Here is a 56123-nt window from a genome sequence, read left to right as displayed (position 1 = left end):
TGTCAAGACTCTGTCCCGCTTTAAACGCCTTCGAACTCAGTGTCACTTTACCCTGATAAATGTTCACGATATCAAATGTTGGTATATCAAGATACTGGGCGAAATTATTAAAGACATGACGCGTTTTTGCAAAGCAACGCATGTTGTCAATCACGTACTTACCATCTGCAATGCCTGTAATAATGGCAGCCTGATTTTCAATATCGAAGTATGATTCTGCGCTCCAGATATCTTCAGTGCCGTTCTCATCGGTCACTTTTTTCATTCGAAAAGCAATTGCACGACAAGGCAATGAATGATTTGCTTCCGAATCGATGTCCATATAAAGGGCGAGTACACCGCTATTTTTATCGGCCTGCAATCCAACCAACGCGCAGCCACTCATCAGTAATCCCATTGCCGCAACGAGCAGTGTTTTTCTTTTCTTCATGTTTTGTCCATTCCGTGGTTTTGTGAGGGCTGCATTTAATATTGAACACAGTTCATTTTGCAACCCTGAATCATCAGAATGTTGATAGCAGGCAGATAATCAACTTGTCACCTATAAAAAAACCGCCAACTTTGGCGGTTTTCCACGAAAATGCTGAACCTTACAGGTATTGTTTGGCCACTTCCTGAGGTTCCAGTTCAACACCTTCCAGTTCCTGGTTCCAGTTCAGACCTACCAGAACACCATCTTCGGCAAGGGTGACCATCCAGTCTTGAACGAAAACATCCAGCGGCAACTCAGTCGCCTGAAACTCAGCCCACTCATCCACACAGTGGAATTTCGCGTCAGCTTCGTTCGACCAGAACGGCATCACTTCTGACTCTTCAAATTCACTGGAATCAACCGACAGCCAATCCCCTTCTTCGTTACACAAACCGTAGACAACCTGTGCCTCTTTGGATTCAGTGAAGAACAGTTCGGCATTTGCCTGAACGTCTGCAGTTAATTTCGTCATCGTGATATCTCTCTTGATTAGGGGCTCGCTGATTCGCGGGCTGCTGGCGCAAATAGTAGCAAAGTTTATCCGTAATGTAAGATCAAATTCTTAGGCCGATTTTCACTCCGTCTAACAATTGAACGCTGACCGTCTCAGACCGTGTTTATACTTGTAATGACCACGAAGTAAGCATTATCGAGGTAAACATGGCCACTATTGACTGGCAAACTTATCTGTCTCCATCAGCTTTGCAACCGCCTCGCCCTCATCTGATCGAAGCCCATCAGTTGCTGGGGGATCAGCTGCGAGGAAAAGTGGCTGTGGACTGTGGCTGCGGTCGCGGCAGGGATACCTTCTTTTTGCTGGAAAATCAGTACCGGGTCTATGCCTTCGACAGTAACCTTGAAAGCCTGAGACAATTATCAACACATCCGCTGGCGGCTTCCAATGCACTGTTGGATCTTCAGCACTGCAATTTCAGCGAATACCGTTTCCCAAAGGCCCACCTTGTTAATGCCAGTGCTTCACTCTTCTTTTGTCCGAGGCCAGACTTCTACGCGGTGTGGCAAAAGATTGTTCAGTGCTTATATCCGGGAGGATTATTCTGTGGTCATTTTCTTGGCATGAATGGAGATGAAACCGACAACTCTGATCAGGTCATGACGCTCAGCAGACAAGAGCTGGAGCGGTTATTCAGTCAGTTTTATGTCGTTTCCTGGCAGCAGCGGCACGAGGTTTCTTCACGCCTGACCGGTACGAAACACCAGTGGCACATTCACACCTTAATTGCGATGAAGAAATAATCGGCCGCCATGAAGCGAAAGCAGCACGGGCACCTGGTGATGCAACGAACGGAAAAGTTCAAAGCTGTCCTGCTGATCACCACTGCGCTGATTTTGCTGGTGCTGGTTCTGTCTCAATCGCCCATCACACAACCCGCTGATTATTATCAGTACGCCGATACGCGTGCTGCTTTCGGTGTTGCAAATTTTGCCAATGTCATCACCAACCTGCCATTTGCGCTCATCGGCTTCCTGGGAGTCCGGCTGCTCAGCCAGATCAGCAGACATCATGTAGACCGGGTGATTGAACCGGAAGTGTCTCCGGCCTATTTTTTGTTTTTTCAGGGCCTGATTGCCGCTGCCTTAGGCTCAGCCTATTACCATCTTTCGCCGGCACCTTTCAGTCTGATGCTGGACCGCCTGCCAATCTGTCTGGTGTTTCTGAGTCTGTATTGTCTGGTCCTAAGTGAATACATTCAGCCCAGTCTGGGGCAGAAACTTTTGTTTCCGCTCAATGTGTACGGGCTGCTGGCGGTCATTTACTGGTATGTTCAGACCAGCACCGGCGATCGCCCCGCTGATTTAAGTGCCTACGTCCTGGTACAATTGCTGCCCGTTCTGCATTTACCCTTAATTCTGTTGCTGTATGACGAAAAGCGGCCGGGGGGACGATATTATCTGGCAGCCCTGATGTCATACGGGCTGGCCAAACTGGCCGAATATCAGGACAACGAAGTGTTTGCACTGACTGGCGGGTGGATAAGCGGCCACAGTGTGAAACACTTACTGGCCGCATTGTCGGGGTGGTGGATCTATCTGTTATTGAAAAAGCGACTATCGCAGCAATAACTCACTTTTCACCGATACCACGATGCTCTTTGGGTGCCAGCGCAATTTTGCCAAAGCCTAATTTACGGAAGTGGCTGTCACGAAAATCCCGGACGGCTTTTTCACCGCTCGACACGGCTTCGACCTGCAGTTCCATCTTCAGATAGTCTGTTAAATCAATACCTTCCGCAGCAGCAACGGCTTCATGAATTGAACGAAACTGACTGTAGGAAAAACTGATGCTTTTTTTCTGGTTTTTATAGGTGTAAATCACTGTACGTGCCATAGCTGGACTCATGTGTTCTGTCTGAATCTGGGGGCGAAGTGTAGCGGATTTTATCCGGCAAGCCTAGTGGCAGCAGGCTTTGCCGGGACCTGCTTATCCACGGTTTTCCGATTCATTCACTTTATTTTCCCACAGTTATGCACAGAAACAGTGGATAACTTCTGAAGTTATCAATAAATACAATGATAAAGGAACAGCTTAATAGTCTGCCGGGGCCTGAGCACTGGCTTCCATCCATGCTCCGCCCGAGCCCGCTTTACGCAGGATGCGCTGATTACTGCTGCCTCGCCACTGTAACCCGGGCTGATGCAGCTGGCGTACGAAGGGACCATCCACCATCACATCAATCAAAGCCACAACCTGGCGTTGCGGCGCTGACAGTTGCTCCATGACATAACCCGTCCAGAGCCAGATATCTTTCCCTGGACACTCATTCCTGACCCGCCGGATTAACCGATTCACATCCGTCAGATTGGCCGGATGCAGCGGATCGCCGCCAGACAGGGATAACCCGCGGCGGACAATCCGTGTATCCAGCAGATCAGCAATCAGTCTGTCTTCCATGTCCTGAGTAAAGGGCATGCCGCTGTTGACCGGCCAGGTCGACTGATTATAACACCCCCGGCACTGATGCACACACCCCGATACAAACAGCGTGCAGCGGGTACCGGGACCATTCAGCACATCACAATTAAAATACTGATGAAAATTCATTCCAGCCTCTGCATCCGGATTACAGATGTTTCACCCGGCGACGCACTTCTTCCTGCTTACCGGCATTAAACGGACGCGCATCCGGACTCCCCAGATATCCGCAGACCCGACGAATCACAGAAACCCGCGACGGTTCATGATTTCCGCATCCGGGACAGACAAATCCCTTACTGGTGCAGTGAAATTCCCCCTGAAATCCGCAGTCATAGCATTCATCAATCGGTGTATTGGTGCCGTAGTAAGGTACCCGGCTGTAACTGTAATCCCAGACGTTCTCCAGTGCCTCCAGGTTATATTGCATGTTCGGGTACTCGCCGTAACAAATAAAACCACCGCTGGAGATCGCCGGATAAGCCATTTCAAAGTCAATCTTGTCGTAAGGATTGACCTGCTTTTCAACATCGAGATGAAAGCTGTTGGTGTAATAACCTTTGTCGGTCACACCGGCAACTTCACCAAATGTCTGCCGATCCAGTGCACTGAACCTGCTGCACAGATTTTCGCTCGGGGTCGCGTAAAGACTGAAACCATACCCGGTCTCCGCTTTCCAGCGATCCACCGCCTCACGCAGGTGACGGACAATCGACAATGCTTTTTGCTGTAATGCTTCTGAATCAAACACATGTCTGCTGCAACCGTACAATGCATTCAGGGTCTCATGCAGGCCAATGTAACCCAGCGAAATAGAAGCCCGGCCATGCCGGAAGATTTCTGACACCTCATCTTCCGGCCCGAGCCGAACACCACAAGCCCCTTCCATATAAAGAATGGGCGCCACTCTGGCTTTCACCCCATTGAGTGAGGCAATACGAAAGTCCAGGGCCTCTTTTGCCAGATTCAGTCGCTGTTCAAGCAGTTCATAGAACACCGCTTCCTGCCCTTTGGCCTCCAGGGCAATCCGGGGCAGGTTCAGACTGACAACCCCCAGATTACAGCGCCCCTCATGCTTCACGACACCGTCTTCCTCGTAGCGTGCGAGAAAACTTCTGCACCCCATCGGCGTTTTGAACGAGCCGGTCACAGCTTCAACCTGCTCCACATTGAGAATATCCGGGTACATCCGTTTTGCTGCACATGCCAGCGCCAGCTGTTTGATATCGTAATTTCCGTCTCCCGCTTTATGGTTGATACCGTCTTTAATCGCAAAAACCAGCTTTGGAAAGACCGCAGTTTTCCGGTTCTTCCCTAAGCCTGCCAGCCGGTTTTTCAGGATGGATTCCTGAATCAGTCTGGATTCCCAGGACGTCCCCAGTCCGAAGCCAAAGGTCACAAATGGGGTCTGTCCGTTCGCGGTATGCAGGGTATTCACTTCATATTCCAGCGACTGAAATGCATCAAAGCACTCTTTTTCGGTGCGCTGTCTGGCATAGGCGCGGGCATCAGGAATCTCCCACTGCCGGGCAACCTGCAGATGCTTCTGGTAGCTGCTGGTGACATAAGGTGCCAGCACCTCATCAATGCGATTGACCGTCGTACCGCCGTAAATATGACTGGCAACCTGAGCGATAATCTGCGCAGTAACTGCCGTTGCGGTAGAAATGGAACGGGGCGTATCAATATCGGCATTGCCCATCTTGAAGCCCTGCGTGAGCATGCCTTCGAGATCAATCAGCATACAGTTAAACATGGGAAAGAACGGCGCATAGTCGAGATCATGAAAATGCAGTTCCCCTTTTTCATGCGCTTCGGCCACGGCAGTAGGTAACAGAAACTGCTTTGCATAATGTTTGGCCACAATACCGGCCAGTAAATCACGCTGAGTCGGTATAACCCGGCCGTCTTTATTGGCATTTTCATTCAGCAGTTCAGTGTGGGTCTGCGCCATCAGCCCACGAATTTCTTCCAGCATACGACCCAAAGGTTGAACGCCATCCCTGTTATTAGTCACCACGCACCCCACAAACACTAAATATGCAATTTGTAATTATCGTAAACACAAGATGTAGTGTATTTAGCGATAATCGTCGCAAGCTTGCTTTGATCTGAATCAGGGTTGTACGAATGTCGGTTAGACTTAGAACACCGCGATGATTTTGCTTTTTCGTTGAAGGATTCAGACACATGGTGCACCTGAGACAGCCAATGTTCCTGCTCGTGTTCTGGCTGATCCTCTCCTGGAATGCCAGCTTCAGCGCCTTGGCATCAGAAGCGAAACCCCATGAATTTCATCACGTGAAGCCTCAGCAGGTACTCACTATCATGAGCTGGAATATGGAATGGTTCGGCGCACCGCAGCGACCACGCACTGCAGCCGATACCCGATATTATTCCGGTATCATCCGACAGATTGCGCCGGATATCATTGCATTCCAGGAAATAGACAACAGCTCTGCACTGCAGCAGATTCTGCCTGACCATCAATACCGGATCTTTATGTCTGACCGTCAAGGTCAATTGCGGGAAGGGTTTCAGGACGGCAACCAGTACACTGGATTTGCCGTAAAACGGACACTGAGGATCACTGACCCGAAAGATCTGGCGGACCTGAACATCCGGCATGCACCGGCTTCCGGTGAGAAACCCCGCCGTGGTCGTCTCCGCTACGGTGCCTATGTGATTGTTTATCCCGAATCTGGCCCGCCCCTTCACTTGCTGAGTGTCCACCTGAAGTCAGGGTGTTTCAGCCGTGCAGCCAGTCAACGCTCCGCGTCCTGTCGGGTGCTTGGTTATCAGGCAGAAGTATTAAGCGGCTGGATATCACAACGGCTGACGCGTAAGGAGTCTTTTCTAATCAGCGGCGATTTCAATCATCGCATGGCAGAGCCCGGCAGCTGGTTGTTTACATCACTGGCTGAACAGGGTGGTGACAAAGATTCTGTCCGTTTACTGACAAAAGACGTGAACGCCTCATGCTATGTTCGGCTGAGTCGGACAGGGAAAAAAACCGAATACCGGCACTACAAAAAGCTGATTGATCACTTTGTGGCATCAGCAGATATCGCGGGAGCCGCACAACGGGGACTGGTGTATCAATTCAGTTTCCCTCGGGAGGATGTTAGTCGCTATAACCTCTCAGATCACTGCCCGGTCGTGCTCAGGCTTCCGTTACCCTCAGCCCGCATGCAATAGACGAATGTGGGGAACAATCTGAATTATTTGTGGACAAAGATCAACGACAGGCGCATTAATATCCACAACCCGGGATTGTCATGTTAATGTCATGCCATGTGATTAGGGTAATACAAAGCCTTTAGAAGTAGTAAGGAACACAAATGGAGCATATCAGCCTGGCAACACTCGTTGTGCCAACCATGGATGAACTGATGGTTGACCAGCCAGAGTGTGTCTTCACCAACACAGATTCTGACGAGCACAACGAAATTATTCTGTTGTCTCTGTAATTTCGGGCTGGTTTACCAGAACCGCCACAAAAAAACACCCCGCATATGCGGGGTGTTTCGGTTGACCTCACGTTCATTCACGCAGGAATGGCGAATTATAATGCCGCACATCGGGCACAATGTTGTGCTTATTCAGCAGCCGGTACATCGTCGCTCTTGAAACCCCCAGATCTTTGGCTGCAGAAGCAACCTGACCCCGGTGTGTTTCCAGCACAGCCACCAGCACATCTTTCTCAGCTTCATCTTTAATGTTACGCAAGCTTTGCTTCAGATTCGCTTTGCTTGGCAAATCGAAGTGTTCAGCTCTGACTTCATTCCCCTCTGCCAGCAAAGCTGCACGCTTCACCTGATTGATCAGTTCACGCACATTACCGGGCCAGCTATAACGCAGCAGCAGCTGTTTGGAGTCTTCCGAAAACGATGACGCCATGGTGCTGTATTCTTTCGCGAACTGACGCAGGAACGTTTCTGCCAGTAAAAAGATATCTGAACCACGTTCGCGCAGTGTGGGGACTTTAATGTGGAACACATTCAGACGGTAGTATAACTCTTTGCTGAAGTCCCCTTTCGCGACAAGCGCTTCCAGATCAGCACTGGTAGACGCAATAATGCGGACATCACAGGCGGAATCACCATCCAGGGAGTCACTGCCGGGTGACTGAATGAAAGACAGAAGCAGGTCCTGAAAGTCTCTGGCCAGCTCTTCCACATTATCCAGCATGATGGTGCCGTTAAAGCTGGTTCCCTCTTCATCAGGCTTTGACACGTGCTTCAGAAAGTTCAGCTTTTCATCGTCTTTACAAAGTGCACCACAGTTGATGGTGACGAAAGGCGCATGTTTCCGTTTAGACAGGCTGTGAATTGATTTCGCAATCAGTTCTTTCCCTGTGCCATTTTCACCGGTCAGGAAAACATTCACCTCAGTCAATGCCACCCGACGGACCATATCACGCAATTGTTTAATGGATTTCGATTCACCAAACAGTCCCATTTCATGCTGTGACGTGATTTCCTGCCAGGAGGAAGATTCAATATCCAGCATGCCCAGTTGATGGCCGACTGTATCTAATAAGTGGCTTCCCGGAACCGGAACGGTAAAGTAATCGACGCAGAAATTATTAATAAACTGACATATTGCGTCGGTTTTTAATTGCTCTTTTTTGATCAGAGCAATCCATTTCACTTGTTTGGTTTTATTTGCCCTCAAAGAGATACTATTCAAGCTAAAATCATTATTGCTTAAATCGACAATACATATACATGGGCTGAACTCTTCCAGGATTGAATCAACCGTTCTTAGATCGTAACAGCACTGAGTCTTCCAACCTGACTGTTCCAAAAGCGCTATCCAAGGCTCATAGTTACATCCGATTGCCACCAGCCTTCCATTTAGAGCTTTATTTTGACATTGAGATACCATTAGAAGTCACCTTCATATCAATGCATATTATTATTTATGTTCATTGGAAAATATAGGCAAGAAAGCCCACCACCGGGTGGTATCAGAAGTAAGAATTGTCTTGAGAAGATTCTTCTGATAATAGAAGAAACTATGAATCAATCAGTTAAGAATGGGAAGAAAGTTCAATTTTTTTAAGATCGTATGCTCGTTCGGACTAAGTTGCATACAAAAAAGGTACAGCGAAATACTGTACCTTGCCACTTAAAAGCATAAAAAAGGAGTAGCGAACAATTAATACCCTGTATGTAAAAGTGAATTTTCTAGTCTGCTTTTCAGTACACTATTCTGCAAATAGCTATTAATATCGGCATTAATGTCTATGTTCCGTTCAATCCGGATATGGCTGCCTTCCACCGTATTCTGGACGACCTGCATAATACTGTTCGGGAGCAGCTCGGGTCGCTCAAAGGTGTTGCCGTTCCCCACCTGTTTCAGGTTAATCATGTCTCCGCTGGCATAGGCAGAGCCTGCTGTTGTCGTCAGTACCCCGTTGCTGATGGTGAAATTCGCGATGTGGGATCGCAGAATCTCTTCACCGTTCAGCGCGGTAATGATGCTGAGCCCGATACTGATCAGAGACCCTTCCGCCGAGAACCCGCCCCGAATCGCCGACATTTCTGATTGTGTCATGGCGATCAGACCTGAATCATCCAGCATCTTAAAGGGGGATGGTTTGGCGTATGCATCCGCGTACGTACTTGCGATCAGGGCAGCACCGCCAATGGCTGCTGCAACCGCATAATGAGATAGCTTATTCATACTAGCCTCTGCGTTTTAATAGTCGTTTGAACCCGGCAATGTGATACTGAACGTCGACAGGGAATCTCTCGTCACAGCATCAGACACTGGAGATGGGGTATAAACGCTGTAATTTTCCTGGGTAATAAAGCTTTCGCGCGCCTTATCTACCCGGTTTTTCACCAACAGAATAGAGCCGCGATAATAAGGTTTAAACTCACTCAGTTTCATCACCATGGTCCCCCGGGAAGGGTCACCAAGAATGATTTGATCACTGTTCATGCCTTTAATGACCACAAAGTGCATATAGCCATCAAAATTAACAATGGTGATGCCTGGTATGCCCAGTGACTTAAACTTTTCCAGTGGCAGACGATAACCATTCGCATCTAATCCCACTGAGCGCATATATTCCTTCATATCGAACATAGAAAATCCCTGCTTTTCTATTTTGTCCTTGTCACCTTTTTCAAACATGGATTTAAAGACTTTGTTTTCCGTGGTCTCAATCCCGTAGTGATATCTCATTAATGACGCGACGGCAGCTGAACCACAACTAAAGTCGTACTGCTGACGCATCACATCACCGAAAAGTTGTTCCTGATAACTTTTTACCTTTACGTTATAAGCGCCCCGACTGGGGAAATAATCCAGCGCATTTGCCGTAGCACTTATCGCGAATCCAAACAATGCAAAGGCAACGAATTTCTTTTTCATGACCACACCCTTTTCATTTCATCTGACAGGGCAACCAGTAAGAATACCGTCAGGTTATGTATCATTTTTATCTATCTGATTTTTCAAATCTGTTCATTGAAATCATATAGATAAAAAGGATAAAGGGCCGCCTTTCGACGGCCCCGGTTGATTAATAACCGCCAGCAGAGGCAGATAAAGTTGCATTTGTACTGGTTGATTGCTGAACCATGGAGTTGTTACCAGCATTCTGAGCCGCTACGTTGATACCAGAAGCATCAACAAACGAGTCAGTCATGGTGTTAAAGTGTTCCACACTCACATCACCAGACTTACCGTCACAGCAGGCACCGCCATAGGTAACTTCATTTCGGATCACTTCACCATCCAGTTCAGATTTTGCCAGAACCTTGTTGATCTCAACATCCAGTTTGAATGTCTTCTCATATGTAGAGTTCTTAATTGCTTTCATTCGCCATGAGTTATCACTGTTATCTTTAATGCGAACTGATTTATCGTTACCGATATCTTTCATATAAAGAGTGTCATTATCTTCATTGAATGAATAATCAATCTCTTTATTTTTATCCACATCAACGGTTAATGTTTTATGTACTGTATCATTAAAACTTCCGTCAATGAGATCAGCATCTGGTGCATGATTATTACCGCTCGCTAAAGCAAGAGGTGATGCAACAAGTGCTGCCAATAACAATACGTTTGATTTACGCATGGTATTACTCCAATTATGTTTCCCTTAGTGCATGAGATTCATATAAAATCTCATGCGGGGTTCAATGTTATAAACTGTTGAAGCAATGATGTTAGCCCTGCGAAACTAAATATCAATTACTAGTAATTTAACATTCAGTTTATTTCCGGTTATCTTATTCCGGATTAGATACACTAACAGTGTTACTTCAATGTCAGGTTAATTACGGTCGAGTTCTGAATTAACACATTAGGAGCGCTATTCTGGACAACGCTTATCACACCACTGGCTCCGTCAAAGGATCCGCCATCTATGATGTTATTCCCCGTTGTATTTCCATACGCGCCGTTACCTATGACATCACCGTACATATCCGAATCGGCTTGCATATAGTCAATGTTGAGCTCGTACTGCCCGCCCCGAGCCTCAACCATTGAACTGTCACTCAACGTTTCGGAACTTGTTAGAATATCCAACTCATCAGCAGCGGCACCGAATGATAGAAGTACAGCTACAGTCAGTGTTAAATATTTCATGACGTCCTCCTGAGAGCTGTCTCAGACATCCCCCAGCTAATGTGTTATTGACCCAGAAGCACTGCGTTGGTACTTGCACTTTGTTGAATCAGCGAGTTGTTACCTGCGTTCTGACCAGCAAGGTTAATACCAGAAGCATTCGTAAAGGAGCCAGACATCTCGTTCACATGAGTGACTGTCAGTGAACCAACTTCACCGTAACCACCACCATGGCTGCCACCACGTGAATAGCTGTCACCGTAGCCACCGTGACCACCACGGTCATTACAGCAAGCGCCACCGTAACTTACGTCGTTTTTAATGACTTCACCATCCAGGTCAGACTTCGCCATGTAGAAGTTTTTGTCGATGTCAATTTTCCAGGTTTCACTATGATTGTAATTGCTTTCATAGTAGAACTTTTTGCTGTTGTCGCTATTATCTGTATATTTGAAGGACTTATCATTATTAATGTCCTTCATTTTCAGATAATCATTGTCTTCATTAAAGCTGTCAGTAATTGTTTTATCACTGTCATAAGTAATTGTGGCTTCTTTTGTGATGTCATCATTGTATGAGTCAACAATGGTGGCATCATTATCGTCGTAGTCGCCATAGTGACCACCATAAGATGGTGATTGAGGCTGCTGAGGATAGCCACTTGCCAGCGCAAGTGGTGAAGCTACCAGTACTGCCACTAACAGTGCGAGATTAGATTTACGCATGATAAGACTCCAAATATGTTGAGTTTTTTATTTTTTACACTCCCGCGTTGCCACGAGAGATAACTTAATACTAGTTTTTGCCACTTTTTGATTTGTATTATTTTTAATAAAAGCCTTTCCATAAAAATCAAAATCACACTTTAGTCAAATTAATTACTATCATTTTATTTATAAGAACAGAGTCAATGTCCTCATTAATAATATTTGTATTAATATTAAAACCTATTTATTGCTTATCAGAAATAAGACAAAAATAACCTTATATCACTCTCTTTTTATATGATGCTTGACTATTCTTATGACAAGCCAGTGCAACTGACTTTCATATTATTAGGGGTTACCTTTGCTTACTAAGTGAGGATATCGTGAGAAAGTTCAATACATACAGCCTGTTAGCGCTGACAGCGATTTTTTCAACCATGGTTGCTGCAGAGGAAACTGCAGAAAAATCTACAACAACCCATCAAAAATCTCGTCAAGTCCAGACAGTCACCGATATTCTGGAAAAGCCCGGTGTACTGACCCCGAAAGGTTCTTTCGTTCTGGATACCTCATTAACTTACACCCAGAACTCATCCAATACGGTCTCCGTTGTTGGTTATACCGTTCTGCCATCTCTGATCGTCGGTCTGATCCGCGCCAGTGATATTGACCGTACGACCATGACATTTGGCCTGACAGGCCGGTACGGGATCACCAACCGGTTAGAAGTCGAAGCCCGGATCCCCTGGGTGTACCGGAACGACTCAATTTCAGAGCGTGACATCAATGGCCCCTCAAACAGCCCGACCACCAAAACCCTGGAAGGGAATGACCTGGGTGATATAGAAGCGGCCTTTAAATACCAGTTCAACATGCTGGAAGCGCCTTACTGGATCGGGAGCCTGCGCTTCAAAAGTACCACAGGTTCGTCCCCTTATGATGTCCCGCTGGACGATACCAATGACTTCAAAGAACTGCCAACCGGTTCCGGTTTTCCAAGCATAGAGCCGGGCATCACCATGATTATGCCGCTGGACCCCGCCGTACTTTTCCTGAATGCCAGTTACATCTGGAATATTAAAGACGACGTCAGTGTGCAGATCCCGGCTACTGATCAGGCGCCGAGCACTCAGATCAATACCATTGATTTAGGAGATACCATCTCGCTGGGCGCGGGCATGGGCTTCGCCGTGAACCCGAAATTTTCATTCAGCATCGGCCTGAACCACAAAACAATCCTCAAATCGAAAGTAAATGGTGATTATCCGGACGATGCCAAACTGCTCCAGCTGGATACCATTTCCTTTGGTGCAAACTATGCCATCAACCGGGAAACAACGCTCAATGTAGGCGCTGCGGCGGGTTTAACCGCAGATGCGCCGGACTTCCAGCTGACCATCCGCGTACCTTACACGCTGAAATAACCGGATTATCCTCCCCAAAGATGCCGGCCCGAGCTGGCATCTCCCTTCCTTCCCATCCCGCTTTCCACTATGCTTAGGGGCAGTTGAAGCAAGTTATCCGCTTGCAAATCTATCTTCGAGTACAGGATCCGACGATGTCCACACCCCTATTATCCCAAGAACAAATTGACACCATTTTGCAGTACGATGCGGAAAAAAGGTTTCAATATTTGCTGAAAGAAGTCACAAGCCAGGGGCAAATCTGGATTCTGACTGACGAACATGGCTGCGTCATGCTCAACAGCGATGACGAAGATTGTGTGCCTGTATGGCCAAATCAGGAATTTGCACAAGCCTGGGCAACCGGCGACTGGAAAGACTGCAAACCAGAATCGATTTCTGTTAATAAATGGCACACCCGCTGGACTCCAGGGCTGGAAGACGACGAACTGGCCATTGTGATTTTCCCGAGCCTGGAAGAGGAAGGACTCATCCTGTACCCGGACGAGTTTGACGATGCACTGAAACAGCAAGCAAAAAAATCAGGCCGCCGCTAACTTCACCACAATTTCTCCACTTCTTCCCGGTGAAAACAGTGTAACCCGTTTTTTCCGGGAATCATCTTTAACCTATCAGGAGAACAGCATGGATACGCTGCTCAAAACAATCAGGGAAACACCGGAATCGGTTGTTTTTGAACACGTTCTGAACGTGATCAACGCCCATTACAATTATCAGCCGACAGCCTTCAGCAATGGGATAGGCAACGACACGCTTGCCAATAAAGCCGGCAGCAATGAAGGTTCTTGCCGGATTTTTGCCTTTGCAAAACTCCACCAGCTGACAGAACAGGAAACACTGGCTTGTTTTGGTCACCATTACTTTGATGCCGTCCTGAACAATCCGGACGGAACAGACCACATGAATATCCGGAATTTCATCAAATATGGCTGGCAGGGAATTCGTTTTGCCGGACAACCGCTGACATTAAAACAACCCGTGACTAATCCTTAACAGGCCGTTACGCACTGTTTTCTCCTCAATAAAAGGGGAGCTTCCGGCTCCCCTTTATTTTCTTGTCTTCATTCAGCACCAGCGTCTGACCCGCTGACAATAGTCCTTGTACTGCTGGCCAAAAGCATGCCTGAGAACTCTTTCCTCTGCTGCAATCTGAACATTATTCATATACAGCGCAAAAACTGGGATCATAATCACCGGGGATAACGCGGACAGATTTAAAAACACCGCCACCAGCAACAAGAGCAGCCCCAGATAAATTGGGTTTCGGGAAATCCGGTACACACCAGAAGTCACTAAACGGGTTGCTTTACTCGGATTGATCGCCGTTTTGGCGCGTGCGAACGCCATAATTCCTGCCAGACCAAACCCGACAGCCATTAAACTGAATGCCCATTCCAGCAATACCTTCCCGGGAAATGCAAAGCGCCAGATCGGTACATAGCGGGCCAGTAAATACATAGCCGCCAAGGTCAGCAAGAACACCAAAGGAGGAGAAACTCTGAATCTCATGTTGGATCCCTCAATCACAGTCAACAGCTTGATATTAAAAAGTATAAGCCTAATTTATGATCAATGGCGCTATGTTGTGAATGAAGTGTTAAACCCCTCCCGGTTTGCAGGACAGAATCAAGCAAAGTCATGTTGCAACCTGATAAAAAACCTTAGCTGCAGAGATTTTCGCTAACAGGATCGCTGGTCTTGCCCTACAATAGCGGCCAAAGTCTCTTATCAGGTTATGCCATGAAAATTTTTGCTGTTGAACTGAAAGGCAATGAAGCCTTCCTTTGCTTGCTTTCACTGAACCAAGGGATGTTTTCAATTCCTGATTGCCGGTCTCAAAAACTGGTGCTGAACAACGCATCTGACAATGAACAGATGCGCCATTTCCAGAAGACCTTCCAGAAACTGGTCGAAGATTATCAGGTTGAACAGGTTGTCATCAAAACCCGTGAAACCCGCGGAAAACAAGCTGGCAGTGCAGAAAGTTTCAAAATGGAAACTGCAATTCAGCTGATTGAGAACCTGGATGTTACTTTCATCAGTAACGCAGATATCAAACAGAAGCTGAAACATAACCCGCTTTCAATTGATTTCCGAGGCACAGGTCTGCGCCAGTTCCAGGAAAATGCATTTGTAGCAGGGTATGCTTTTCTGAGTCGGTAAACACGCAGCCCATGCGGCTCTGATGACCATCACAGCGGCCACAACGGTGTCCTGTGATGGTCATGACAAGTGCCGTGTGCACTTCTACCTCGGTTTCAATTCAAACGCTTCCCCCTTTCCTGAATCGACGCGCATCCCGAATGTTCAGTCCCATCAGGGTCAGGTTCACCGCACCAGCGGTCAACTCAATCGATTGAACCCAATAAAACGAACGATCAAACTGACCCAGTGCTGCTAAATGGCTTAAATAGAGTGCCGATGGCAGCAATACAATGATTCCATTCGCAGCCACAATCGGCATCCGTTGTTTTTTCTGACCCAACGGCCCATGGCCAGATTGAACACCTGGTGCTAATTTTGTGCCATTCGAACCTGCCACGGCCATCAGCAACAACAGGATCCAAACGGCATCCCCGATCAGCTGTTTCACGACAACAACCGTCTGCTGCCCGGCAAACAATTCGCTCATTAAGGAGGCGCTGAAAAAGATGGCGATCAGCACAAAAGCCGTGATAGCGGCAATTCGGTGTACGCTTCCTAAATTTTTCATCATTTTCTCCTGGATTTACCAAAAGGACCGGTAACTGCGGTGACAACGACGGCACGTCGCTTCAGCCTGTTCGATGCCCTGTTCAGCAAGTCGGACATTCTGTTGTTTTACCGCCTGATGCAACAGAGAAAACCCTTGCCCCATCTCGTCCAAAAGCGCCTGAAAAGGCTCAGGATTCTTCCAGATCTGATGGCTTGCGCTGCTTCCTGCGTCACTGCCCGGCGGAAAACTCTGTTTCAGCTCCCGCCCGGCCAGCAATAACTTCAGGGCGATTGGATCAAGCGCACCCCATGGTGTCTCTGCACCATCAAGCAAATCCTCGGCTTCCTCTAATTCGGTCTCAATGAGTTGAAAAGTATTTTGCCGGTGTTCAATCACAGTCTTATCGGCAGCGACGAGCGCAAAACCCGACGTCAATAAAACAATGAAGCAAAGGATGCGTTGCATGTTATCAATCTCCAGCGAGTTAAGTTCGAATAACAATAGTTGCTCACGCAACAATTGTCGAGTAAATTATCTACCCAACGAATCACGCTTCTGGAACAGACAGAAGAATCTCATTCACAACTCAGCAGGGAAGAAATTATGCAGGCAACGAATACAATCCAGGTTTGGGATCTGGCGATCCGCGTCTATCACTGGTTACAGGCTTTACTCTTTGTTGCATTGTTAGCCACCGGCTATACAGAAACGGGCCCCCATATTCCTCTGGGACTCATGTTATTTACTTTGCTCGTCTGGCGACTGGGATGGGGATTCTTCGGGAGTGAAACAGCACGATTTGCAAATTTCAGCAGCTCTCCTTCCGAGGCGTGGCGTTATCTTCAGGGGATGGACAATGCCGGTGCCGGGCACAACCCGGCAGGGGCCTGGATGGTGTTTTCACTGATTACCCTGCTTCTGATCCAGTGCATCTCCGGCCTGGCTTTGGGAGGATTCCTTGACCGTTTGCCTTTTGCGCAGCTTTGGCTGACTGATTTGGTCGCGGATGTTTTGACCTCATTTCACATGCTTCTTGCGAAGGGCTTACCTTGGATCGTCAGCATTCATGTCGGCGCTGCGATCCTGTATCAATTCCGGGGACACGGATTGATCACGGCCATGATCACTGGCAGACAAAAAATGCCCCTGATTTTGCCTGAGCCAAGCTTTGTCTCCCCGAAACGCGCCTTATTCGTGCTTCTTGGTGCCGTATTCGTTACCATGGCGATGGTTGTACTTTCAATGGAATAAACAATGAGTGAGAAGTTTGACAGGCTAAGCAGTTTCGGTTGGATGGTCAATGTCGTTGCCAGTAAAGCAGAAAAGTTGTTCGACACTGAACTGAAGAAGCACGGCCTGTCTATTGCGCTCTGGCCGACTCTGATGTGTCTCTGGGAAGAAGAAGGCGTCAGTCAGCGTGAGATTGCGGCGAAGGCGAAAGTTGAAAATTCGACCACAACACGCACACTCGACAAGCTGGAAAAACTGGGGCTGGTTGAACGCCATCCGGATCCACAAAGCCGACGGACTTTTCGAATCTATTTGACCCCGAAAGGACGTGATCTGGAGGAAGTACTGACCCCCATCCCTCTCTCCATCAACCAACAACTATTAAGGGCGCTGAATGCCGAAGAGCAGCAGCAGATGCTGGCCCTCTTGCAAAAAATCGTGTCTGATGTTTAAAGTGCAGGATTGACCTGCACTCAGATTGGATTAAATCCCGAGATATCAGGATCATAATTCTCCCTGATATCCTTTGAGCGGACGGATCACAGACTCCAGCCCTTCAATTTTCATTTCCAGGGCCAATGCCAATAACCGGCCAAGTTCACCCTCCGGAAACCCTTGTTTCGCAAACCACAGCAAATAAGGTTCAGGCAAATCAATCAGGATCCGGCCACTGTATTTGCCAAATGGCATCTTCATATTGGCCAGCTTGACCAAATCACGTTTATCAAACATTGACTTCAGCAGATTGTTTTTTCAGAAGATAGTTTATTAGAAATTATGCCGCTCATCAGGCTTGCGCCTTCCAGCTGACAGTGACCAGTTCTTTTTCATCGCAGGTCAGTGCACCACGGAAGACCTGTCCGGCAACCACCTCACCAACACCTTTAGGTGTCCCGGTCATCACCAGATCACCATCCTCCAGCGGGATGACGTTCTGCACTTCCGCCAGAATCACCTCCGGTGAATACAGCATGAGTGTTGTATCCCCCTGCTGCGTCAGGACATCGTTAATGTAGAGGGTTAAACCAAGCGGCGCATCAGAATCGGGCAGCTCAACAAAAGGACTGAACAGCGCTGCACCTTCAAACACTTTACTGCGTTCCCAGGGTAAGCCCTTCGTTTTCAGCCGGGTTTGCAGATCACGCTTGGTTAAATCCAGTCCGATCGCCGCCGCTGTAAATCGTCCATTCTGATAGTGGTACACAATTTCGGCTTCATAGTGCAGGACTTCACCTTGGTGTGTCGCATGCAGTGACGTCCCCATTGCAGTATTCGGCTTGAGGAAAATGACCATATCGTCCGGGACTTCATTCCCCAGCTCTTCGATGTGGGCGACATAATTCCGGCCAATACAGATAATTTTCCCCGGTTGCACCGACTGATTCAGAACCGTTACGCTTTTCATGGCTGCTCCCTGCCTTGATGAATGACAAGGCAGAGAATAAAGAGCGTCACCAGACAAGTCAAAAGATTCAGGACGTTATGACGACGCAGGGACAAAAGCCAGACTCACGAAGACCGGCACGCTCGGCAAAATACCATTCAGCTTTGCGACTTCCTGCAGTGCCATAATACCTTTGTCCATCCCGAAGGCTTTGGCATCAATCACCACAGGACTCTGGGTGGTAATCATCAGTGTATCGTCCACCAGACGGGTAATCCGTAAATCCGCATTAACCGGATTAATCGCACCATGCAGATTCAGTTTGAAAGAAACCTGCTGTGTTAACGTCTCGCCGGCTTTGAGATCTTCCAGACCAGAAACATCAACTTCACCTTCCAGCATTGCTTTAGGAAAATCCGCGACATTAAACAGCATGGTCTTCATGCGCTCATCCCGAATGGGGATCTGAGTATCGACACTGGATAAGTCCAGAATCAGTTGCACCGTTCCCTTGTCCGTGATCGTGCCTTCAAGCTGCTTAAATGTATGCTGCTCGACCACACTATTATTCTTTACCGATAAAAAACGTAACTGTGACTGATTATTGTCGAGCTTCCAGCTGGCAGAAACACAGAGCGGAAAAACCGACAGGGCAACAAGAACCAGATTACGGACAGACATTGTCATAACTTTCTCCAACATTGAGATATATTGGATTAATAGTAGGCACTTCCTGCCATATCCGTGTGTAAAATCTTTCATCGCCGAACAATTTTCGTGCGGCTTCACGTCATCACACAGCGTCTTCAGCCAAGTCTCTGCAAATGATTATGCGCTGATACGGACCTGAAGCAGCTCATCACGGATGGTCCTGAGTAAAAACAGCTCACGTTCGACGGACAGGCCTTTTTTGTCACTCTTCGCCAGGGTTTCTTCATTATGAGCGATGGCCTGATGAATATTGATCCATACCGGCTTCATACCATTTCGGATCTCATAATCTTCGAGTTGTGTTTCGCCCAGCTCTCGATCGATCTGGCAGGTAAAACAAAATGACTTCATATGCATGATATCGAAGTCCGGTTTGTACCACGGGCGAAATTCCTCGTAGATACCAAACGGCGTGATATCACGGATATTCCGGGCACCCGTTTCCTCTTTCAGTTCCCGGATCAGACCGTCCTCGACGTTCTCTCCCTCATCAATCCCCCCACCCGGTAAGGTGTAGTCATGGTAACGGGCGGTATAGAGCATCAGTATCTTTTCGCCATCCAGAATAATGGCTCTGGCGGCCTGACGATAAAACATTGTCCCTTGCTTATCGGCTACATCCGGGTGCGTTGCTGTCTGAAGAAGCCGCATCACTTTTTCCTTCGTATATAAAAACGGGTCGGCATTGTAACCGACCCGTTGTTGATTTCCAGTTTGCTTCAACTTACCAATTGAAGATTGAGCGAATAATGGTAGAGACTTTATTCTCACAGCCGTGCGTTGACCGCCCGTCTTTGTCCCAGACCGGCAGCTCAACCTGTCCGATACAGGCCTGAGTGAATCCGCCCTGCTGATTGACCTGATAAGCCACCTCAGTAATCTCTTTCGGTTCCCGTAAAGACAGCGGCTCCGGATCGCGGCGCTGAATATAGTCCGCATACAAACGCAGTGGTCCGGAAGAGCCGGTCAGCTTCACGTTTTTGTTGTCATCGCGTCCCATCCATACAGTAACAACTTCACGGCCATCAACACCCACATACCAGGTATCACGTCCTTCATCCGAGGTACCGGTTTTTCCCGCCAGTTTCAGCGACGGCAAAATAGAATCCAGATAGCGTGCTGTCCCTTCAGTCACTACTTTCTGCATCGCGTACATGGTCAGCCAGGCCGATTGTTTCGAGACCACCTGCTGCGCAGACGGTAAATGCTGGTAAATCATCTTGCCGTCACGATCAGTCACCGCACTCAGTGCCGTCAGTTCGCTGCGGCGACCTTCGTTCGCAATCGTCTGGTACATTTGCGTCACTTCATACGGCGACAGCGTAAATGCTCCCAGCAAGATTGCCGGTACATGCGGGATCTGCTCCGGATCAACACCCAGGGACTCCAGGGTATCAATTACGTTATCCAGTCCGACAGACATGCCCAGATTCACGGTCGGAATATTATATGAACGCGCCAGCGCCTGTACCAGAGGCACCTCGCCCCGGTACTGACGATCGTAGTTCCGTGGGGACCAGGTCTGGCCCTTCTCATCTGTCAGTGTCAGCGGTTTATCATCCAGATTACTGCCCAGGCTGAAGCGCTCAGGACGCGCCAGTGCAGACAGATAAACACCCGGCTTCACCACAGAACCAATCTGACGACGGGCGTCCAGAGCCCGGTTGAAACCGTCAAATTCAGGACGGCTGCCGCCAACCATGGCCCGGATTTCACCGGTCTGACGATCAGCAACCACCATCGCCGTTTCCAGCTGCTTACCGTATTGCTTCTTCATTGCTGCCATTTTCGTCCGGACAACATTTTCAGCACTGGCCTGTGAAATCGGATCCAGCGTGGTGTACAGACGCAGCCCCAATCCCGGCTGATAGCCCTGGCTGACCCGCTGGCCTAACTCCTGTTTCAGCAGGCTGAAGAACGAAGGCTGACGTCCGGCAACATGACCTTTCGGCTGCAGATCCAGATCCTGTTTGATGGCTTTCTGATACGTCTTGTCATCAATCTTGTCCGCATCATGCATCAGGCTGAGCACTAAATCGCGACGTTCTTTTGCGCGCTCCGGATAGCGCCATGGGTTGTAGTAAGACGGTCCTTTCACCATACCGACCAGCAACGCCTGCTGATCCACCCGCAGCTCAGACAGCGGCAAACCGAAATAGAACCGGGAACCCAGTGCGAAACCATGAACCGCATCCGCGCCGCTTTGCGCCAGATAAACCTGATTCAGGTAGGCATCCAGAATTTCATCTTTGTTGTAGCGATAATCAATGATCATCGCCATATAGGCTTCTTTCAGCTTGCGCCAGAGACTGCGTTCGCTGGAAAGAAACAGGTTTTTCGCAAGCTGCTGTGTCAGCGTACTGCCACCCTGAACGGTACGGCCAGCTTTCAGGTTCGCCAGAAACGCACGGCCAATGGCCACCACAGACACCCCATCGTGGGTGTAAAAATCACGGTCCTCGGTCACGATCAACGCATCGATCATCGTCGATGGCATCTCAGCTTTTGGCTTGTAAAGACGCAGTTCGTTGGAATCTGTTTCCAGCATCCCGAGCATCTGCGGTTCCACGCTGAAAATACCGAATTCACGGTTGGTATTGGCATCCACAACCCGCTTCACCGAGCCGTAGTTGAATTCAACAATGACATGACGGGTCGGCTGCGGGCCGGTCCGCGACTGGAACGGGCGGCGGATGAATTCCACTCTCAGACGACTGGTACTGTACTCGCCCACGCGGGTCGGCTTGCTGACTTTACGGTAGTTCAGCGCTTTCAGCTCTTTCACCAGATCTTCATAGCGAACCTGAGCGCCCGGCTCAAGCACCAGTTCACGGGCATAAACAACAGACGGCAGCTGCCAGAGCTGGCCGGAAAACTTATCCGCAATCTGTTGATTCAGTGTCCAGCCCAGACCACCCATGGCAATCACAATGCCGATTAAGATCAGGGCAACCAGCTTTTTCCACGGACTGCGGCGTGGCGGCTCGCCACCATCAGACTTTTTACCCGATAAATAGCGGGCTGAAGTATGGGCAGATTGTTGTGCAGACTCTGTCATTCTCATTTCTTCACTTGCGGCCGGATGTATGCTTACCCGGCATAAAATGTGGGATTTCAGGCATGCACGATAGCTAAATTTTGCTCATTTCTTGTCAATCCTGTGTCAACTCATTGACGCTCAATTCGGCAGCAGACTCTGCTCAAAACCAAAAAACTGGCCTTTCAACAAGGCATCGCGCACAATACGGCCCTTTCAAAATTGCAGGCCAATCGGGAGTTGAAAAGCAATGCAACGGGATTACACACTGAACTGTCTGCTGACCATGCCACGTCATGAACTGGAAGAATTCAGCCAGCGCATCCTCAGCCGGATGGTACCTGAAGACGTCATGGAAGAGCTGTTTACCTTTGAGCCGGAAGAAACACAAACCGCAGACCGGCTTCGTTCAGCTCAGTTTGACGCGATGCTGCGCATGTCAGCGATTGCTCTGGGAGAAGTATCTGCTGCGTTTGCCGACTCAGCACAGGCAACCCAAAACACGGAGCGCATGACCCGGCTGTTACTCTGGCATTTTTACGCGATTGCCTTCCAGCTTGAAGCCGCCGTAACGCTGGAACAACACTGTGAAGCGGTTGAAAACATACTGCCCAATGCCCCGAAGGACACTTTCGGCTGGATTAAAACTCTGACGGATCTGCTACATCACTACGCCAGCCTGAACGACAATCAGCAGGACTCCGCCGGTTCATCGCTTTAAATCCGATTTTTCTGAATCCATCAAAAACGCCAGCATCATGCTGGCGTTTCTGAAGACGGAACAAGAGCGGATCAGTCGGCGGTCATGCCTGTCAGACTGTTCTGATGACGACGAATCAGCTCATCCATACTGCTCTGGGCCCGCTGGGCGGCATGCTCCAGTGTGTCGACCTGATCAATCATTTCAACCACTTCGTAGTAGCATTTTAGCTTCGGTTCAGTACCGGACGGACGCACCACCACTCGGGATTCATCTTCCAGGAAATAAATCAGGACGTCACTGGCCGGTAAGTCAATGGATTCGACCGTCCCGTCGGCATACTGACGCTGAGACGTTTTCAAATCATCCACACGAATCACATTACGACCGGCGATCTCTTCCGGCGGCTGCTGGCGCAGGCTGTCACCAATCGGCGGAGAATCCGGAGACAAGCCAATGCTCACCTGTGCATTGAGGTAAAGCCCGTGCTCCCGGTAAATGGCTTCCAGCTGATCCCAGACCGTCCTGCCGCGTGCAGCTAGCTCTGCGGTTAACTGTGCAAACGCCAGCATGGCAGACAAACCATCTTTGTCCCAGACCATATTTCCCACGGTGTAGCCCAGCGCTTCTTCGTAAGCAAACAGAAAACGGCTGCTGTCACTCTGCTTTTGCATGGCGACATTGGTCAGCCATTTAAAGCCGGTCAGTGTCTGGTAATAAGCTGCATCAACCGCAGTGGCTACTTTCTGAAGCAGGCTGGAAGAAACGATCGTGGTGCCCACCAGACTCTCTTCCGGATTGGCTCGGGTCAGTAAATAATGACCCAGCAAGACACCGACCTGATCGCCGGTCAGCATCTTGTAATCGCCCTCATCTGTACGAACAGCGACAGCAAAACGGTCCGCATCCGGGTCATTGGCACAAGCCAGCGTAGCCTGATGTTTTTGTGCTTCAGCAATCACCATATCCATGGCGCCGGGCTCTTCCGGGTTCGGGAAATTCACGGTCGGGAAGCTGCCATCCGGTTCACGTTGTGCAGCCACACTGAACACTTGTGTAAATCCGGCATCAGCCAGCAGAGCTTCTGCCATCTCAGCGCCGACACCATGCATCGCCGTATACGCAATGCTGACCGTCTCAGGCTGGGTATGGTTCTGAAGCAGTACACTTTGCTGAACCGTGTCCCGGTAATCGCTGTAAAATTCATCATCAAGCCAGACGAGCAGCCCCTGATGTTCTGCTTCCTGCAAATCCATCAGCGTCAATGGTTGCGTTGCCGCCTTATCAATTTTTGCCGCAATGCCTTTATCATGCGGCGGAATAATCTGAGCGCCATTCCCCCAGTAAACTTTAAAGCCGTTATAAGCTGGCGGATTGTGACTGGCTGTAACCACAATCCCTGCGGCCGCTTTCAGGGCGGTGACACCGTATGCCACCAACGGCGTCGGCGCCACGGTCACAGTCAGGTAAACCTTGATGCCCTGCGCTGTCAGAACGGCTGCAGCATCGTGTGCAAAACGCTTCGAGTCTGGGCGGCCATCATAACCAATGACGACGCCCTGCTGAGTAGCCAGGTCGACAGTGTCCTGCAGATATTGCCCCAGTCCGGTTGCAGTCTCCTGAATCACCAGACGGTTCATCCGGTTTGGCCCCGCGCCGACAATCCCCCGCAGACCGGCCGTTCCGAAAGCCAGCCGGCCGGAAAAACGTTCCGCCAGCTCGGTCTCATTTCCTGTATCAATCAGATCTTGTAATTCCTTACGGGTGACCGGATCGGGATCTCGCGCTAACCATTGTGCAATTTGTTCTTTCATTCTCTGTCTTCCTACTTGCAGGATCTGAACACAAAATACCACAAATGATATTCATTCGCAGTTAAAAATCTCAGTGGGAAGAAAACAACCGGGATAAGACGCTTTTCGGCTTCTGATAAGAAAGATTGCCGGGCACAAGGCAAAACAATCTGTAACCCGTTGTGATCACTCAACAGACGAAAACCATCAGTGGCAGCCCGGACCATTCCGGCTGTTCAGACAGCAATGCGACTTCGTCTCGTTGTCCTGTACGGATTTTACTCTGTCTGACAAGTATAGAGGGATTCACTTCGGATGGGGTGAGATTCAAGCAGATGATAAAAAAGAGAAAAGCGGCACCCTCTCGGATGCCGCCTGAACCGGGACAATGCTTATTGTCAGAATTAACGCTGGAACGGATACACAGAACCCAGAGACAGAATCTGAGTCAGTTCATCCAGCGCAGAGCGTGATTCATCCAGCAGTTGCGGATCAGCCAGATCAGCTTCAACCATCTGGTCACGGTAGTGCTTCTCAACCCACTGGGTCAGACGTCCGTACAGTGCGTCATTCATCAGCGTTGACGGATTCACTGCACGCGCTTCCTGCTCATTCAGAACCACACGCAGACGCAGACAAGCCGGACCACCGCCGTTGGCCATGCTTTGTTTCAGGTCGAATACTTTCACCTGATCCACACCGCGTTTGTCAGCCAGCAGCTGCTCAACATAACGCCAGACGTTATCGTTCTTACGACATTCTTCCGGCAGAACCAGTAGTGTCTCGCCGTTTGGCAGCTCAATCAGCTGTGAGTTAAACAGGTAGCTGGTCACCGCATCTTCAACAGAAACCGCATTGGTCGGTACTTCAATGATATTGAAGCCTTCACCCATTTTCTCTTTCAGCGCACTGTACGTGCCCTGCTGATCCAGGAATGCCTGCTGATGACAGAACAGAATGTTCTTGTTACCTACCGCGATAACATCGTTGTGGAATACACCCTGGTCAATCACGTCTGGGTTTTGCTGTGCAATCACTACTTTCGATGGATCCAGCTGATGCAGACGTGCGACCGCTTCACAGGCTTCATAAGTGTGACGGGCCGGGAACACTTTCGGTGCCGGATGACGGGTATCAAATGCATGACGGCCAAAAACGAAAAACTCTACACCTTGCTCACCATACTGATGACAGAAGCGGGTGTGGTTTGCTGCACCTTCATCACCAAAGTGTTCTACACCAGGCAGTGCCGGGTGGTGAGAGAAGTATTCAGGGTCAGCAAAAGTGCTGCGCAGGATACGGCCAGTCACTTCGTGCTCAATCGAGCGGTGGAACTTGTTTGTCAGATTCGCCGGAGTGAAATGAATCTTGCCGTCTGCAGTATCCGCAGAAGGTGACACCGTTGCCGCGTTCGCAGTCCACATGCTGGAGGCTGAACAACAAGCCGCCAGGACTTTCGGCGCCTGCTTCGCAGCCTGCTCAATGACAGACTTGTCACTGCCAGTGAAACCCAAGCGGCGCAACGTGTGTACGTCAGGACGTTCCTGAGGCGCCAGTACACCCTGCAACATGCCCATGTCGGCCAGAGCCTTCATTTTGTCCAGGCCTTGCTTCGCAGCTTGCTTCGGATTGGATGGCGCCGCCTGGTTCTTGGCTGACGCGACGTTACCATACGACAGACCACTGTAGTTATGCGTTGGTCCTACCAATCCGTCAAAATTCGCTTCACGTGCTTTCATAGACTTTCCATCTCAATTTATCTCGGGCTAAAGATAACAAAGCTTTTACATTAGCAACAAGATCCAGATATTTGTCTAACCAAATGTTATAAATTAGATATTCACACCAATTTGAAGCATGCCTATTCACCGCTGTCTGTCAGCCAGACACAACGTTTCACCTGTGTTTGCGGCGGATGAAAACGGCCCGGATCAGGACATTGTTGCCGGGGACATTTTCCTCATATATCAGGAAGATTAACCGCGGATTTCCCGGTCTGAATCCCTGATTTTTCGTACTTTCAAAGAGGCAGAAGGGCTGAGAGCCTTTTGTACACATTCTTTTCAAATGCCTGAAGCCTGCGGCTGCATTCAGATACGTTATAAAAGCATAGACGTGATTCATCCGGCACACAGAGCTGATTCAAAGCACCTGAGCAGCGAGTCCGGATTCGCTGCCCTTTGAACTGCATAACGAATACATAATTACGCACTTCTGCAGGTCAAATCCAAGTGAATTTTTCTCACTCTTTCTTCTGATTTTGTGTGTCTGATCAGGTTTATGAGCCCGGCTGGCCCCGAAACGCAGAGCCAGACACAGCGGAAACGGGAGGGATTAATGTGAGACTGATTTAGAAAAGACGTTAATGATGAGGGTCCCAGCCAAAATCAGCGTCATTCCCAGTAAGGCATACAAATCTAACTTTTGTCCGTACCACAACCAGCTGATGAGCGCGACCAGAACAATCCCGGCACCACACCAGATCGCATATGCAACTCCAATTGGGACAACTTTGACGGTCACAGACAACAAAAAGAACGCAACCATATAGCCTGTCAGTACCACCAGCGTCGGCACCAACTGCGTAAACTGCTGCGTTTTAGGAAGCATTGAGGTGGCGATCACTTCACAAATAATTGCCAGAAACAGCGACACCATCGGTGGCAATGCAGAAATAACATGCAGCATGATTGACTCACATCCGGAAAAAAACGGCTCATTCTACACCCGAATGTACTGAGCACCATGACAAGAGGAAGAAATTTTCTGCCTGCCCGCCGAAAGTTCTCTCATGACCCACCACCAGCTCCTTATTTGTTAATTTTCCCACTCAACCACATGCCCGTCATCGTAGACACCATCGCTGTACGCCGGAATGTAATTAATGAAAATATTGTTCTGCGCCACGGGTAATGACTTCGACAGGTTCCCGGCAATTAACTCCAGCATCGCAGCAATTTGGGCTTCCGTGTTGAAGTTCGGGGCAACCATATCCACCAGAATGGGGTGTGAATTGGAAGGCTGCTGATTCGCCTGCAGGCCGCCATGAACGTAATGACCTGCAGGCAGGTATTCCCAGACAATCATGATATGTTGCTGCGGGATCTGTGTGGCATCTGAAATCGCCTGAGATAATCGCCCCAGCGCAACGTTCACTTCCACATCCCCGGCAAAGGGCAACGATTTTATACGGATCAGCGGCATATATCCCCCAGTCATCAGGCAATTGCTCATACCGTAACAATCGGTATGAAACAAGATATTCTCAGTGATATCAGTCAGTTAGACGCAGACCTCTATCCCTGATTTTCCCTTTAAGCCTAGTGATCCTTTATCATTCCAACAGAATCACAATTGAGACTGAATGATAAAAAAGTACCAAAGTCAGCGCTTATCTTGCTTACGCTGGGTTTGCTGTTTCCGGTACTCCTCCAGTGAGCAGGGGTTCACAATTCGTTCCTCACAGGTGTATGGCTCAATGTGAATCACCACATCAATCACATCATCCATCTGGTCCAGAATCTGTCGTTTAAACCGCTCACTGATCGTGTGTGCCGCGTCAATCGTCAGCTCCGGATCAACCAGCAAATGGAAGTCCAGCAGAATACTGCCGCCGGTCTGTCTGCTGCGAATGGCATGAATTTCACGGATCTCAGTGTCATGCTCAGCCATTTTCTTCAGCTGTTTCTCGACTTCTTCACTACCCCGGGCATCTGTCAGTTCCTGAAAAGCCGGCCAGAGAATCTCAAATGCCGCTTTCATAATCATGCCGGTCACCAGCAAAGCCGCAATCTGGTCGAGATACTTCAATGCGGGAAAAATGGCATTGGCGATTACGGCAACGGCCACGGGAATTGAGCTGAGTGCATCACTGCGGTGGTGCCAGGCATTGGCACGCAGCGCGCCGCTGTTAATCTCCCGGGCCTTGCGGATAGTCCAGCGAAACAAGAATTCTTTCAGAAAAATTGAAATCATCGCAGCATAAAAAGCCATCATCCCCGGGGCAGGTGGCGGCGCCTCACTCAGCGTCTGGATTGATTCCCAGCCAATCCCGATCCCGACCAGCACCAGCATCACGCCGATAAAGACATTTGTCAGCGTTTCAAATTTCCCGTGGCCGTAAGGATGACTGCTGTCAGCTGGGGCCGTCCAGTATCTGGAACCCAGTAAAATGGCAGCATCGGTCGCCAGATCCGAGAAACTGTGCACACCATCAGCGACAAGTGCCTGGCTGCCAGACAACTTACCGACAACAATTTTAAGCACCGCCAGAAAAATGTTCAGCACTGCCCCCACCAGTGTCGCGGAGCGAACCACCCGGCCATGGATATCCTGCTGCTGTGATGAATCCTGCATACTCATTCCTGTTTCAAACCCCGTCCCTGCCTTTTCATCATCTCAGACCACGACATACCGAACGCCAACATAGCTGCCAGACTATCCTGGACAAAGTTAGCGGACAATCTCAGCGGACAAAGTGCGGCAATTCGTTTCCCTTCATTTCAGGGCTGCAGCCTCTCTCTCTATGATGATTATACAACCGCTGAATTGACCGCTGTATTGCAAGATTCCCCGAGACCAGGACATCTTGCCAACGCAAGGGAACACTCAGGGACATGCTGACCATCCAGCATCCCAAACAGCAGTTTTAAATCAAAGAAGATATCAATGCATTGTCATCCATCATGTTCAGTCATTCGCCTCAACCCCAAAAGATTGTTTCATGACCTGCATGTACATATTTAATGCTGCATGTCTGACGATTGATTTACCTATTCGTTAAAACACAGGTTTTAAATCGTTATGTCATAAATTAACGATAAAATACTGAAGCAAATAATCTTTCCAATTATTTTTCTTTTATTAGAGTCGAAATAAAACGATATTTTTTAACAACGCTTTTTGTATAGACAAAAATATAAGAAACACTGTACATATAATTTCAGAAGAAAAGCATTCCCAAAAATAGAACCCATTTCACAAAAAGATCGCTCAAGTCACATTCTCAAATAAATCCTATTAAAGAATTTGAATTTCATTACAGGCATTTCATAATAGTCGGGTCAATATTTCAATATTGATTCGACAATAAGGACTGTTAATGAAACACATTGTTGATTTCATCGAGCAACTCGAAAGAGAGGAACACTCTTTCACCATTTGGGTCTACGCCCGAAATGGAAAATTTAGTCCATTTGCCGAGCTAGGAAAGACATCTGCAACAAAACTGCTTCAGAAAGCGATTGATCAAAATTTACAGGTCGTTGTTGAACTGCATACCCCGGCAGATCACCCGGCTTATTTGATTCTGACTGAAGTCCACATTGTTGTGCCGGTGCTGTTCCACCAAGGGCAAGTTCGTTCTCTGAACAAACCTTTAGCGGCATAATACGCATCAGAATTGTGGAAAAACAAACAGAAGAACTTGGGCTAGGTTTATTTCTTGTCCACTGATTCGATGCGTACTAAAAAACAGACCTTCCGGTCTGTTTTTTTTCATCCGATATCTAACCTAACGGTAAGATATCATTCCCGAATCACTATTCAATCTGAGTGATAATTATTATTCTTTGCTCATCGAAACACCATTCAGCCCTCTAAGCTGATGATTTTCAATCATCTTGGTGCAGTATTACCCTGTTCCCATTTATCCCAACCCAATTAATAGACCGTCGATGAATTGACGCTTTGCGAACCCACATGAATTTTGCTGCTTTCCATAATGCTCCGCTGTCCACTGTTGCAGGCGGTTTTGCCATCCTCCCACCCCTCGTCATACCGGGTATCAGAATCGGTCAGCGTGATATCTTTCATATAGGTTGTTTCAGCTACGCCTTTCAGCTTTAACGCACTTTCACATCCCTGGTTGAATCCATAATGATAAATACTGTCATACGGTTCTTGATTTACATAAGCCTCGGGGAAAAGTGTGTACTCACCGACTCCGTATTTTGAATCCATCCCGGAACACCCTGTCAGAATCCAGAAACCGAAAAACATCACTGATATTATTTTCATTGCCGTACTCCTGTATTACGACGCAGCTTGTTATGTCTGAATTTTAGACGACTTCCGGCGACTGCCACGTCACGATCTCATAAAACAGCCACAAAAAAGCCGCGAATACGCGGCTTCCGTCATTCCATGCGCTTTATCAACGCAGCTTATTCTGCTTCCAGGAGACGATTTAATCGCTCGAAACCCTGTGCCAGATCCCGGATCAAATCTTCGGTATCTTCAAGGCCAATGTGAAGACGCAATATCGGGCCGGCAAAGTTTTTCTTCTTCGCCGTCCGCAGGGAATTGATATTCTCGTTCGCCAGAATCAGGCTTTCAAAACCTCCCCAGGAATAACCCATACTGAAATGTTCCATCCCATCAAGCAATGCTGTCAGCGCTTCAGTATTTCCGCGGTTCAGAACGACCGAAAACAGACCGTTACATCCTTTGAAATCCCGCAGATAGAACTCGTGTCCTTCACAACTTGGCAGTGCAGGGTGGCGGACATGATCCACTTCAGGACGCTCAGCCAGCCAGCGGGCAACCTTCAGACTGTTTTCTTCATGCTGACGCAGACGGACCCCCAATGTCCGCAAACCACGCATTGCCAGATAAACGTCATCCGGTGAAGTACATTGCCCCATCAGATAGCTGTGTTCACGCAGCTGATCCCAGCAACGTTCATTGGCCGTTGCGGTTCCCAGCATCACATCAGAGTGTCCGACAATATATTTGGTCGCGGCCTGAATCGAGATATCGACACCATGTTCAAACGGCTGGAAGTTGATCGGTGAAGCCCAGGTGTTATCCAGCATGACCACGATATCATGCTCATGGGCAACCCGCGCCAGCGTTGGGACATCCTGCACTTCCATCGTGATGGAACACGGAGATTCCAGGAACAGTACCGTCGTGTTCGGGCGAATCAGTTCGCGAATCTCTTCACCGATCAACGGGTCATAAAAGGTTGTTTCTACCCCCATTTTTGCCAGCACTTTGTCGCAAAAATCACGGGTTGGTTCGTAAGCGCCGTCGACCATTAAAATATGATCGCCCGCCTTCACAAACGACAGAATGGCATTCGATATTGCGGCTGTACCGCAGGGATAAAGCGCGCAACCAACGCCTCCCTCCAACTCAACCATCGCATCCTGAAAAGCAAAGTGAGTATTGGTGCCGCGACGTCCGTAAAAAAGCGCCTGTTTGGCGCGGTTCGCTGTCGCATGCTTCATTTCAGCGACCGAGTCGAAAACGATCGTTGATGCACGGCTGACCGGAGGATTCACAAGATGCTGAGTCCATTTTTTTGAACGACCAGCGGTGATAATTTTGGTATCTAATGCTTTTTTGTCTGCCATGCTGTTCCCAAGTCTGTTCTTTGGTCCGTCAAAGGATCGGGCCTGTTGACCCAAGCCATGACAAAAATGTCATGGCTTTCAGTGAATAACTCAGACGTTAACATCTTCTTTGATGTTTGGGTACAGCTCAGCAGTACAGGTTTTTATCTGATTGCAGCATAAGATATATCGTTCTCTGCTCTGTCTGCCACTGGCTGAGTCCGGCGCGGCGGCTGGGCCTGAGGCATCATGACTGCCTGCGGATCAATCATTTCAAGACGGGCCCGGTAATTCAGGCATTCACCCATCACTTCGGATTCACCCGCAACTTTCGCCGTTAATACAGTCAGCAGTATCGCCTTATAGGCAAAGTGACGATGTAACTCAATCGCCAGACTGGCAGAACAAGGCTTGTCACCAACGGGGCGTAAAACCTGCAATGCCTGCCGTTTCGGGTAAAGCTGAAAGACATTGTGATTAATTCCGCTGGCTTCCCGGATCTGGCTGCGAATTTCACATCTGGACAGCGGGCTGTAATACGCATGTTCTTCCTCACCCGCAATCCGTTTCAGGTACGCATAATGAAGATTGGTCATTAAGCCATTCATCGCAGGTAGGCTGAGGAAAATGATATCTTCATAATCTTCGCCCAGCGTATGAAATATCCCACGGCTCTGGGCCACAAAACCATGGTTTAACAAACAACTGATCGACTTTAATCCGGTCATGTACTGTGCCAGCACAGCCAGAATCGCAGTATACAGCTCCGGCGGTTCAGTCACCTGTTCCTGAACGTTTTCCTGCAGTGTCTGAATCTGGAACTCAAGAAACTGTACAATCTGATGGTTCAGCTTCATCTCTGCGTCATACATAATGCCACCCCCATAATTCACAACTGCCCGAACCCAAAGGGATTCAGGATGCACAGCCTGATTTTGTCGTCCTGTCTGAATGACATCATTTTCAGACAGCGGTGTGATCTCTATGCAATTTGGGTGCCGAGCATCCGTCAATGCAATGAAGCGTATCAATAAAAAGACTGGGGATAAATTTGTGATTTGCTTCTCATTTTGCAAGGCAAAATGCGAAGTGCTTCGAAATCAAATACATTTAGCAGGTCGGGTCTCAGCAAGTGCTAAACCGGAGCACCCCCATGGTTCAGCCGTAGGAACATCAGGCAAGAAGCCAGACTGTAAAAACGACTGACAGCAGCATTCGCTGATTCAATAAAAAAAGCGCTGGAAAACCAACGCTTTATTTTTTAAACCTTGCTGACTGATTTATTTGTGGCTTTTCAATATGTTTAAATTTCTGACAGTCTGTCCGTTTTCGCGGCACAGATGAAATCATTTTTATGCAGGCCTTTGATTGAATGGCTCCACCAGTTCACCGTCACTTTCCCCCATTCCAGGGTAATGGTCGGATGATGGAACTCTTCCTCAGCCATTTCCGCAACTTTATCGGCAAATGCCCAGGCCAGTTTGAAGTTTTTAAACTTATACACTCTTTCAAGCTGTTTAATGCCATTGACATCCAGCACCTGCCACTCCGGAATTTCTTTCGACAGTTGCATCATTTCACTGTCTGTCACCATAGGGGCATCAATTTGACAAGCTTCGCACTTCAATTCAGTTAAATCAGACATATTCCCCAACTTGCTCCTTGTTCTTTGGTGGGTATAAAGGTGCATGCAGACCCAGTGACTGTGCCTGATGAACCATGCTCATAATGTCTTGATGAGCCAGCTCATAGAGTTGCTGGATCCCATCAATTTCAAAATATATCGGCTGCATAATGTCGATGCGGTACGGCGTACGTAACACATCAATCGGATCAAACGCTTTGTAAATTGGCTTATCGCTTGTCATCGCATATCCAGTTTCACCCGGTGACGACAGAATCCCGCCCCCGTAGATGCGACGTTCACCGTGCTGACGCATCAGGCCAAACTCGACAGTAAACCAGTACAAACGCGCCAGATACACACGCTCTTCTTTTGAGGCAGCCAGGCCAAGCCGGCCATAAGTATGCGTGAATTCAGCAAATGCCGGGTTGGTCAGCATGGCACAATGGCCAAAGATTTCATGGAAGAAATCCGGTTCCTGCAAATAGTCGAACTCTTCCCGGCAACGCAGGAAAGTCGCAACAGGAAACTGCTGGTTCGCCAGCAGGCTGAAAAAACGGTCAAAGTTAATCAACGCCGGGACTTCAACACACTGCCAGCCCGTTGATTTTTTCAGAACCGCATTAATTTCAGCCAGTTGCGGAACACGATCAACCGGCAGCTTCAACAGTTCAAGCCCCTGGATATATTCATCACAGGCTCTGCCCTGAATACAACTCAGCTGACGTGTCACCAAATCGTGCCAGATTTGATGCTCATCATCAGACCAGTGAATCACGCCGTTTTCATCCGGCTTGTTCGATACATACTTTGTCGCTTTACCCATAAAACAACCTTCTATATCTCTTTGCCTTACCTTGGCAATTCTCAGCGCAGCGGCTTCTTTTGATCCGCTCAGCCAGATGTGTCTTTACATCTGCTTCAGCAGAAACCGGGGCTGCTCCCTATCTCGTTTAAGGGTAGGCGTTTTCGGGATCGCAATGGAACCATCTGTCCTGAATCGCAAAATCACATCAGTGTAACAATATTTTTACATACACTTTGTTGCGTTGGTCTGATGAAACACGGTGGAAAAAGACAAACAGAACTTTTACTTAGTCCATCAATAAGAACATACAGTTATGTAAAAAAAAACGCACACTCATAAAAAGCGAATATCAGCCGGGGGGTTGCTTGTTCATTCGCTCTCAACCAGAGTTAAAGCATCAGGTTAATACAATGTTAATCCGGTATGACCACATCAGCTGAGATCACCTGCTATGCCGGGTACTCCTCAGCTGCGGCACCGGCAGACAAGGATAGAGACAGCGGGTTCAGGGATGTACTGACTGAACCGGGCTGTCATCGTCAATGAGGACCATTAAGATGCGTCACTGGTTTCAATTTCCGATTATCGAAGGTAAAGCATCCCGTCAGGCACACTGTGACCTGCCAGATGGCACCTATGAGCGTGAATGCGGTAAGGAAGGTTTCTTCGGCCCCGCCAGCCATATGTACCACGACAACCCGCCGACCGGCTGGGTGGAATGGGATGGCCCGCTGCGCCCCCGCGCGATTGATACAACGCGTCTGGAACAGCCAGGTCAGTCTCCCTGGGATGCATCCCTGGTTCTGTTCAACAATCAACTGAAAATGCGCGTCTGGAACACCTCACAAAGTATGGACCATCTGGTCCGTAATGGTGACGGTGACGAAGTGCTGTTTGTCCATCAGGGCAGTGGCCACCTTTACTGTGACTATGGCCACCTGACATTCCGCGACGGCGACTATATTACGATCCCGCGCGCAACCAGCTGGCGTATTGAAGTCGATGAGCCCGTGTCTCTGCTGCTGATCGAAGCCACCAACAGCGGCTACCAGATGCCGGATCGCGGTCTTGCGGGTCAGCATGCCGTGTATGACCCGGCGGTTCTGGAATATGCGCGCATCGATGACGCATTTCTTGCCCAGCAAAACAACGATCAGCGCTGGCAGGTGAAGCTCAAAGCACGAAATCAGATGAATACCATCACTTACCCGTTCAACCCGCTGGACGCACAGGGCTGGAAAGGGAATCTGACCGTGTTCAAACTGAACTGGCGTGATATTCGCCCTCTGATGAGCCACCGCTATCACCTGCCGCCGTCGGCTCACACGACGTTTGTCGCAGATGGCTTCGTGATTTGTACCTTTGTACCGCGTCCGATCGAATCGGATCCGGGTGCACTGAAAGTCCCGTTCTATCACAACAATGACGACTACGATGAAGTGCTGTTCTATCACCGTGGCAACTTCTTCAGCCGTGACAACATCGAAGCCGGGATGATTACCCATCACCCCTGTGGTTTCTCTCACGGCCCGCATCCGAAAGCACTGGCAGCCAGCATGTCACAGCCGAAAAAAGAAACTGACGAGGTGGCAGTGATGATCGATACCCGCTATCCGCTGGAAGTGGCAGAGCTGCCGGATGGTGTTGAAAACAAAGATTATGTGTATTCCTGGATCAACCGGAAGTGATCCCCGGGTCAAAAAACAAGCATTAGATTTACATTGTAAAGTAAGGAGTAAAACGTGAAATTAGCCTCATTGAACCATGGCCGTGACGGACAACTGATTATTGTTTCACGTGATCTTACCCAAGCCGTGCATGCGCACGATATCGCACCGACGCTGCAATTTGCGCTGGATAACTGGGAACAGGTCGAGGCAGATTTGCAGCACCTGTACCGAAACCTGAACGATGGCATCGCGAAGGATGTCTTTCCGTTCAACCCGGCACATTGTGCCTCGCCGCTGCCACGCGCATTCCAGTGGGCAGACGGCAGTGCTTACGTCAACCACGTGGAACTGGTCCGTAAGGCTCGCGGCGCAGAAATGCCGGAAACCTTCTGGACAGATCCGCTGATGTATCAGGGCATGTCCGATGGTTTCCTTGGTCCCCGTCAGGATATTGAAATGGCGGATGAAAGCTGGGGCATTGACTTCGAAGGCGAAATTGCCGTGATTACCAACGATGTTCCGATGGGAACACGGACCGAAGAAGTCCATGGCCACATCAAACTGCTGATGCTGGTCAACGATGTTTCGCTGCGGAACCTGATCCCTGCGGAACTGAGCAAAGGCTTTGGATTCTTCCAGTCCAAACCGGCTTCCGCTTTTTCACCTGTCGCCGTAACCCCGGATGAGCTGGGTGACCGCTGGCACGACTACAAAGTACATCACCGCCTGACCGTTCATCTGAATGACGAACTGTTCGGGGAACCCAATGCCGGTGTGGATATGACCTTCAACTTTGCAGAACTGGTGCAGCACGTGGCGAAATCCCGTCATGTCAGTGCGGGAACCATCATCGGTTCAGGGACAGTCTCAAACATCGACCGTTCGAGCGGTTCCTGCTGCCTGGCAGAACGCCGGATGCTTGAAATTATCGATCAGGGTCAGGCCGTCACGCCGTTTATGAAGTTTGGCGATAAAGTGAAAATTGAAATGTTCGATGATCACGGTGACACCATCTTCGGTGCGATCGAGCAAACCGTAGTGAAGTATGAACACCAGTACAGCCCGGCTGATCTGAACCACCATCAACCGAACTGACCAGGAGGCCGGATGACGCTTTACGATTATTTTCGCTCATCCGCCGCCTACCGGGTGCGCATCGCGCTCAACCTGAAAGGGCTGCGCTATCACAGCCACCCGGTTTCACTGGTGGAAAAAGAGCAACAAACCCCGGCTTATCAGGCCATTAACCCTTCGCAACTGGTGCCGACTTTAGAAACAGAGCACGGCTATCTGAGCCAGTCTCTGGCAATCCTTGAATATCTGGACGAATGCCATCCCCAGTTTCCGCTTCTGCCTGCCGATCCGTGGCAGAAGGCACAATGCCGGGAGCTGGCGCTGATTGTGGCCTGTGATATTCATCCGGTGAATAACCTGCGTATCCTCAATTATCTGACAGGCGAACTGAACGTCAGCCCGGACGACAAACTCGCCTGGTATCACCACTGGCTGAAAGCCGGTCTGGCTGCACTGGAAACCCGGATGGCTTCCCGTCATCAGCAGCATCCCAGCACATTCTGCTGCGGTGAGACGCCGTCACTGGCTGACCTTTGCCTGATCCCGCAGCTGTATAACGCCCGTCGTTTTGAGCTTGATTTATCGCCCTATCCTACACTGGTAAGGATTGATGAAGCTTGTCAGGCTCTGGAGGCATTCAGGCAGCCCCATCCGGACAATCAGGCCAAATAAACTCTCACCAGAGCCGGAACTGAAACATCAGGTCAGCCATTCAGGACGTAGCCATCACGATAAGGACAATAACGATGAGCATGCAAGACCATCATCTGGAAGAAGCGTCAGCGCCAATCTTGTGGCAACCGACAAAAGACAGCATTCACGACAGCCTGCTTTACCAGTTCATGGTGGAATTGAGCGAGCGGGAAGACACCCTGTTCCATGACTACCAGCAACTGCATCACTGGTCCGTCCGGCACAGCGAGCATTTCTGGGACCGCCTGTGGGATTTCTGTGGTGTGATTGGTGACAAAGGCGACCGGGTCACCGATTGTCCGCCAAACAGCACTGAACCGGCCAAAGATACCCTCTGGTTTCCGGATGCCCGGCTGAATTTTGCAGAAAATCTGCTGGCCTATGGCAATCAGGCACCAAACAAAGACGCAATCGTCTTCCATTGTGAGGGGCAGCCGGAACGTCGCCAGCAACTGAGCTGGCAGGCACTTCAGCAGCAGGTTTCTCAGCTCAGCCAGTACCTGCGTGCACAGGGAATTACTCAGGGCGACGTGGTTGCCGGCTACCTGCCCAACCTGCCGCAGACACTGATTGCCATGCTGGCCACCAGCGCAGTCGGAGCCATCTGGACCTCGACCTCGCCGGACTTCGGTGTCGACAGTGTGGTTGAACGCTTCGGGCAAACCTGCCCCAAAATTCTGTTCGCAGCCGATGGCTATTTTTATAACGGCAAGCGACACAGCTGCATCGACAAAGTCAACGCGATGCTGAGTGAACTGCACAGTGTCGAGAAAGTCGTGCTGATCCCTTTCGCCAGTCTGAACGCACCCACCGATTCTCCTCTGGCAGAGCGGTATCAGGACTGGCACGATGTGTTAGCAGCCTTTCCCCCAGCACCGATTCAGTTTGAACGTGTTGCGTTCAACCATCCGCTGTACATCCTCTACTCCTCCGGCACCACAGGGAAGCCGAAATGTATTGTGCACAGTGTCGGCGGTATCTTACTGAATCACCTGAAAGAACACATGCTGCACAGTAATGTGAACCCTGGGGACCGGGTGTTTTACTTCACCACCTGCGGCTGGATGATGTGGAACTGGATGGCCAGCGGTCTGGCAGCCGGAGCAACCTTAATTCTGTATGACGGTTCACCATTCTATCCGGACGGTAATGTGTTGTGGGACATGGCCGATCAAGAAGGCGTCACCTTATTCGGCACCTCCGCCAAATATCTGGAAGCGCTCGAAAAACAAGGTTATCAGCCGGAAAAGACCCATCAGCTGCCTTATCTGAGAACACTTTGTTCCACCGGCTCCGTGCTGGCACCGGAACAATTCGACTATGTGTATCAGTCGATCAAATCGGATTTACAGCTGGCATCGATTTCCGGCGGCACCGATATCTGCGGCTGCTTCGCGATTGGCAACCCCATCAGCCCTGTGTACCGGGGCGAATGTCAGGGCCGCGCTTTAGGGATGGATGTGCAGGTTTATGATGACAACGGGCAATCGGTCATCGAAGCTCAGGGAGAGCTGGTGTGCTGTAACAGCTTCCCGAACCAGCCCGTCGGATTCTGGAATGACGAAGGGGATCAGCGGTATTACAGCGCTTACTGGGAGGTGTATCCGAACACCTGGCATCATGGTGATTTTATTCAGTTGACCCGCCACGGTGGCCTGGTGTTCTTTGGTCGCTCCGATGCAGTGCTGAACCCGGGCGGCGTCCGTATTGGCACCGCAGAAATCTATCGGCAGGTGAATCCGATGGATGAAATTACCGACTCCATCGTCATCGGCCAGAACTGGCAAAATGATGTGCGTGTGGTGCTGTTCGTTCAGCTGGCGGCAGGTCATCAGCTCGATGAGACGCTGCAAGCGAAAATTCGCCAGCGTATCAAGGAACACTGCTCGCCCCGCCACGTCCCAGCAGTCATTCTTGCGGTGACTGATATTCCACGGACCAAATCAGGCAAACTGGTCGAGCTGGCCGTCCGGAATGTGGTCCACCAGCAACCGGTCAAAAACGTCGGTGCGCTGGCAAACCCGGAGGCGCTGGAACAATATAAGCATCGGCCTGAATTGTCGTGCTGATTCGTGCCGACTCAAGCAGTCAGTGATGCCTGAAGGTGATTCAACGGGGTCTGTAAATTCATTCAGCCGTGAAGTCATCACAAAAAACGCCCCGTACGGGGCGTTTATATTTTGAAAACCACAGCCGGTCTACAGCAACAGTCCATCGTCAATCGGACAGAATAGGCTGGCTTCATTGATCAGTGACGCAGCTGTCAGATCCGGCACGCCATACAGTTCAACCTGTTTGCCTTTGCCGACGCGAAGCTTATTCAGCAGCAAATCAAAATCGCCGTCGCCGGAGACCAGCACCACCACGTCAGCATCGACAGAATATTCCAGCGCATCAATCGTGATCCCAACATCCCAGTCGCCTTTGGCTGAGCCGTCCGAACGCTGGATAAAAGGTTTTAGCTTCACATCAAAACCAATCGCCCGCAGGATGTTCTGAAACTCCTGCTGCTTCCGATCGCCCCGGTCAATCGCATACGCAAAGGCAGCGACCACTTCCCGTCCCTGAGTCACCTTTGCCCAAAATGTGTTGTAATCAAAATTGCGCTGATAACGCTGCCGGGATGTGTAATAAACGTTCTGCACATCGACAAAAATGGCCACTTTTTCCATCAAATCAAATCCTGTTCATCATTTCATTGTGTTCTCGGAACACTTCATATTGTTGTTCTTATCTGCCGAAACACGGCCACCACAGCGTGAAGTCTGAACTGACCTGCAACCGGGGTCAACGCCCGGCTAAATATTGTTTGGGAGATTTCCCCAGTGCCTTTTTGAAAAAAGTGATAAAGGCACTGACCGACTCATAACCCAGGTTTTCAGACACCCGCTGAACCGGTACCCTTGAATTCAGCTGCTGCAGGGCGACGACGATATGTAATTGCCCCCGCCACTTCCCGAATGTCATCCCCACATGTTTCTCCACCAGCCGGGACAGAGTCCGCTCGCTCATGGCATAATCTGCCGCCCACTGGCCGATCGTCCGCCGGTCCCCCGGATTATCCACCAGAGCTTTGGCAATCAGATGTAATCTCGGTTCTTCAGGAACAGCGAAATCAAACCGCGCCACAGGCATTTGCGAAAGCTGAGAAAGCAAAACTTCCGCCAGTTTATCTGTTTCGCTGCCCGGTGAATATTGCTGATCCTGCACGGATAAATACAGGATCATTTCCCGCAGCATCGGAGAAACAGACACCGTACACACATCCTCCGGCATCACAATCGCGGAAGGCTGAATAAATAGCATGCAGCCTTCACCATCTTCAGAAATGCGGTTACTGTGCGGCATATTCCCCGGGATCCATACCGCCGTCTGAGGCGGGACCATCCAGATTGCCTCTTTGATATGACTGGTCACATAGCCGGTGGTCGGCATCACCAGCTGACCCTTCTCATGCTGATGAATCGGCGATTCTCTGTCGGCATCTTTGCCCACTTTCAGAGCAACAGCACGCTGCGGAAAAGACGTACTGTCATATAAAGCTTCACTGACGGGTTTCATCATGACTGTTTTTAGTAATAAATTGTCAAATTCACTCAATTAAACAGGATTCAGGCCACTTACACTAGCCCTACCTTCTGATTCATTCACTGAGACAAGTATGAAAAAAACACATCACCACATCCTGTTTCTGATATCCCTGACGCTCACCGCCCTCATGATGCGGGCGCCCTTTACCAGTGTGTCGCCCCTCCTGGAATACATCAGCCGTACTCTGTCTTTATCATCACAGAGCGCGGGGTTACTCACCACATTACCTTTACTGGCTTTTGCTTTTTTCTCTCCGCTGGCTTCAGTCACTGCGTCTAAAACAGGCATCGAAAAGGGCATTTTACTGGGGTTAATGGCTGTCGCTCTGGGGATCGGGCTGCGGGGCACCGGCAATGCCGCACTGCTTTTTACTGGCACCGCGCTGATCGGTTTAGGCATTGCATTTTGTAACGTGCTGTTGCCCGCCTTTCTGAAGCGCCGTTATCCGGAACGTGCGGCAGCCTATACGTCTTTTTACATCCTGATCATGGGCATCGGTGCAGCCGTGGCGTCCACCCTTGTGGTGCCCGTTGCAACACTGGGCGGTGGAAACAACTGGCCGCTGGCCTTAATGGCCTGCCTGCCGATTGCAGTGCTGGCCGGACTGACTTGGCTGTCGCAACTCAGCCACGCAACCCGAACATCCGCAACGACCTCGACGGAGCAGACCGTCTGGCGCTCGGCCGCAGCCTGGAAACTCACCGCCTATATGGCCATGAATTCACTGATTAACTATGTTTTTGTGGCCTGGTACGCCGTGATTGTGCAGGAAATGGGTTACAGCACAGAAGATTCGGGTCTGTATCACGGAATCGCGCTGCTTTCCGCCATGATTCCCAGCCTGATCATGGTGCCCATACTCAGTAAGCTGAAAAGTCCGCTTTACCCTTGTGTTGCCGCCGTACTTTTGACCCTTACCGGCATTGTCCTGCTGCTGATCACTCAAGAGACGGCACTGCTCGCTGGCGTCTTGATTGGTATGGGCACCAGCCTGGGATTCATCATGGGCATGTCGATGCTGAACTGGCGTTCAACAGATGCAGGCCACGCTTCTGCGCTGTCCGGCATGGTGCAGTCCGTCAGCTATCTGGTCGCAGCAACCGGTCCGGTCATCTTCGGCTCTTTCCATGACCTCAGCGGCGACTGGCACTTCAGCCTGAAAATCCTGCTGGCATGCAGTCTTGTCTGGGGTCTTTGCGCAGTTCTGGTTTCACAGCAGGGGCAAAGCGTTGATTCGGAGCCATCGACTCGGCAGGAAAGCCATTAAAATTGACGAAAGTTGGGCACGCGATGACGTGCCCAACAAACAGGTGAACCCGACCACTTAGCGCTGCTCAGCAAATAAATACCGGGCATGAAAATGCAGGTGGTCTTCTATGAAGCTGGCGATGAAATAATAGCTGTGGTCATAGCCTGCCTGCATGCGCAGCTCCAGCGGAGAGTCATGCAACGCCGCAGCAGCTTTCAGCGCTTCCGGTTTCAGCTGTTCATTCAGGAAGTTATCGGCATCCCCCTGATCAACCAGCATCGGCAATTCTGCTTTGCCCAGCTTCAGCAGTTCGCACGCATCATACAAACGCCAGTCATCTTTATTGTTCCCCAGATAAGCAGCAAAGGCTTTCTGCCCCCACGGACAATTCATCGGATGGCTGATCGGGCTGAATGCAGAGACAGAGCGATACATATCCGGATGCTTCAGTCCGATGGTCAATGCGCCGTGCCCGCCCATGCTGTGCCCGGAGATCGATTTCACAGCAGACACCGGGAAATGTGCTTCCACAATGCCCGGCAGTTCTTTGACCACGTAGTCATACATCCGGTAATGCGCGTTCCATGGCGCCTGGGTCGCATTCAGGTAAAAACCTGCGCCCTGCCCCAGATCGTAGTTTTCATCGTCTGCCACCCCTTCTCCGCGCGGGCTGGTATCCGGCATGATCAGTGCGATTCCCAGGGCTTCTGCCACCCGGAATGCCCCTGCTTTCTGGGAAAAGTTTTCATCGGTACAAGTCAGACCGGACAGCCAGTATACCGAGGGCACAGGTTGTGCTGAAGATGCCGTCGATGGCAGAAAAATCGCAAACCGCATAGTGCAGTTCAGCGATGTGGATTCATGGGTATATTGTTTCAGCCAGCCGCCAAAAACTTTATTCTGACTGGCGAGTTCGAGGTTTTTCATGCCGCATTCCTGCCTTTCTTCACGGTTTTCTCGTTTTTTAAACATCAGAGGTCATCATTGAGCGATTTCTTCTGTCAGTATCTGATAGCGCAAACACCATGCGGCCTGAGGCTGCATGGTGCTTTTTCAATGATGGATCCGAGGCAACGCTTACTGATCCATGTGGATCACAGTGCGGATACTTTTGCCTTCGTGCATCAGCTCGAATGCTTCATTCACCGCTTCCAGCCCCATGGTGTGCGTAATAAACTCCTGCAAACCAAACTCACCGGCCAGATACTGCTCCACAATGCCCGGTAACTGAGAACGGCCTTTCACGCCACCAAAGGCAGAACCACGCCAGACGCGGCCGGTCACCAGCTGGAACGGACGGGTCGAAATTTCCTGCCCGGCACCCGCAACACCGATGATCACCGACTCACCCCAGCCTTTATGACAGCATTCCAGCGCCTGACGCATCACGTTGACGTTACCGATACATTCAAATGAGTAATCGACACCGCCGTCGGTCATTTCAACAATCACCTCCTGAATCGGCTTATCAAAGTGCTGCGGATTAATCACATCCGTCGCACCCAGTTGCTGCGCCAGTTCAAATTTACTTTCATTGATATCAATACCAATAATCCGGCTGGCACCTGCCATGCGCGCACCAATGATGGCCGACAGACCGATGCCGCCCAGACCAAAAATCGCCACGGTGTCACCAGCTTTCACTTTGGCCGTGTTGAGCACGGCACCCATACCGGTTGTGACGCCGCACCCCAGCAGACAGACTTCTTCCAGCGGCGCAGCTTTATTGACTTTCGCCAGCGAAATTTCAGGCAACACCGTATATTCAGAGAACGTCGAGCAGCCCATATAATGATAAATCGGCTCGCCATTGATCGAGAAACGCGTGGTGCCGTCCGGCATCAGGCCTTTGCCCTGCGTTTCCCGCACTGCCTGACACAGGTTGGTTTTGCCGGAAGTACAGAACTTACATTCACCGCACTCCGCCGTGTAAAGCGGGATCACGTGATCACCGACTTCAACACTGGTGACGCCCTCACCCACCATTTCAACAATACCGCCGCCTTCGTGGCCCAGAATCGCCGGGAAAATCCCTTCCGGATCAGCGCCTGACAGCGTAAAAGCATCGGTATGGCACACACCGGTCGCGACGATCCGCACCAGCACCTCGCCCGCTTTCGGCAGTTGTACGTCCACTTCTTCCATTTTCAGCGGTTCACCGGCAGCCCAGGCAACAGCAGCTTTGGATTTAATTGAAGTCTGTCCGGGTTTCAATGCCAGTTTCAAATCGTGGGTCATAGTGTTTCCCTTATTGTTGAATAAGTTACATTAAGTTCATGGTCGATGGCTGAAGTATATCCCTTTCGATTCCGTAGATAATCTCACTTTCAGGTAAATCATTTTTACGGATATGTAATAATTGAATTCCATCGAAACCAGTCAACCCAACCACAGGAACGCATCATGGCAAACTGGGAAGGCGTCAGTGAATTTGTCGCCGTCGCTGAATCAAGCAGCTTCACGCTGGCGGCGCAAAAACTTTCCACCTCGGTGGCTCAGGTGAGCCGGCGAGTGTCGGCATTAGAAGAGCGTCTGGCGGTGAAACTGCTCAACCGTACCACCCGAAAAGTCACCCTCACCGAAGCCGGCATGCTGTATTTCCAGCAATGCAAACATCTGGTGGAAGGGCTGGAACAGGCAGAGCTGACCGTCACGCAAATGCAGACCACACCCAAAGGATTGGTACGTGTCACCGCCCCGGTGACCTACGGTGAAATGCACCTCGCCCCGTTGATCAATCAGTTTCTGGAGCAATATCCTCAGGTTGATGTGGAGCTGATGCTGACCAATCAGAAGCTGGATCTGTTCGAATCCGGGGTCGATCTGGCCATTCGACTGGGACGGCTGGAAGACTCCAGTTTAATTGCCCGCCGTTTATCAACCCGTCAGTCCTACGTCTGTGCCAGCCCGGCTTATCTGAAACGATATGGCGAACCACACACCCTGTCGGAACTGAGCAAACATCAGTGTCTGGTCGGCACCATTGATGTCTGGCGGTTCAAAGACAACCATCAGTCCAAATCCATGCGCATTTCCGGCCGGCTCAGATGCAACAGCGGTTTTGCCCTGCGCGACGCCGCCAGACGCGGACTGGGGTTAGTCCAGCTCCCGGATTATTACATCCAGCAGGATCTGGAATCCGGCGAACTGATCGAAGTGCTTCCCCAGTACCGCGACGACATCGAAGGCATCTGGGCGCTGTTTCCGTCCAGCGTGCGGCTGTCTCCCAAAGTGCGATTGCTGGTGGAATTTTTGGCGGAAGGGCTGAGTAAAGCGTAAAACAGCAACATCTGGCTGGCGCTGAATGTCACCCCATGATTGATATACACCCGTCATTCCTGCGAACGCATTTGACGGGTGAGATTGTGTATTCAGCTCTGCACCGATGACAGTAAAACAGCTGCTGAATCCCGTTACTGATCAGTCGCAGTTTTTCGCGGTATTTTCTGCAATGCTTCAATGGTGTCTTTTGAGGCGGTCAGCCAGATTTGAACAGGAAACGATTCAAGTACAGTCACATCTTTCACCTGACCCGTTTTTTCAAATTCCCGGACTTGTTTCAGAACGGGATCATTGGCTTCTGCACTTCCCCGGATCATCACCCGTTCCCATGAATCACTGGCTGAACACGCCTGCATCGTTATTAAAAGTGCAATCGCGATCATATTTCTCATCATATCGTCCACTCTCGATATAAAGCCCAACAAAGTTGGGCTTACAAAGTCAGTCCAATCGGTTGAACTAAGGGAACTGAGTAATCCAGCCCCGAATTGTATTAAAGATCGTACTGTTCATCCGGGTACCACAGTTTTGCGTTGTAGATCCTGTCGTATGAATCCCTCTGACATAGTAATTACTGTCTTTAATACCACTGCCGCTTTGTCCGCCGGAAGTATCCAGGGTATAGCAGATTCGTCTGTCCGAGATCGCATAGGTTGAACCGCTGTCTGTCCACATGGTGCCTGCGGGTTTATCACCGGGATAACCGGTCACACTATGTGTTCCGCCTGAATATACCCCCCAGCCAGAATTACCGCCGTGAGGAGCGCTATTCAGGACAATCACTGCGTAATCATAGTTGGTATCACCGTTATTATGCCAACCTGACGTGGTGACCGAATTTTTCCAGGTTGCGGTTCCCCATGGCTTATAGGAGCCATTTTGAGCCGTGGTAAAATTCAGGGATTTATACCAACTCCCGGCACCATTCGAAACACAATGACCTGCTGTTAAAACGTGATTTTTGGTGATTAATGTCCCCGTACAACCGACATCAATCCGGCCATTAAAATAATGTGGGTTCACAACAGTGTTCGTGATTCGTACCCGGTTATCCGCGCCTATCACTCGCGATGATGACATTGAATCATCCTCTGCGGCTGCTTTTGTCGGCGAGTGTGCACCAGCGCTGAAAAAGCTCGAATCCAAACCTTGCGCCTGCATCGTCTGAATGGCCTTTTCTAAAAGCGCTAACGCTTCTTCTGATATCTCGGCTGTGAATTGAGTCCCGTCAGCTGAAACCGCAACCGCACTCATCGCCTCCGCTCTTTCTGCTGCAGTGTATTTTTGCCGCAGCGAATACTCTGACGCAGAAGGAACTTGAACAACATTCTCACCTTCAATGAATGCTGCTTTTTCATCCAATTTTACAAAGTTATTGAGATTGCTTGCATTTGCGGCAGAAATACACAAGCCCGCAATTGCAGCAATTGCTATTTTCTGGTTCATAATTATTGTCCTGATTAGAATAGTGAATTTATTAAATTTCTTTAATAAAGCGAAAAATACAAAGCCAACTGTTTTCGCAGAGGTAACTATAGAACAGGATGAATAGCGCTGATGCGAGATATATTAATTAAGTTCATTTCGTGACAGAGATTATTATTTATCCATATTCATGCAATAAAACAATAATCTATTACTCGAATTAATGACTAATATCTCAGAAATGAGAACAAAAGAGAAGGTAGTAAATCAAATATAGCAAACAATCTAAAAAGTGCATAGCTTTGCGATATTTAAAAAAACAATATAGTCAGTAAGGACCGGCAGATGGAAAACCACACTTAAGTTTAATCTCAGAATTCCATGAAGATATGAACTTTAGGAATAATTAATAAATAATCGAAACAATAGATTATAAAAAATTAAAAATATCCTTTAAAACATGGATATAAATAAAATTGCTTCAGACGTCACGAAAAACCAATATTGAATGATCATCAGATATCTGGAGGAGTTTTCAGAACAAGGGAAATCCTGGGCACTGAATTTTCTCGTTTAGTATGGTTCGGCTGTATGTCGCGTTTCAATTTGAGCCTGATCTCGGCTCCAGTTGATGCACGGCAGAGAGGTTTTGCTGGTACAAAGAGTCTGGTTCATCTGTCAGTTCAGTCCAACAAAAGCGGGAACTCTTTGTTTAAGCATGATTGGTATGTCACGCGTCAAATTCGATGCAATGCTCAGCATTGGGGATGCGTGCCAGGCACTCTTTGCTGGCACAAAGAGTGCCCTGAAATGCCTTTTGATTCTTTGGTGCTGCCCGGGACGGTTGTAGGCGCTCCAGGCGCCGACAACCTAAAAATTCATCCATGAATTTTTCCCTAGATTTGGAAAAATTTAGATATTTAAACGCGCATTTGGACATAAACGAGCTAGCTCGGATGCTCTAGAACGTTTCTGTCTGATTAGGAAAAGTATGTTGATGGCTTGATCGTTTGTTAGGCATTTTTCACAGCATCAGCTACTTTTTCTGCTATTTCTCTGACCGTGAACATAGTTGAGTTCAACGCGACCTTATCGACTAAAGATGGGCTTAGCCTCATAATTTCGTCTTTTGTGATATTGTGCCAGATAGGTAATATGACTTTATCACCTTCCATTTCTCTTACTACTAGCCCATTCAGCTCGTATTGAGTCCAGTTTTTTTCGAAAAAAGCTTTAGATAGAATAATTAGACCATACTTTGATTCGGCTAGACCTAGATCAATTGAGCGGCGTAAGCTGTCTCCAATACGCAGTGTATACTCATCGTACCACACGGACACACCCAACTTTATTAACTCGTCGGCTAGCGGTTTAACAAAATCGGCTTTATCTTCTGAAGCGTGGGAAATAAATAACTCAGTCCCTGATTGTGTATCTTCTTTATCAGAAGGAAACTCGATTGTTATATATTTTAACTGGGACAAAATATTCTCCTGATTATCCATTTCTTCATTAATCGCTCGATTTAGAGCCAGTCGTTCTTTTTTCTTAGCTTGACCACCTAACTTAGTTCTTTGCCGCTCATTGACCTTACGAGACTTTTGATCTTGTTTCGCCTTTACTTGCCTTCGTGCTTTTATCACTTGTTTCTCTTTAGCTCGAAGCTGCTGCCTAAGCTTATTGATATTATCTAGTGACGGATCTGCAGACTTTAGTTTTTGAACAATCCAGTTAAACTCGATTTCTTTGTTCAGCAAATTTTTTTCGCACTTTTCGATTTCGGCATCTAATGTGCCAACACCTTTAAACTTTGGATGCTTCATGCAAATCTCCTGATGCCTATGGATGCGCTCTGGGGTTTGACGGAGCGAAGCGTAGGCAAGTCCCTAGCAGCGTTTTGTTATGTTCGACTGCAAAGTCAGAACGGAATGTCATCATCAAACTCTGATTCTGTTTTTGGAAGTGCCTTTTGCGGCAATGGCAGGCCGTTCGCTATGTAAAGGTTTAGTATATCTTCGCGATCCATGAAGAGTATCTGGCTTCGCTTGGACGCGTCTAATTTACCGCCAAGCCAATTTCTCGCCTGCTTGGTAATTTCCCCTCCAGCAACTATAAATGCGTGGTCAACCAGAACACGTCTACTTGTTTCAGGGTCAAAGATTTCATGGCCGAGCATCATCAAAACCTGATTGTAGATCTCCGACACGTTGGCGTTTGTTGCCTTACTTACTCCAGATGCATCCAGCTTTCCCTTTTTAACCTGTATACCAAAGTAAAGAACATGCTGTGTGGGAAGGACAAAACGCATCCAAATATCTTTACCATATTCCAAGGCCTTGTCCTTATGCCCCGCAGACGTTATGCGGTGGTAACCCAACTGTCTAAATAGAGGAAGAAGAACGTCTTCAATTAGTTCGTCTTCAGAGCATTTATCCAAGTAACCAATTAGCTGGTCTCTCTTTTCAATTTCTTTCGGAGTAAATGGTCGATGAGGATTTGCAGCAAGGGAAATTGTTTTGGTGCCTATGTGGCGAATATAAAGAAGTTCATCTTCTCCATAGAATGCTTCGTATCCCTCCCGTGCCAAAGGCTTGTTTAACTCTTCCAATGCCTGAAAGCGATCAGGATCATTTGGTTCGGCGTCGGATTTATGCATTAACACTCGAAGGACATGAACAAATCGTTCAGGAAGGACGTGGGCAGCGGGTTGCGGCTCTTGAAGTAATTCCTCCAAGCGCTCTGAAGTCCAATGCCAACGCGTTGATCCATCATGGACGAAATCAAGATCACATTCTTCGAAAAACTGAGTGATGTAGCGGCTTGAACGGTACGGGAAGAATTCTTTGTCCCCAACCACCAACTCCGCAATTGCGCGCAGATTTCTACTCTTGAATTTCATTCCTTCCCTTTAAACTTAAAAACCGCATTGTTTGATTTTTTTACGAATGATCACCTGAGAACATAACAGTTATTAGACAGACAACTTCTATCAGAACTTGCCCATATAAAATACCTTGCGTAATCCTTGTAACTCTTCATTCATTCCGACCAAGTTTGACACAACCTAGCTTCATCGAAGTAGGTCATTTGACTAGGCAAATCAAACAATACAGACATTTTCTGCCCAACACGCCATAGTAAACTAGGCACATAGTTAACCATTAGCTGAAGTAGGTCAACTCATGACAACAGTGTCGAGTCAAGATTGTAGAGCTAAGCAACTTTGGGGCAATAGTGAGTTAGAAGTTAAAACAACCCCACAACCCAAGAAAAAATTCAGGACGTATTTTTAAGTTGTCGTCGCCGGGAGCACCGGCAACCGGACCGGACAACACCAGAGAAACAAAAGGCATTTCTGGGTATGAGTTGGGCCAGCAAAGCCTACCTGGCGCGCATGCACAAATGCTGAAATTGGCTCCAAATCAAAACGCGACATACGCTCCAGACAATCTCAAACCCTCCAGAAGCTATTGATAAAAAACACTTTTCAAAAATCATTCATGACACAAATATGAATATTGATTTATATCGATCCGGCTGAAATAATCTGCGTCCTCTTGAGGACAACAGAAAATGTCCTGAGAACGGTCTCTCAGGAGTTTCTCTATTCACCCGTAAAAGGAATTGCCCGTGTCATCTGTTGCAGAAGAAGCAGAAATCAGCCCATCAATAACGCTGTTCAGCGGTCTCGGTTTTCATGCCCGCGTTGCCAGTCAGGTTGTACAGCCGAAGTCAGCACAAGAATTACAGCAGTGCATTGCGCAGGCTTACCAGAACAAGCAACCGGTATACCCCATCGGGAAAGGGAACAACTGGGGGTATGGCTGTAAAACCCCGCCCCAAGATGGCTGTACGCTGCTTGATTTGAGTGCGATGAATCAGATTCTGAGTTTTGATGAAGAACTAGGCGTCATCGAAATTGAGCCCGGAGTGACGCAGGGTCAGGTTGCCCGCTATCTTGAAAACACGCCGTGGATGCTCGACTGTACAGGTGCCGGACCGGATACCAGCATCATGGGGAATGTGCTTGAGCGGGGCTTCGGTCATGGTCCAGTGGGTAACCGCAGTCAGCACTTTACCATCAGCGAACTGATTCTGGCGGACGGTGAAATGATCCGACTGAACCAGAGTTCGCGTTACTGCGGGCGTGCCGGGCTTTCTGCGAACCTCCATGAGCTGTTTACCCAGAATAATATCGCAGTCATCAGTAAGATGACCTTTGAGCTGATGCGTAAACCAGAATGCAGTTTACGGTGCCTGGTCCGTCTGAAATCGCCCGAACATCTGCCGGATTACATCGACATCATGCGCCGCCTCAAGTCTGAAGGCACCATTGACGGCCTCCCTCATCTGGGAAATACCTACCGCATGCTGACCATGATGGAACGATTTAACTTCGAACGGTGGGATCCCGCCAAAGGTGCAAATGAAGCCGACATCGCGCGACTCTGTCAGCAGTATCAGCTGACGCCCTGGTCGGGTGCGTTTGTGATTACCGGCGCCACAGCGATTGCCAAAGCCAAAGCAGCACGGGTGAAAAAACTGCTCAGCCCGATTGCGCAGGTTAATATTGTCAGCCTGAAAAAGCTCAAGCAGCTGAATCAGATGGCCCAAAAGATCAGTCCGGTTTTCGGACGTATCGCGATTTACCGTCGCTTTCAAAACAGCCTCAGCGATTTCACCGAAATGATGGATATGCTGGAAGGTAATCCGAAAGATATGGCGCTGAAAGGCTGTTACTGGCGTTACCGGAAAGACATCCCGGCCAGAATGAATCCAGTGGAAGACGGATGCGGATTTTTCTGGGTCGCGCCAGCGCTGCCTTTAATTGGCACTGAAGTTGAGCAATGCATGCAACTCTCTCAGAAAGCCTTCGATGCAGCAGGTTTCGAGTTTGGTGTTACGCTCACGGCCGTCAACGCTCATCTGTGTCAGGCGATTATCAGTATTTACTATGACACCAGCAACAAAGATGAAGTCGAGCGGGCTACGGCCCTTGCAAGGGATCTCCGTGCGTTATACCGCGCCCACAGCTGGCCTTGCTACCGCCGTGCGGTCGATGAAATGCCATTCGACGGCGAGCAGGAATTGGAACAGGACGCCCTGAAGCTCCGCCAGCGCATCAAAACCGCATTCGATCCGGATGACATTGTCTCGCCCGGTCGCTACCAACAGAACATCTCTTCCCACTTATCCATGGAGCAACAAGGATGACCCTCCGGTGCAAACGTCTTTCTACCCAGCAGGATTTGCTTGAGTTTGCCGAACATTACCACGCCATTTCCGGCAACAGTAATACGGTTGAGTACCTCAGACACCGCTCGTGCGTGAAAGCTTTTTACGATTCAGAAGGAAAAATGTGTGCAGGCTTCACCGTGAACAGCCGTACGCCCCTGACCTATCTTTCAGATTTGCCGCCTCAGATGGGAGAGCACCCGCTGCAGCTCGCCACCGGAAATATCGTGGAAGGGGGCGGACTCTGGGTAATGCCCGATCTGAATGATTTTGAGCGAGGCTATGTCTTCATCTATGCCTGCTGGGAAGCCTACCGGATGAAAAAGCGCTATTTCATGAGCGGGGCACGCAACCCGAAAGTCGCCGCCCGGCAGAAATTCGTTTATCCGCATGTCCTGTATGAAGGACCGACCGAGAAGTTCGATTACGCCTGTATCCTTTACTGCAAGCGCCAGTACATCCTGATCCAGATTGGCCTGTTTGTTTCTCGCTACTGGATCACACAGCCGCTGAAGAAATTATTCCGTGGGTTGACGCAGCTCAGAACCTGACCATGGTTTCGCTCCCCCCTTTGCCAGCCACAAAAGCAAAGGGGGTTATCAACGCCCTGCCGGTGCCCGGCTAGCTCACTTTAAATCGGCTGACTTTCAAGGCCAGCTCTTCCTGCTTGGCCAGCAATGCATTGATCGTACTTTCACTCTGATGAATATTCTGATGCGTACTGTCACACAGTTCCTGAAGGTTCGAGACGCTGGACACCACATCATTCGCGACCCGCTCCTGCTCAGAAATTGCAGAAACCGTTTGCTGATTCATCTCGGTGAGCCGGTTGATTTCCAGTGCAACGCGGTGGAGCGATTCCTCAGCCAGCTCTGCAATATTGGTTGTCTGGCTGCCTTTCGTCATCCCCTCATTCATCACACGCACGGAATCATCAGCGCTTTGACGCAATTTCAGCATACTTTCCTGAATCATACTGGTGCTGTCCTGTGTCCGGATCGCCAGGGACCGAACTTCGTCGGCCACGACGGCAAAACCACGCCCTTGATCACCGGCTCTGGCCGCTTCAATCGCTGCGTTCAGCGCCAGCAAGTTTGTTTGTTCAGCAATGCCGTTGATGTCATCCAGAATCGGTTCGATATTCGTGACATGATTTTTGAGGGCATTGATCGTTTCCGTTCCCCGGGTGACTTCCGTGACCAGTTCGCTGACCGCAACTGACGCTTCGCGGACACTATTGAGGGTGTTCTGGGTATCGCTGTCGATTGATGCAACAGACTGATCCACATCCCGGGCACTGCTGGCGACTTGTGTGGAGTTATTGGCCATTTCTTCTGTCGCCGACGCAATCGCCTTCACTTCAATCGTCTGCTCCTTCACCGAGTCCGTCGTCAGATGAAACGTGTGGGAAAGATCGGCCGCAGCCCCGCGCACCGTCTCAATCGACTGATTGATTTCATCGACAAGCACCTGAACTTTGGCAATGAATTTATCAACGGAACTGCCGAGCTGACCAAATTCATCCTGTGACGCGATGCCGACGCGGCGCGTCAAATCTCCGTTGCCGTCCGAGATATCGTTCATTCTTTCAATTAAACGCTCAACCGGAGACAAAATCTGTCTGCATAAAATCCAGCCCAGAATGATGACCATCCCCAAGGCACCGACGATGACGGCTTTGAATACAGAAGCTGCGACAGCACTCTCTTTCAAAGTCTCAACCGCCTGCTGCTCCACCATACTGTCGGCATAGGCTTCCATTTCAGAAATAAAACTCAAAAACGCTTGAGAGGTCGTGTTGTACTCCGCAAACCGCGCCCGGTATTGCCGGTAAGCTTCAATGACGTCTGTGGTCGCCTGTTCATGCTGGCTGTTTAACTGCTGAAAAACCTCGGTATAGGTTCGCTCTTCCCAATCGCCCCCCACGGCCACATCAAATAGTCCCGTCGAAAACATGGCTGCATTCGCTTCTTTCTGGAATTGAGCCGCCTGTTCTATCTTTGCCTGTTGCGTCTGGTCATCCTCGCCATCCAGCAGACGCTGTGTCTGATAGAGTTTCCAGAGCAATCCGATATTAGATTCCATCGCACCATCAGCGGCATGCCAGCGCCTCTGAACATCCTCACGCCAGGTCAGCAATTTGTCGGGTTCTTGCTCCAGTGCTTCAACCGCATGATCCCCGAGTGCTTCATATTTTTCACCAAAATCCACCAGCCGTGTGGTTGCCTGATCATAGGCCTTTTTCGCTGCATTATATTGATGAAAAACGTCAATCAACTCGTTCCGTTGTGTCTGATACTGACGATTGAGGCGCGTAAATTGTTGCGCTCGCTGCTCTCCCAGTAATCCCGCCTCAATCATCCGGGAGGAAGCTTCATTCGCCCCTTCAATCGCCTTGTTCAGATCTTTTTCAACCGCAGCAAGGTCGGCGCCAAAAATGAGGTTTTTCACTGCTAACATTTGCGCTTCGATTTCAATCGATGTCTCCATTGCACCATCTGCCGTATTCCATGCAGCACCGATAATGTAATTGAGCGATGACGAACTTGACGAGAGAGCCCTGACCGCAAACAGACTGACAGCGGCCACCACGAATCCGACAAATCCAAAAGTTACAAAAACTTTTGCTTTTACTCTCATAGGAACCAACCCCTTGTCCAAAATGTTGGTGATCACCAAAGAATGCAATACGGAAACAGCAACATACGCAACAGAGTGAGCATGATGACTTAGAGTCTAGCCTAAAAATTTCACCGCGCGTTTCTTCGTCCCGGTTTAAGATTTTTTTGGAAGTGAACACAGAGATGAGGCCGGTAAACGTCTGAAGGAAAATGGATCGCTGTCATTGAACCATTGAGAACGAATTCAAAACATTGAAATAAAGTGAGTCTCAGGCCAAAAAATTTCAAAGCCGCTGTTTTTTGACAAATCCCACTATTCCCGAATTTTTTCACGCTTATTTGTGTACATGGCTGCATATGGCTTTATGATAGCGCCACCGATTCACTGAAAGTGTTTTCGCTTTCCCCAACACAAACAAAAGGAGGATATTTATGTCGCAGTGGTGTTCAATCAACTCACGCTTATTTGGTATTGATGTCCGCTCAAGAGTTTCAGAGATCGCGCTGCGATAATCTCGACTTGAGCGAAATATTTACGACCGACTTGTAGCGTCAACCCGAGTTTTTTCCCTCATGCTCGAAGAATTATTGTCAGCTTTGACAACGGCCTTTTGCGCCCAAAATTCTTGAGAACATAATGAGTACTTTTTTAACTGCACAATCCCTGACTCTTTCCTATTCCTCCGCGTCACTTTTTAAAGACCTGAGCCTGACCATTCACCGCGGCGATAAAATCGGCCTGATCGGTCATAACGGCTGCGGCAAAAGCTCGCTGTTAAAGCTGCTCGACGGACAACTGGAGGCCAGTCACGGACAGATTGCAAAAGCCAATT

59 protein-coding genes and 1 pseudogene (2 of these 60 running past the window's edge) are annotated in these 56123 nt (G+C 49.2%); 21 read left to right on the top strand and 39 right to left on the bottom strand.

Going from position 1 to position 56123, the window contains the following annotated elements; genetic code table 11:
* Together ACYP03_RS07920 and ACYP03_RS07915 are read right to left on the bottom strand one after the other, a co-directional pair.
* A protein-coding gene (locus ACYP03_RS07920) for a hypothetical protein (protein ID WP_459779168.1) crosses the window boundary here: on the bottom strand, nt 1-430 show its 5' portion. The gene continues 116 nt to the left of window position 1, outside the view; the window shows 430 of its 546 coding nt (coding positions 1-430); its start codon is at nt 428-430; the stop codon falls past the left edge of the window.
* 160 nt (nt 431-590) lie between these two features.
* The gene (locus tag ACYP03_RS07915; protein ID WP_248142005.1) at nt 591-944 is read right to left on the bottom strand and encodes a DUF2750 domain-containing protein; all 354 of its coding nucleotides are present in this window, start codon (nt 942-944) and stop codon (nt 591-593) included.
* 188 nt (nt 945-1132) lie between these two features.
* On the opposite strand from ACYP03_RS07915, the gene ACYP03_RS07910 reads away from it, so the two are divergent.
* Both ACYP03_RS07910 and ACYP03_RS07905 read left to right on the top strand, forming a co-directional pair.
* Entirely contained in the window at nt 1133-1729 is a 597-nt protein-coding gene (locus ACYP03_RS07910) for a class I SAM-dependent methyltransferase (RefSeq protein WP_459779167.1), read from the top strand.
* A gap of 39 nt (nt 1730-1768) precedes the next feature.
* Complete coding sequence (locus tag ACYP03_RS07905; RefSeq protein ID WP_459779166.1) at nt 1769-2557, top strand: ceramidase domain-containing protein; 789 nt, start codon at nt 1769-1771, stop codon at nt 2555-2557.
* Between the two features lies 1 nt (nt 2558).
* On the opposite strand, the gene ACYP03_RS07900 is transcribed toward ACYP03_RS07905, so the two are convergent.
* From ACYP03_RS07900 to nrdD, 3 genes and pseudogenes are all read right to left on the bottom strand, one after another.
* A complete protein-coding gene (locus tag ACYP03_RS07900) occupies nt 2559-2822 on the bottom strand; it encodes a DUF2960 domain-containing protein (protein ID WP_459779165.1) in 264 nt (87 codons plus the stop codon).
* Between the two features lie 198 nt (nt 2823-3020).
* Nucleotides 3021-3536: an anaerobic ribonucleoside-triphosphate reductase-activating protein gene (gene nrdG / locus ACYP03_RS07895; RefSeq protein ID WP_459779164.1), complete on the bottom strand. Its 516-nt coding sequence runs from the start codon at nt 3534-3536 to the stop codon at nt 3021-3023.
* Between the two features lie 19 nt (nt 3537-3555).
* A pseudogene (gene nrdD / locus ACYP03_RS07890) lies at nt 3556-5385 on the bottom strand (anaerobic ribonucleoside-triphosphate reductase); the annotation flags it as partial.
* Between the two features lie 212 nt (nt 5386-5597).
* Here nrdD and ACYP03_RS07885 point away from each other — a divergent pair.
* Complete coding sequence (locus tag ACYP03_RS07885; protein ID WP_459779163.1) at nt 5598-6605, top strand: endonuclease/exonuclease/phosphatase family protein; 1008 nt, start codon at nt 5598-5600, stop codon at nt 6603-6605.
* A gap of 143 nt (nt 6606-6748) precedes the next feature.
* Nucleotides 6749-6877 carry a hypothetical protein gene (locus ACYP03_RS07880; protein ID WP_256549385.1) on the top strand — a complete coding sequence of 43 codons (129 nt, stop codon included), beginning with the start codon at nt 6749-6751 and terminating at the stop codon, nt 6875-6877.
* 73 nt (nt 6878-6950) lie between these two features.
* Here the strand turns inward: ACYP03_RS07880 and ACYP03_RS07875 are convergent, their stop codons facing one another.
* From ACYP03_RS07875 to ACYP03_RS07850, 6 genes are all read right to left on the bottom strand, one after another.
* Entirely contained in the window at nt 6951-8297 is a 1347-nt protein-coding gene (locus ACYP03_RS07875) for a VpsR-related response regulator (protein ID WP_248141999.1), read from the bottom strand.
* 273 nt (nt 8298-8570) lie between these two features.
* Complete coding sequence (locus tag ACYP03_RS07870) at nt 8571-9098, bottom strand: hypothetical protein (protein ID WP_248141998.1); 528 nt, start codon at nt 9096-9098, stop codon at nt 8571-8573.
* A gap of 15 nt (nt 9099-9113) precedes the next feature.
* The gene (locus ACYP03_RS07865; protein WP_248141997.1) at nt 9114-9794 is read right to left on the bottom strand and encodes a C39 family peptidase; all 681 of its coding nucleotides are present in this window, start codon (nt 9792-9794) and stop codon (nt 9114-9116) included.
* A 151-nt stretch (nt 9795-9945) separates the two neighbouring features.
* A complete protein-coding gene (locus ACYP03_RS07860; RefSeq protein WP_248141996.1) occupies nt 9946-10506 on the bottom strand; it encodes a hypothetical protein in 561 nt (186 codons plus the stop codon).
* A gap of 182 nt (nt 10507-10688) precedes the next feature.
* Nucleotides 10689-11021: a carbon storage regulator gene (locus tag ACYP03_RS07855; RefSeq protein ID WP_248141995.1), complete on the bottom strand. Its 333-nt coding sequence runs from the start codon at nt 11019-11021 to the stop codon at nt 10689-10691.
* A gap of 44 nt (nt 11022-11065) precedes the next feature.
* Nucleotides 11066-11725, bottom strand: coding sequence for a hypothetical protein (locus ACYP03_RS07850; protein WP_248141994.1), 660 nt, complete (start codon nt 11723-11725; stop codon nt 11066-11068).
* A 365-nt stretch (nt 11726-12090) separates the two neighbouring features.
* Here ACYP03_RS07850 and ACYP03_RS07845 point away from each other — a divergent pair, with 365 nt between their 5' ends.
* From ACYP03_RS07845 to ACYP03_RS07835, 3 genes are all read left to right on the top strand, one after another.
* The gene (locus ACYP03_RS07845) at nt 12091-13131 is read left to right on the top strand and encodes a transporter (protein ID WP_248141993.1); all 1041 of its coding nucleotides are present in this window, start codon (nt 12091-12093) and stop codon (nt 13129-13131) included.
* Between the two features lie 134 nt (nt 13132-13265).
* Nucleotides 13266-13667: a DUF2750 domain-containing protein gene (locus ACYP03_RS07840; protein ID WP_459779162.1), complete on the top strand. Its 402-nt coding sequence runs from the start codon at nt 13266-13268 to the stop codon at nt 13665-13667.
* Between the two features lie 88 nt (nt 13668-13755).
* On the top strand, nt 13756-14124 hold the full coding sequence (locus ACYP03_RS07835; RefSeq protein WP_459779160.1) for a HopJ type III effector protein: 369 nt from the start codon (nt 13756-13758) through the stop codon (nt 14122-14124).
* Between the two features lie 72 nt (nt 14125-14196).
* Here the strand turns inward: ACYP03_RS07835 and ACYP03_RS07830 are convergent, their stop codons facing one another.
* Complete coding sequence (locus tag ACYP03_RS07830; RefSeq protein ID WP_248141990.1) at nt 14197-14640, bottom strand: methyltransferase family protein; 444 nt, start codon at nt 14638-14640, stop codon at nt 14197-14199.
* A gap of 231 nt (nt 14641-14871) precedes the next feature.
* On the opposite strand from ACYP03_RS07830, the gene ACYP03_RS07825 reads away from it, so the two are divergent.
* A complete protein-coding gene (locus tag ACYP03_RS07825; RefSeq protein WP_459779157.1) occupies nt 14872-15294 on the top strand; it encodes a DUF3010 family protein in 423 nt (140 codons plus the stop codon).
* Nucleotides 15295-15394: 100 nt separating this feature from the next.
* Here the strand turns inward: ACYP03_RS07825 and ACYP03_RS07820 are convergent, their stop codons facing one another.
* Both ACYP03_RS07820 and ACYP03_RS07815 read right to left on the bottom strand, forming a co-directional pair.
* On the bottom strand, nt 15395-15844 hold the full coding sequence (locus ACYP03_RS07820; protein WP_459779155.1) for a hypothetical protein: 450 nt from the start codon (nt 15842-15844) through the stop codon (nt 15395-15397).
* 15 nt (nt 15845-15859) lie between these two features.
* On the bottom strand, nt 15860-16291 hold the full coding sequence (locus ACYP03_RS07815) for a cytochrome c (RefSeq protein ID WP_459779153.1): 432 nt from the start codon (nt 16289-16291) through the stop codon (nt 15860-15862).
* Between the two features lie 138 nt (nt 16292-16429).
* Between ACYP03_RS07815 and ACYP03_RS07810 the strand changes: the two genes are divergently transcribed.
* Together ACYP03_RS07810 and ACYP03_RS07805 are read left to right on the top strand one after the other, a co-directional pair.
* Nucleotides 16430-17077: a cytochrome b/b6 domain-containing protein gene (locus ACYP03_RS07810; RefSeq protein ID WP_459779151.1), complete on the top strand. Its 648-nt coding sequence runs from the start codon at nt 16430-16432 to the stop codon at nt 17075-17077.
* A gap of 3 nt (nt 17078-17080) precedes the next feature.
* The gene (locus ACYP03_RS07805) at nt 17081-17509 is read left to right on the top strand and encodes a MarR family winged helix-turn-helix transcriptional regulator (protein ID WP_459779149.1); all 429 of its coding nucleotides are present in this window, start codon (nt 17081-17083) and stop codon (nt 17507-17509) included.
* 51 nt (nt 17510-17560) lie between these two features.
* On the opposite strand, the gene ACYP03_RS07800 is transcribed toward ACYP03_RS07805, so the two are convergent.
* The 5 genes from ACYP03_RS07800 to mrcB form a co-directional block, all read right to left on the bottom strand.
* On the bottom strand, nt 17561-17788 hold the full coding sequence (locus ACYP03_RS07800) for a DUF3820 family protein (RefSeq protein WP_248141985.1): 228 nt from the start codon (nt 17786-17788) through the stop codon (nt 17561-17563).
* Nucleotides 17789-17843: 55 nt separating this feature from the next.
* Complete coding sequence (locus ACYP03_RS07795; protein WP_459779147.1) at nt 17844-18461, bottom strand: fumarylacetoacetate hydrolase family protein; 618 nt, start codon at nt 18459-18461, stop codon at nt 17844-17846.
* Between the two features lie 75 nt (nt 18462-18536).
* Complete coding sequence (locus tag ACYP03_RS07790; protein WP_330960282.1) at nt 18537-19127, bottom strand: YceI family protein; 591 nt, start codon at nt 19125-19127, stop codon at nt 18537-18539.
* 141 nt (nt 19128-19268) lie between these two features.
* Nucleotides 19269-19802, bottom strand: coding sequence for an NUDIX hydrolase (locus ACYP03_RS07785; RefSeq protein ID WP_248141982.1), 534 nt, complete (start codon nt 19800-19802; stop codon nt 19269-19271).
* A 73-nt stretch (nt 19803-19875) separates the two neighbouring features.
* The gene (mrcB, locus tag ACYP03_RS07780; RefSeq protein WP_459779146.1) at nt 19876-22209 is read right to left on the bottom strand and encodes a penicillin-binding protein 1B; all 2334 of its coding nucleotides are present in this window, start codon (nt 22207-22209) and stop codon (nt 19876-19878) included.
* A 229-nt stretch (nt 22210-22438) separates the two neighbouring features.
* Between mrcB and ACYP03_RS07775 the strand changes: the two genes are divergently transcribed.
* The gene (locus ACYP03_RS07775) at nt 22439-22909 is read left to right on the top strand and encodes an exoribonuclease R (RefSeq protein WP_459779144.1); all 471 of its coding nucleotides are present in this window, start codon (nt 22439-22441) and stop codon (nt 22907-22909) included.
* Between the two features lie 71 nt (nt 22910-22980).
* Here ACYP03_RS07775 and ACYP03_RS07770 read toward each other — a convergent pair whose 3' ends face one another.
* The 5 genes from ACYP03_RS07770 to ACYP03_RS07750 all read right to left on the bottom strand — a co-directional run bounded on the left by ACYP03_RS07770 (nt 22981) and on the right by ACYP03_RS07750 (nt 29037).
* Nucleotides 22981-24702, bottom strand: a complete 1722-nt coding sequence (locus tag ACYP03_RS07770) for a phospho-sugar mutase (RefSeq protein WP_459779143.1) — start codon at nt 24700-24702, stop codon at nt 22981-22983.
* A gap of 383 nt (nt 24703-25085) precedes the next feature.
* Entirely contained in the window at nt 25086-26420 is a 1335-nt protein-coding gene (gene astB / locus ACYP03_RS07765; protein ID WP_330960285.1) for an N-succinylarginine dihydrolase, read from the bottom strand.
* Between the two features lie 595 nt (nt 26421-27015).
* A complete protein-coding gene (locus ACYP03_RS07760) occupies nt 27016-27339 on the bottom strand; it encodes a DMT family transporter (protein WP_248143281.1) in 324 nt (107 codons plus the stop codon).
* 159 nt (nt 27340-27498) lie between these two features.
* Entirely contained in the window at nt 27499-27885 is a 387-nt protein-coding gene (locus ACYP03_RS07755) for a 4-oxalocrotonate tautomerase family protein (RefSeq protein WP_248141977.1), read from the bottom strand.
* A gap of 180 nt (nt 27886-28065) precedes the next feature.
* On the bottom strand, nt 28066-29037 hold the full coding sequence (locus ACYP03_RS07750; protein ID WP_248141976.1) for a cation diffusion facilitator family transporter: 972 nt from the start codon (nt 29035-29037) through the stop codon (nt 28066-28068).
* A gap of 745 nt (nt 29038-29782) precedes the next feature.
* Here ACYP03_RS07750 and ACYP03_RS07745 point away from each other — a divergent pair.
* Nucleotides 29783-30070, top strand: coding sequence for a hypothetical protein (locus tag ACYP03_RS07745; protein ID WP_248141975.1), 288 nt, complete (start codon nt 29783-29785; stop codon nt 30068-30070).
* A gap of 272 nt (nt 30071-30342) precedes the next feature.
* Here the strand turns inward: ACYP03_RS07745 and ACYP03_RS07740 are convergent, their stop codons facing one another.
* The 5 genes from ACYP03_RS07740 to phhA form a co-directional block, all read right to left on the bottom strand.
* On the bottom strand, nt 30343-30699 hold the full coding sequence (locus ACYP03_RS07740; protein WP_459779141.1) for a hypothetical protein: 357 nt from the start codon (nt 30697-30699) through the stop codon (nt 30343-30345).
* Between the two features lie 146 nt (nt 30700-30845).
* The gene (locus ACYP03_RS07735; RefSeq protein WP_459779140.1) at nt 30846-32039 is read right to left on the bottom strand and encodes a cystathionine beta-lyase; all 1194 of its coding nucleotides are present in this window, start codon (nt 32037-32039) and stop codon (nt 30846-30848) included.
* A 143-nt stretch (nt 32040-32182) separates the two neighbouring features.
* A complete protein-coding gene (locus ACYP03_RS07730) occupies nt 32183-32890 on the bottom strand; it encodes a hypothetical protein (protein WP_248141972.1) in 708 nt (235 codons plus the stop codon).
* 431 nt (nt 32891-33321) lie between these two features.
* Nucleotides 33322-33663, bottom strand: a complete 342-nt coding sequence (locus ACYP03_RS07725) for a 4a-hydroxytetrahydrobiopterin dehydratase (protein WP_248141971.1) — start codon at nt 33661-33663, stop codon at nt 33322-33324.
* Nucleotides 33656-34468, bottom strand: a complete 813-nt coding sequence (gene phhA / locus ACYP03_RS07720; protein WP_459779139.1) for a phenylalanine 4-monooxygenase — start codon at nt 34466-34468, stop codon at nt 33656-33658. The genes ACYP03_RS07725 and phhA overlap by 8 nt, the downstream gene beginning before the upstream one ends.
* 539 nt (nt 34469-35007) lie before the next feature.
* Here phhA and ACYP03_RS07715 point away from each other — a divergent pair.
* The 4 genes from ACYP03_RS07715 to ACYP03_RS07700 all read left to right on the top strand — a co-directional run bounded on the left by ACYP03_RS07715 (nt 35008) and on the right by ACYP03_RS07700 (nt 39956).
* Entirely contained in the window at nt 35008-36138 is a 1131-nt protein-coding gene (locus ACYP03_RS07715; RefSeq protein WP_248141969.1) for a homogentisate 1,2-dioxygenase, read from the top strand.
* Nucleotides 36139-36192: 54 nt separating this feature from the next.
* Nucleotides 36193-37215 (top strand): fumarylacetoacetate hydrolase family protein, encoded by a 1023-nt coding sequence (locus ACYP03_RS07710; RefSeq protein WP_459779137.1) that lies wholly within the window; start codon nt 36193-36195, stop codon nt 37213-37215.
* 12 nt (nt 37216-37227) lie between these two features.
* Nucleotides 37228-37866, top strand: coding sequence for a maleylacetoacetate isomerase (gene maiA / locus ACYP03_RS07705; protein ID WP_459779136.1), 639 nt, complete (start codon nt 37228-37230; stop codon nt 37864-37866).
* Between the two features lie 74 nt (nt 37867-37940).
* Complete coding sequence (locus ACYP03_RS07700; RefSeq protein ID WP_459779135.1) at nt 37941-39956, top strand: acetoacetate--CoA ligase; 2016 nt, start codon at nt 37941-37943, stop codon at nt 39954-39956.
* Nucleotides 39957-40085: 129 nt separating this feature from the next.
* Here the strand turns inward: ACYP03_RS07700 and ACYP03_RS07695 are convergent, their stop codons facing one another.
* Both ACYP03_RS07695 and ACYP03_RS07690 read right to left on the bottom strand, forming a co-directional pair.
* A complete protein-coding gene (locus ACYP03_RS07695) occupies nt 40086-40559 on the bottom strand; it encodes a LabA-like NYN domain-containing protein (RefSeq protein WP_248141965.1) in 474 nt (157 codons plus the stop codon).
* Between the two features lie 115 nt (nt 40560-40674).
* The gene (locus ACYP03_RS07690) at nt 40675-41448 is read right to left on the bottom strand and encodes an AraC family transcriptional regulator (protein WP_459779134.1); all 774 of its coding nucleotides are present in this window, start codon (nt 41446-41448) and stop codon (nt 40675-40677) included.
* 100 nt (nt 41449-41548) lie between these two features.
* On the opposite strand from ACYP03_RS07690, the gene ACYP03_RS07685 reads away from it, so the two are divergent.
* The gene (locus ACYP03_RS07685; RefSeq protein ID WP_459779132.1) at nt 41549-42745 is read left to right on the top strand and encodes an MFS transporter; all 1197 of its coding nucleotides are present in this window, start codon (nt 41549-41551) and stop codon (nt 42743-42745) included.
* A 57-nt stretch (nt 42746-42802) separates the two neighbouring features.
* On the opposite strand, the gene fghA is transcribed toward ACYP03_RS07685, so the two are convergent.
* Nucleotides 42803-43654: an S-formylglutathione hydrolase gene (gene fghA / locus ACYP03_RS07680; RefSeq protein ID WP_459779130.1), complete on the bottom strand. Its 852-nt coding sequence runs from the start codon at nt 43652-43654 to the stop codon at nt 42803-42805.
* Nucleotides 43655-43804: 150 nt separating this feature from the next.
* On the bottom strand, nt 43805-44965 hold the full coding sequence (locus tag ACYP03_RS07675; protein ID WP_442957561.1) for an S-(hydroxymethyl)glutathione dehydrogenase/class III alcohol dehydrogenase: 1161 nt from the start codon (nt 44963-44965) through the stop codon (nt 43805-43807).
* A 165-nt stretch (nt 44966-45130) separates the two neighbouring features.
* Between ACYP03_RS07675 and ACYP03_RS07670 the strand changes: the two genes are divergently transcribed.
* Nucleotides 45131-46006 carry a LysR family transcriptional regulator gene (locus ACYP03_RS07670; protein WP_459779129.1) on the top strand — a complete coding sequence of 292 codons (876 nt, stop codon included), beginning with the start codon at nt 45131-45133 and terminating at the stop codon, nt 46004-46006.
* A 134-nt stretch (nt 46007-46140) separates the two neighbouring features.
* Here the strand turns inward: ACYP03_RS07670 and ACYP03_RS07665 are convergent, their stop codons facing one another.
* The 5 genes from ACYP03_RS07665 to ACYP03_RS07645 all read right to left on the bottom strand — a co-directional run bounded on the left by ACYP03_RS07665 (nt 46141) and on the right by ACYP03_RS07645 (nt 50333).
* Entirely contained in the window at nt 46141-46401 is a 261-nt protein-coding gene (locus tag ACYP03_RS07665) for a hypothetical protein (RefSeq protein WP_459779128.1), read from the bottom strand.
* Between the two features lie 67 nt (nt 46402-46468).
* Nucleotides 46469-47455, bottom strand: coding sequence for a trypsin-like serine peptidase (locus ACYP03_RS07660; protein WP_459779126.1), 987 nt, complete (start codon nt 47453-47455; stop codon nt 46469-46471).
* A gap of 709 nt (nt 47456-48164) precedes the next feature.
* Nucleotides 48165-48320: a hypothetical protein gene (locus ACYP03_RS07655; RefSeq protein ID WP_459779125.1), complete on the bottom strand. Its 156-nt coding sequence runs from the start codon at nt 48318-48320 to the stop codon at nt 48165-48167.
* Nucleotides 48321-48447: 127 nt separating this feature from the next.
* A complete protein-coding gene (locus ACYP03_RS07650; RefSeq protein ID WP_330960297.1) occupies nt 48448-49257 on the bottom strand; it encodes a toll/interleukin-1 receptor domain-containing protein in 810 nt (269 codons plus the stop codon).
* A 95-nt stretch (nt 49258-49352) separates the two neighbouring features.
* On the bottom strand, nt 49353-50333 hold the full coding sequence (locus tag ACYP03_RS07645; protein WP_330960298.1) for a hypothetical protein: 981 nt from the start codon (nt 50331-50333) through the stop codon (nt 49353-49355).
* Between the two features lie 731 nt (nt 50334-51064).
* Between ACYP03_RS07645 and ACYP03_RS07640 the strand changes: the two genes are divergently transcribed.
* Together ACYP03_RS07640 and ACYP03_RS07635 are read left to right on the top strand one after the other, a co-directional pair.
* Complete coding sequence (locus tag ACYP03_RS07640) at nt 51065-52648, top strand: FAD-binding oxidoreductase (RefSeq protein ID WP_459779124.1); 1584 nt, start codon at nt 51065-51067, stop codon at nt 52646-52648.
* Nucleotides 52645-53220, top strand: a complete 576-nt coding sequence (locus ACYP03_RS07635; protein WP_248141955.1) for a hypothetical protein — start codon at nt 52645-52647, stop codon at nt 53218-53220. Before ACYP03_RS07640 ends, ACYP03_RS07635 begins: the two co-directional genes overlap by 4 nt.
* Before the next feature lie 70 nt (nt 53221-53290).
* On the opposite strand, the gene ACYP03_RS07630 is transcribed toward ACYP03_RS07635, so the two are convergent.
* Complete coding sequence (locus ACYP03_RS07630; RefSeq protein ID WP_459779123.1) at nt 53291-55309, bottom strand: methyl-accepting chemotaxis protein; 2019 nt, start codon at nt 55307-55309, stop codon at nt 53291-53293.
* Nucleotides 55310-55927: 618 nt separating this feature from the next.
* Here ACYP03_RS07630 and ACYP03_RS07625 point away from each other — a divergent pair.
* Nucleotides 55928-56123 carry the 5' portion of an ABC-F family ATP-binding cassette domain-containing protein gene (locus ACYP03_RS07625; RefSeq protein ID WP_459779122.1) on the top strand. The gene runs 1565 nt beyond the window's last position, so 196 of the gene's 1761 nt are visible here — the first part of the coding sequence; its start codon is at nt 55928-55930; its stop codon lies off the right edge, out of view.

It is taken from the genome of Photobacterium sp. R1, from assembly GCF_054600795.1.
Note: the sequence above shows the minus strand (reverse complement) of the source record. Positions and strands in the feature narration are given on the sequence as shown.

What these genes read in the sequence shown, in the direction of transcription:
- ACYP03_RS07915 (WP_248142005.1), bottom strand. Translation starts at nt 944, where the DNA reads ATGACGAAATTAACTGCAGACGTTCAGGCAAATGCCGAACTGTTCTTC.
- ACYP03_RS07910 (WP_459779167.1), top strand. Translation starts at nt 1,133, where the DNA reads ATGGCCACTATTGACTGGCAAACTTATCTGTCTCCATCAGCTTTGCAA.
- ACYP03_RS07905 (WP_459779166.1), top strand. Translation starts at nt 1,769, where the DNA reads ATGCAACGAACGGAAAAGTTCAAAGCTGTCCTGCTGATCACCACTGCG.
- ACYP03_RS07900 (WP_459779165.1), bottom strand. Translation starts at nt 2,822, where the DNA reads ATGGCACGTACAGTGATTTACACCTATAAAAACCAGAAAAAAAGCATC.
- nrdG (WP_459779164.1), bottom strand. Translation starts at nt 3,536, where the DNA reads ATGAATTTTCATCAGTATTTTAATTGTGATGTGCTGAATGGTCCCGGT.
- ACYP03_RS07885 (WP_459779163.1), top strand. Translation starts at nt 5,598, where the DNA reads ATGGTGCACCTGAGACAGCCAATGTTCCTGCTCGTGTTCTGGCTGATC.
- ACYP03_RS07880 (WP_256549385.1), top strand. Translation starts at nt 6,749, where the DNA reads ATGGAGCATATCAGCCTGGCAACACTCGTTGTGCCAACCATGGATGAA.
- ACYP03_RS07875 (WP_248141999.1), bottom strand. Translation starts at nt 8,297, where the DNA reads ATGGTATCTCAATGTCAAAATAAAGCTCTAAATGGAAGGCTGGTGGCA.
- ACYP03_RS07870 (WP_248141998.1), bottom strand. Translation starts at nt 9,098, where the DNA reads ATGAATAAGCTATCTCATTATGCGGTTGCAGCAGCCATTGGCGGTGCT.
- ACYP03_RS07865 (WP_248141997.1), bottom strand. Translation starts at nt 9,794, where the DNA reads ATGAAAAAGAAATTCGTTGCCTTTGCATTGTTTGGATTCGCGATAAGT.
- ACYP03_RS07860 (WP_248141996.1), bottom strand. Translation starts at nt 10,506, where the DNA reads ATGCGTAAATCAAACGTATTGTTATTGGCAGCACTTGTTGCATCACCT.
- ACYP03_RS07855 (WP_248141995.1), bottom strand. Translation starts at nt 11,021, where the DNA reads ATGAAATATTTAACACTGACTGTAGCTGTACTTCTATCATTCGGTGCC.
- ACYP03_RS07850 (WP_248141994.1), bottom strand. Translation starts at nt 11,725, where the DNA reads ATGCGTAAATCTAATCTCGCACTGTTAGTGGCAGTACTGGTAGCTTCA.
- ACYP03_RS07840 (WP_459779162.1), top strand. Translation starts at nt 13,266, where the DNA reads ATGTCCACACCCCTATTATCCCAAGAACAAATTGACACCATTTTGCAG.
- ACYP03_RS07835 (WP_459779160.1), top strand. Translation starts at nt 13,756, where the DNA reads ATGGATACGCTGCTCAAAACAATCAGGGAAACACCGGAATCGGTTGTT.
- ACYP03_RS07830 (WP_248141990.1), bottom strand. Translation starts at nt 14,640, where the DNA reads ATGAGATTCAGAGTTTCTCCTCCTTTGGTGTTCTTGCTGACCTTGGCG.
- ACYP03_RS07825 (WP_459779157.1), top strand. Translation starts at nt 14,872, where the DNA reads ATGAAAATTTTTGCTGTTGAACTGAAAGGCAATGAAGCCTTCCTTTGC.
- ACYP03_RS07820 (WP_459779155.1), bottom strand. Translation starts at nt 15,844, where the DNA reads ATGAAAAATTTAGGAAGCGTACACCGAATTGCCGCTATCACGGCTTTT.
- ACYP03_RS07815 (WP_459779153.1), bottom strand. Translation starts at nt 16,291, where the DNA reads ATGCAACGCATCCTTTGCTTCATTGTTTTATTGACGTCGGGTTTTGCG.
- ACYP03_RS07810 (WP_459779151.1), top strand. Translation starts at nt 16,430, where the DNA reads ATGCAGGCAACGAATACAATCCAGGTTTGGGATCTGGCGATCCGCGTC.
- ACYP03_RS07805 (WP_459779149.1), top strand. Translation starts at nt 17,081, where the DNA reads ATGAGTGAGAAGTTTGACAGGCTAAGCAGTTTCGGTTGGATGGTCAAT.
- ACYP03_RS07800 (WP_248141985.1), bottom strand. Translation starts at nt 17,788, where the DNA reads ATGTTTGATAAACGTGATTTGGTCAAGCTGGCCAATATGAAGATGCCA.
- ACYP03_RS07795 (WP_459779147.1), bottom strand. Translation starts at nt 18,461, where the DNA reads ATGAAAAGCGTAACGGTTCTGAATCAGTCGGTGCAACCGGGGAAAATT.
- ACYP03_RS07790 (WP_330960282.1), bottom strand. Translation starts at nt 19,127, where the DNA reads ATGACAATGTCTGTCCGTAATCTGGTTCTTGTTGCCCTGTCGGTTTTT.
- ACYP03_RS07785 (WP_248141982.1), bottom strand. Translation starts at nt 19,802, where the DNA reads ATGCGGCTTCTTCAGACAGCAACGCACCCGGATGTAGCCGATAAGCAA.
- mrcB (WP_459779146.1), bottom strand. Translation starts at nt 22,209, where the DNA reads ATGACAGAGTCTGCACAACAATCTGCCCATACTTCAGCCCGCTATTTA.
- ACYP03_RS07775 (WP_459779144.1), top strand. Translation starts at nt 22,439, where the DNA reads ATGCAACGGGATTACACACTGAACTGTCTGCTGACCATGCCACGTCAT.
- ACYP03_RS07770 (WP_459779143.1), bottom strand. Translation starts at nt 24,702, where the DNA reads ATGAAAGAACAAATTGCACAATGGTTAGCGCGAGATCCCGATCCGGTC.
- astB (WP_330960285.1), bottom strand. Translation starts at nt 26,420, where the DNA reads ATGAAAGCACGTGAAGCGAATTTTGACGGATTGGTAGGACCAACGCAT.
- ACYP03_RS07760 (WP_248143281.1), bottom strand. Translation starts at nt 27,339, where the DNA reads ATGGTGTCGCTGTTTCTGGCAATTATTTGTGAAGTGATCGCCACCTCA.
- ACYP03_RS07755 (WP_248141977.1), bottom strand. Translation starts at nt 27,885, where the DNA reads ATGCCGCTGATCCGTATAAAATCGTTGCCCTTTGCCGGGGATGTGGAA.
- ACYP03_RS07750 (WP_248141976.1), bottom strand. Translation starts at nt 29,037, where the DNA reads ATGCAGGATTCATCACAGCAGCAGGATATCCATGGCCGGGTGGTTCGC.
- ACYP03_RS07745 (WP_248141975.1), top strand. Translation starts at nt 29,783, where the DNA reads ATGAAACACATTGTTGATTTCATCGAGCAACTCGAAAGAGAGGAACAC.
- ACYP03_RS07740 (WP_459779141.1), bottom strand. Translation starts at nt 30,699, where the DNA reads ATGAAAATAATATCAGTGATGTTTTTCGGTTTCTGGATTCTGACAGGG.
- ACYP03_RS07735 (WP_459779140.1), bottom strand. Translation starts at nt 32,039, where the DNA reads ATGGCAGACAAAAAAGCATTAGATACCAAAATTATCACCGCTGGTCGT.
- ACYP03_RS07730 (WP_248141972.1), bottom strand. Translation starts at nt 32,890, where the DNA reads ATGTATGACGCAGAGATGAAGCTGAACCATCAGATTGTACAGTTTCTT.
- ACYP03_RS07725 (WP_248141971.1), bottom strand. Translation starts at nt 33,663, where the DNA reads ATGTCTGATTTAACTGAATTGAAGTGCGAAGCTTGTCAAATTGATGCC.
- phhA (WP_459779139.1), bottom strand. Translation starts at nt 34,468, where the DNA reads ATGGGTAAAGCGACAAAGTATGTATCGAACAAGCCGGATGAAAACGGC.
- ACYP03_RS07715 (WP_248141969.1), top strand. Translation starts at nt 35,008, where the DNA reads ATGCGTCACTGGTTTCAATTTCCGATTATCGAAGGTAAAGCATCCCGT.
- maiA (WP_459779136.1), top strand. Translation starts at nt 37,228, where the DNA reads ATGACGCTTTACGATTATTTTCGCTCATCCGCCGCCTACCGGGTGCGC.
- ACYP03_RS07700 (WP_459779135.1), top strand. Translation starts at nt 37,941, where the DNA reads ATGAGCATGCAAGACCATCATCTGGAAGAAGCGTCAGCGCCAATCTTG.
- ACYP03_RS07695 (WP_248141965.1), bottom strand. Translation starts at nt 40,559, where the DNA reads ATGGAAAAAGTGGCCATTTTTGTCGATGTGCAGAACGTTTATTACACA.
- ACYP03_RS07690 (WP_459779134.1), bottom strand. Translation starts at nt 41,448, where the DNA reads ATGAAACCCGTCAGTGAAGCTTTATATGACAGTACGTCTTTTCCGCAG.
- ACYP03_RS07685 (WP_459779132.1), top strand. Translation starts at nt 41,549, where the DNA reads ATGAAAAAAACACATCACCACATCCTGTTTCTGATATCCCTGACGCTC.
- fghA (WP_459779130.1), bottom strand. Translation starts at nt 43,654, where the DNA reads ATGAAAAACCTCGAACTCGCCAGTCAGAATAAAGTTTTTGGCGGCTGG.
- ACYP03_RS07675 (WP_442957561.1), bottom strand. Translation starts at nt 44,965, where the DNA reads ATGACCCACGATTTGAAACTGGCATTGAAACCCGGACAGACTTCAATT.
- ACYP03_RS07670 (WP_459779129.1), top strand. Translation starts at nt 45,131, where the DNA reads ATGGCAAACTGGGAAGGCGTCAGTGAATTTGTCGCCGTCGCTGAATCA.
- ACYP03_RS07665 (WP_459779128.1), bottom strand. Translation starts at nt 46,401, where the DNA reads ATGAGAAATATGATCGCGATTGCACTTTTAATAACGATGCAGGCGTGT.
- ACYP03_RS07660 (WP_459779126.1), bottom strand. Translation starts at nt 47,455, where the DNA reads ATGAACCAGAAAATAGCAATTGCTGCAATTGCGGGCTTGTGTATTTCT.
- ACYP03_RS07655 (WP_459779125.1), bottom strand. Translation starts at nt 48,320, where the DNA reads ATGGATGAATTTTTAGGTTGTCGGCGCCTGGAGCGCCTACAACCGTCC.
- ACYP03_RS07650 (WP_330960297.1), bottom strand. Translation starts at nt 49,257, where the DNA reads ATGAAGCATCCAAAGTTTAAAGGTGTTGGCACATTAGATGCCGAAATC.
- ACYP03_RS07645 (WP_330960298.1), bottom strand. Translation starts at nt 50,333, where the DNA reads ATGAAATTCAAGAGTAGAAATCTGCGCGCAATTGCGGAGTTGGTGGTT.
- ACYP03_RS07635 (WP_248141955.1), top strand. Translation starts at nt 52,645, where the DNA reads ATGACCCTCCGGTGCAAACGTCTTTCTACCCAGCAGGATTTGCTTGAG.
- ACYP03_RS07630 (WP_459779123.1), bottom strand. Translation starts at nt 55,309, where the DNA reads ATGAGAGTAAAAGCAAAAGTTTTTGTAACTTTTGGATTTGTCGGATTC.